General features: G+C 62.8%; 53 protein-coding genes (2 of these 53 running past the window's edge). 21 read left to right on the plus strand and 32 right to left on the minus strand.

Going from position 1 to position 56,203, the window contains the following annotated elements; genetic code table 11:
• Both hemW and OIU19_RS15210 read left to right on the plus strand, forming a co-directional pair.
• A protein-coding gene (hemW, locus tag OIU19_RS15205) for a radical SAM family heme chaperone HemW (RefSeq protein ID WP_264235692.1) crosses the window boundary here: on the plus strand, positions 1-1,055 show its 3' portion. The gene continues 160 nt to the left of window position 1, outside the view; only the last 1,055 of its 1,215 coding nucleotides appear in the window; the start codon falls outside the window, past its left edge; it ends in the stop codon at positions 1,053-1,055.
• Between the two features lie 9 nt (positions 1,056-1,064).
• The gene (locus tag OIU19_RS15210; protein ID WP_016393360.1) at positions 1,065-1,391 is read left to right on the plus strand and encodes a DUF3392 domain-containing protein; all 327 of its coding nucleotides are present in this window, start codon (positions 1,065-1,067) and stop codon (positions 1,389-1,391) included.
• A gap of 262 nt (positions 1,392-1,653) precedes the next feature.
• Here the strand turns inward: OIU19_RS15210 and trmB are convergent, their stop codons facing one another.
• The 4 genes from trmB to OIU19_RS15230 all read right to left on the minus strand — a co-directional run bounded on the left by trmB (position 1,654) and on the right by OIU19_RS15230 (position 3,907).
• Positions 1,654-2,376 (minus strand): tRNA (guanosine(46)-N7)-methyltransferase TrmB, encoded by a 723-nt coding sequence (gene trmB, locus OIU19_RS15215; protein WP_186556553.1) that lies wholly within the window; start codon positions 2,374-2,376, stop codon positions 1,654-1,656.
• A 9-nt stretch (positions 2,377-2,385) separates the two neighbouring features.
• The gene (locus tag OIU19_RS15220) at positions 2,386-3,180 is read right to left on the minus strand and encodes a thiazole synthase (protein WP_186556552.1); all 795 of its coding nucleotides are present in this window, start codon (positions 3,178-3,180) and stop codon (positions 2,386-2,388) included.
• Positions 3,181-3,232: 52 nt separating this feature from the next.
• Positions 3,233-3,433 carry a sulfur carrier protein ThiS gene (gene thiS, locus OIU19_RS15225; protein ID WP_099814494.1) on the minus strand — a complete coding sequence of 67 codons (201 nt, stop codon included), beginning with the start codon at positions 3,431-3,433 and terminating at the stop codon, positions 3,233-3,235.
• Between the two features lie 102 nt (positions 3,434-3,535).
• The gene (locus OIU19_RS15230; RefSeq protein WP_264235693.1) at positions 3,536-3,907 is read right to left on the minus strand and encodes a DUF423 domain-containing protein; all 372 of its coding nucleotides are present in this window, start codon (positions 3,905-3,907) and stop codon (positions 3,536-3,538) included.
• Positions 3,908-3,972: 65 nt separating this feature from the next.
• Between OIU19_RS15230 and mtgA the strand changes: the two genes are divergently transcribed.
• The gene (gene mtgA, locus OIU19_RS15235) at positions 3,973-4,683 is read left to right on the plus strand and encodes a monofunctional biosynthetic peptidoglycan transglycosylase (protein ID WP_264235694.1); all 711 of its coding nucleotides are present in this window, start codon (positions 3,973-3,975) and stop codon (positions 4,681-4,683) included.
• Between the two features lie 154 nt (positions 4,684-4,837).
• On the opposite strand, the gene rpoH is transcribed toward mtgA, so the two are convergent.
• The 4 genes from rpoH to ftsY form a co-directional block, all read right to left on the minus strand.
• Positions 4,838-5,692, minus strand: coding sequence for an RNA polymerase sigma factor RpoH (gene rpoH / locus OIU19_RS15240; protein WP_264235695.1), 855 nt, complete (start codon positions 5,690-5,692; stop codon positions 4,838-4,840).
• Positions 5,693-5,804: 112 nt separating this feature from the next.
• A complete protein-coding gene (ftsX, locus tag OIU19_RS15245; protein WP_264235696.1) occupies positions 5,805-6,830 on the minus strand; it encodes a permease-like cell division protein FtsX in 1,026 nt (341 codons plus the stop codon).
• On the minus strand, positions 6,827-7,498 hold the full coding sequence (gene ftsE, locus OIU19_RS15250; RefSeq protein ID WP_186556547.1) for a cell division ATP-binding protein FtsE: 672 nt from the start codon (positions 7,496-7,498) through the stop codon (positions 6,827-6,829). Before ftsE ends, ftsX begins: the two co-directional genes overlap by 4 nt.
• The gene (ftsY, locus tag OIU19_RS15255; RefSeq protein ID WP_264235697.1) at positions 7,495-9,057 is read right to left on the minus strand and encodes a signal recognition particle-docking protein FtsY; all 1,563 of its coding nucleotides are present in this window, start codon (positions 9,055-9,057) and stop codon (positions 7,495-7,497) included. The genes ftsE and ftsY overlap by 4 nt, the downstream gene beginning before the upstream one ends.
• Positions 9,058-9,289: 232 nt before the next feature.
• On the opposite strand from ftsY, the gene OIU19_RS15260 reads away from it, so the two are divergent.
• The 4 genes from OIU19_RS15260 to OIU19_RS15275 all read left to right on the plus strand — a co-directional run bounded on the left by OIU19_RS15260 (position 9,290) and on the right by OIU19_RS15275 (position 13,803).
• A complete protein-coding gene (locus OIU19_RS15260) occupies positions 9,290-10,645 on the plus strand; it encodes a pitrilysin family protein (protein ID WP_264235698.1) in 1,356 nt (451 codons plus the stop codon).
• A complete protein-coding gene (locus OIU19_RS15265; protein WP_264235699.1) occupies positions 10,638-12,134 on the plus strand; it encodes a pitrilysin family protein in 1,497 nt (498 codons plus the stop codon). The genes OIU19_RS15260 and OIU19_RS15265 overlap by 8 nt, the downstream gene beginning before the upstream one ends.
• Positions 12,134-12,736: a 16S rRNA (guanine(966)-N(2))-methyltransferase RsmD gene (gene rsmD / locus OIU19_RS15270; protein WP_264235700.1), complete on the plus strand. Its 603-nt coding sequence runs from the start codon at positions 12,134-12,136 to the stop codon at positions 12,734-12,736. The genes OIU19_RS15265 and rsmD overlap by 1 nt, the downstream gene beginning before the upstream one ends.
• Before the next feature lie 74 nt (positions 12,737-12,810).
• Entirely contained in the window at positions 12,811-13,803 is a 993-nt protein-coding gene (locus tag OIU19_RS15275) for a hydrolase (RefSeq protein WP_264235702.1), read from the plus strand.
• A 37-nt stretch (positions 13,804-13,840) separates the two neighbouring features.
• On the opposite strand, the gene OIU19_RS15280 is transcribed toward OIU19_RS15275, so the two are convergent.
• Both OIU19_RS15280 and OIU19_RS15285 read right to left on the minus strand, forming a co-directional pair.
• The gene (locus OIU19_RS15280; RefSeq protein WP_264235703.1) at positions 13,841-14,695 is read right to left on the minus strand and encodes a sulfurtransferase; all 855 of its coding nucleotides are present in this window, start codon (positions 14,693-14,695) and stop codon (positions 13,841-13,843) included.
• Positions 14,696-14,730: 35 nt separating this feature from the next.
• Positions 14,731-15,396, minus strand: coding sequence for a TetR/AcrR family transcriptional regulator (locus OIU19_RS15285; RefSeq protein WP_264235704.1), 666 nt, complete (start codon positions 15,394-15,396; stop codon positions 14,731-14,733).
• A 147-nt stretch (positions 15,397-15,543) separates the two neighbouring features.
• Between OIU19_RS15285 and OIU19_RS15290 the strand changes: the two genes are divergently transcribed.
• From OIU19_RS15290 to ggt, 4 genes are all read left to right on the plus strand, one after another.
• The gene (locus OIU19_RS15290) at positions 15,544-16,974 is read left to right on the plus strand and encodes a coniferyl aldehyde dehydrogenase (RefSeq protein WP_264235705.1); all 1,431 of its coding nucleotides are present in this window, start codon (positions 15,544-15,546) and stop codon (positions 16,972-16,974) included.
• Positions 16,975-17,233: 259 nt separating this feature from the next.
• On the plus strand, positions 17,234-17,713 hold the full coding sequence (gene coaD / locus OIU19_RS15295; protein ID WP_186556538.1) for a pantetheine-phosphate adenylyltransferase: 480 nt from the start codon (positions 17,234-17,236) through the stop codon (positions 17,711-17,713).
• A gap of 110 nt (positions 17,714-17,823) precedes the next feature.
• A complete protein-coding gene (locus tag OIU19_RS15300; protein WP_011531711.1) occupies positions 17,824-18,075 on the plus strand; it encodes a YfhL family 4Fe-4S dicluster ferredoxin in 252 nt (83 codons plus the stop codon).
• Positions 18,075-19,757 carry a gamma-glutamyltransferase gene (gene ggt / locus OIU19_RS15305; protein WP_264235706.1) on the plus strand — a complete coding sequence of 561 codons (1,683 nt, stop codon included), beginning with the start codon at positions 18,075-18,077 and terminating at the stop codon, positions 19,755-19,757. The genes OIU19_RS15300 and ggt overlap by 1 nt, the downstream gene beginning before the upstream one ends.
• 145 nt (positions 19,758-19,902) lie before the next feature.
• Here ggt and mutM read toward each other — a convergent pair whose 3' ends face one another.
• Positions 19,903-20,715 carry a bifunctional DNA-formamidopyrimidine glycosylase/DNA-(apurinic or apyrimidinic site) lyase gene (gene mutM, locus OIU19_RS15310; protein WP_264235707.1) on the minus strand — a complete coding sequence of 271 codons (813 nt, stop codon included), beginning with the start codon at positions 20,713-20,715 and terminating at the stop codon, positions 19,903-19,905.
• Between the two features lie 3 nt (positions 20,716-20,718).
• A complete protein-coding gene (locus OIU19_RS15315; RefSeq protein ID WP_264235826.1) occupies positions 20,719-21,537 on the minus strand; it encodes an HDOD domain-containing protein in 819 nt (272 codons plus the stop codon).
• A gap of 292 nt (positions 21,538-21,829) precedes the next feature.
• On the opposite strand from OIU19_RS15315, the gene OIU19_RS15320 reads away from it, so the two are divergent.
• On the plus strand, positions 21,830-23,026 hold the full coding sequence (locus OIU19_RS15320) for a class I SAM-dependent rRNA methyltransferase (protein ID WP_264235709.1): 1,197 nt from the start codon (positions 21,830-21,832) through the stop codon (positions 23,024-23,026).
• Positions 23,027-23,211: 185 nt separating this feature from the next.
• Here OIU19_RS15320 and mgtE read toward each other — a convergent pair whose 3' ends face one another.
• Positions 23,212-24,267, minus strand: coding sequence for a magnesium transporter (mgtE, locus tag OIU19_RS15325; protein ID WP_264235710.1), 1,056 nt, complete (start codon positions 24,265-24,267; stop codon positions 23,212-23,214).
• Positions 24,268-24,761: 494 nt separating this feature from the next.
• On the opposite strand from mgtE, the gene ilvD reads away from it, so the two are divergent.
• On the plus strand, positions 24,762-26,603 hold the full coding sequence (gene ilvD / locus OIU19_RS15330) for a dihydroxy-acid dehydratase (RefSeq protein ID WP_264235711.1): 1,842 nt from the start codon (positions 24,762-24,764) through the stop codon (positions 26,601-26,603).
• A 170-nt stretch (positions 26,604-26,773) separates the two neighbouring features.
• On the opposite strand, the gene OIU19_RS15335 is transcribed toward ilvD, so the two are convergent.
• A complete protein-coding gene (locus OIU19_RS15335; protein ID WP_264235712.1) occupies positions 26,774-27,829 on the minus strand; it encodes a haloacid dehalogenase-like hydrolase in 1,056 nt (351 codons plus the stop codon).
• A 242-nt stretch (positions 27,830-28,071) separates the two neighbouring features.
• Between OIU19_RS15335 and OIU19_RS15340 the strand changes: the two genes are divergently transcribed.
• The gene (locus OIU19_RS15340) at positions 28,072-29,463 is read left to right on the plus strand and encodes an L-cystine transporter (protein ID WP_264235713.1); all 1,392 of its coding nucleotides are present in this window, start codon (positions 28,072-28,074) and stop codon (positions 29,461-29,463) included.
• 30 nt (positions 29,464-29,493) lie between these two features.
• Here OIU19_RS15340 and OIU19_RS15345 read toward each other — a convergent pair whose 3' ends face one another.
• Positions 29,494-30,012: a dihydrofolate reductase gene (locus tag OIU19_RS15345; RefSeq protein ID WP_264235714.1), complete on the minus strand. Its 519-nt coding sequence runs from the start codon at positions 30,010-30,012 to the stop codon at positions 29,494-29,496.
• A 54-nt stretch (positions 30,013-30,066) separates the two neighbouring features.
• On the opposite strand from OIU19_RS15345, the gene OIU19_RS15350 reads away from it, so the two are divergent.
• A complete protein-coding gene (locus OIU19_RS15350; RefSeq protein WP_264235715.1) occupies positions 30,067-31,458 on the plus strand; it encodes a DUF2868 domain-containing protein in 1,392 nt (463 codons plus the stop codon).
• Positions 31,451-32,815 carry a GTPase/DUF3482 domain-containing protein gene (locus OIU19_RS15355; protein ID WP_264235716.1) on the plus strand — a complete coding sequence of 455 codons (1,365 nt, stop codon included), beginning with the start codon at positions 31,451-31,453 and terminating at the stop codon, positions 32,813-32,815. Before OIU19_RS15350 ends, OIU19_RS15355 begins: the two co-directional genes overlap by 8 nt.
• A 123-nt stretch (positions 32,816-32,938) precedes the next feature.
• Here the strand turns inward: OIU19_RS15355 and OIU19_RS15360 are convergent, their stop codons facing one another.
• The 6 genes from OIU19_RS15360 to OIU19_RS15385 form a co-directional block, all read right to left on the minus strand.
• On the minus strand, positions 32,939-33,070 hold the full coding sequence (locus OIU19_RS15360; protein WP_264235717.1) for a hypothetical protein: 132 nt from the start codon (positions 33,068-33,070) through the stop codon (positions 32,939-32,941).
• Positions 33,071-33,118: 48 nt separating this feature from the next.
• A complete protein-coding gene (locus tag OIU19_RS15365) occupies positions 33,119-34,144 on the minus strand; it encodes a putative 2-aminoethylphosphonate ABC transporter substrate-binding protein (RefSeq protein WP_264235718.1) in 1,026 nt (341 codons plus the stop codon).
• A gap of 30 nt (positions 34,145-34,174) precedes the next feature.
• Positions 34,175-35,899 (minus strand): putative 2-aminoethylphosphonate ABC transporter permease subunit, encoded by a 1,725-nt coding sequence (locus OIU19_RS15370; RefSeq protein ID WP_264235719.1) that lies wholly within the window; start codon positions 35,897-35,899, stop codon positions 34,175-34,177.
• A 1-nt stretch (position 35,900) separates the two neighbouring features.
• Positions 35,901-36,965: a putative 2-aminoethylphosphonate ABC transporter ATP-binding protein gene (locus OIU19_RS15375; protein ID WP_264235720.1), complete on the minus strand. Its 1,065-nt coding sequence runs from the start codon at positions 36,963-36,965 to the stop codon at positions 35,901-35,903.
• Between the two features lie 237 nt (positions 36,966-37,202).
• Complete coding sequence (locus OIU19_RS15380; protein ID WP_264235721.1) at positions 37,203-38,066, minus strand: LysR family transcriptional regulator; 864 nt, start codon at positions 38,064-38,066, stop codon at positions 37,203-37,205.
• Between the two features lie 9 nt (positions 38,067-38,075).
• On the minus strand, positions 38,076-40,328 hold the full coding sequence (locus tag OIU19_RS15385; protein WP_264235722.1) for a heavy metal translocating P-type ATPase: 2,253 nt from the start codon (positions 40,326-40,328) through the stop codon (positions 38,076-38,078).
• 82 nt (positions 40,329-40,410) lie between these two features.
• Here OIU19_RS15385 and cadR point away from each other — a divergent pair, with 82 nt between their 5' ends.
• Positions 40,411-40,854: a cadmium resistance transcriptional regulator CadR gene (cadR, locus tag OIU19_RS15390; protein WP_264235723.1), complete on the plus strand. Its 444-nt coding sequence runs from the start codon at positions 40,411-40,413 to the stop codon at positions 40,852-40,854.
• A gap of 35 nt (positions 40,855-40,889) precedes the next feature.
• Here the strand turns inward: cadR and OIU19_RS15395 are convergent, their stop codons facing one another.
• The 3 genes from OIU19_RS15395 to OIU19_RS15405 are packed head-to-tail and all read right to left on the minus strand — an operon-like array spanning position 40,890 to position 43,517.
• Entirely contained in the window at positions 40,890-41,861 is a 972-nt protein-coding gene (locus OIU19_RS15395; protein WP_264235724.1) for a thymidylate synthase, read from the minus strand.
• A gap of 48 nt (positions 41,862-41,909) precedes the next feature.
• A complete protein-coding gene (gene lgt / locus OIU19_RS15400; protein WP_264235725.1) occupies positions 41,910-42,719 on the minus strand; it encodes a prolipoprotein diacylglyceryl transferase in 810 nt (269 codons plus the stop codon).
• 15 nt (positions 42,720-42,734) lie between these two features.
• On the minus strand, positions 42,735-43,517 hold the full coding sequence (locus tag OIU19_RS15405) for a sulfite exporter TauE/SafE family protein (RefSeq protein ID WP_186555904.1): 783 nt from the start codon (positions 43,515-43,517) through the stop codon (positions 42,735-42,737).
• A 151-nt stretch (positions 43,518-43,668) separates the two neighbouring features.
• Here OIU19_RS15405 and OIU19_RS15410 point away from each other — a divergent pair, with 151 nt between their 5' ends.
• The gene (locus tag OIU19_RS15410) at positions 43,669-44,415 is read left to right on the plus strand and encodes an NRDE family protein (protein WP_264235726.1); all 747 of its coding nucleotides are present in this window, start codon (positions 43,669-43,671) and stop codon (positions 44,413-44,415) included.
• 146 nt (positions 44,416-44,561) lie between these two features.
• On the opposite strand, the gene ptsP is transcribed toward OIU19_RS15410, so the two are convergent.
• Complete coding sequence (gene ptsP, locus OIU19_RS15415; RefSeq protein WP_264235727.1) at positions 44,562-46,841, minus strand: phosphoenolpyruvate--protein phosphotransferase; 2,280 nt, start codon at positions 46,839-46,841, stop codon at positions 44,562-44,564.
• 22 nt (positions 46,842-46,863) lie between these two features.
• Positions 46,864-47,343, minus strand: coding sequence for an RNA pyrophosphohydrolase (locus OIU19_RS15420; RefSeq protein WP_186555901.1), 480 nt, complete (start codon positions 47,341-47,343; stop codon positions 46,864-46,866).
• Between the two features lie 141 nt (positions 47,344-47,484).
• Here OIU19_RS15420 and OIU19_RS15425 point away from each other — a divergent pair, with 141 nt between their 5' ends.
• Complete coding sequence (locus OIU19_RS15425) at positions 47,485-48,141, plus strand: HAD family phosphatase (protein WP_264235728.1); 657 nt, start codon at positions 47,485-47,487, stop codon at positions 48,139-48,141.
• Positions 48,142-48,226: 85 nt separating this feature from the next.
• Here OIU19_RS15425 and OIU19_RS15430 read toward each other — a convergent pair whose 3' ends face one another.
• Entirely contained in the window at positions 48,227-48,652 is a 426-nt protein-coding gene (locus OIU19_RS15430; RefSeq protein ID WP_264235729.1) for a DUF2269 domain-containing protein, read from the minus strand.
• A gap of 136 nt (positions 48,653-48,788) precedes the next feature.
• Positions 48,789-50,303 (minus strand): threonine ammonia-lyase, biosynthetic, encoded by a 1,515-nt coding sequence (ilvA, locus tag OIU19_RS15435; RefSeq protein ID WP_264235730.1) that lies wholly within the window; start codon positions 50,301-50,303, stop codon positions 48,789-48,791.
• 146 nt (positions 50,304-50,449) lie between these two features.
• Between ilvA and rpiA the strand changes: the two genes are divergently transcribed.
• A complete protein-coding gene (gene rpiA / locus OIU19_RS15440; RefSeq protein ID WP_186555897.1) occupies positions 50,450-51,124 on the plus strand; it encodes a ribose-5-phosphate isomerase RpiA in 675 nt (224 codons plus the stop codon).
• 106 nt (positions 51,125-51,230) lie between these two features.
• Here rpiA and OIU19_RS15445 read toward each other — a convergent pair whose 3' ends face one another.
• The 4 genes from OIU19_RS15445 to OIU19_RS15460 form a co-directional block, all read right to left on the minus strand.
• The gene (locus tag OIU19_RS15445; RefSeq protein ID WP_264235731.1) at positions 51,231-52,142 is read right to left on the minus strand and encodes an SdiA-regulated domain-containing protein; all 912 of its coding nucleotides are present in this window, start codon (positions 52,140-52,142) and stop codon (positions 51,231-51,233) included.
• A 91-nt stretch (positions 52,143-52,233) separates the two neighbouring features.
• Entirely contained in the window at positions 52,234-53,160 is a 927-nt protein-coding gene (locus tag OIU19_RS15450) for an SdiA-regulated domain-containing protein (protein WP_264235732.1), read from the minus strand.
• A 222-nt stretch (positions 53,161-53,382) separates the two neighbouring features.
• The gene (locus OIU19_RS15455; RefSeq protein ID WP_264235733.1) at positions 53,383-54,048 is read right to left on the minus strand and encodes a fumarylacetoacetate hydrolase family protein; all 666 of its coding nucleotides are present in this window, start codon (positions 54,046-54,048) and stop codon (positions 53,383-53,385) included.
• Between the two features lie 25 nt (positions 54,049-54,073).
• Complete coding sequence (locus OIU19_RS15460) at positions 54,074-55,471, minus strand: FAD-binding oxidoreductase (RefSeq protein ID WP_264235827.1); 1,398 nt, start codon at positions 55,469-55,471, stop codon at positions 54,074-54,076.
• 170 nt (positions 55,472-55,641) lie between these two features.
• Here OIU19_RS15460 and serA point away from each other — a divergent pair, with 170 nt between their 5' ends.
• Positions 55,642-56,203: the 5' end (the start) of a phosphoglycerate dehydrogenase gene (serA, locus tag OIU19_RS15465; RefSeq protein ID WP_264235734.1), read on the plus strand. The gene runs 668 nt beyond the window's last position; 562 of the gene's 1,230 nt are visible here — the first part of the coding sequence; it begins with the start codon at positions 55,642-55,644; the stop codon falls past the right edge of the window.

Raw genomic sequence — 56,203 nt, forward strand, 5'->3', positions numbered from 1 at the left:
AGGCCGGCCCACAGCTGCCGGAGGCTGAATACGTCGATGCGCTGCTGGCCGATCTCGATCAAGAGCTGGCTGCCGTTCAGGGCCGACCGCTCAGTTCGATCTTCTTTGGTGGCGGCACGCCAAGCCTGTTCAGCGCCGATGCACTGGGGCGCCTGCTGCGCGGGGTGGAGCAACGTATCCCGTTCGCCGCGGATATCGAGATCACCCTAGAAGCCAACCCCGGGACCTTCGAGCAGGACAAGTTCAAGGCCTACCGGCAGACCGGTATCAATCGGCTGTCGATTGGCGTGCAGAGCTTCCAGCCAGCCAAGCTTCAGAAGCTGGGCCGCATCCATAATGGCGACGAAGCAATTCGGGCAGCCGGCATGGCCCGTGCAGCGGGCTTCGACAACTTCAACATGGACCTCATGCACGGCCTGCCTGAGCAGTCGCTGGACGACGCCCTGGGCGACCTGCAACAGGCCATCGACCTCGGCCCCACGCACTTGTCCTGGTACCAGCTGACCGTGGAGCCGAACACAGTGTTCTGGAACCAGCCACCGGAGCTGCCCGAAGACGATATTCTTTGGGACATCCAGGAAGCCGGCCAGGCGCTGCTCGCCCAGCACGGCTTCGCTCAATACGAAGTCTCCGCCTACGCCCAACCAGACCGGGCAGCGCGGCACAACCTCAATTACTGGCGCTTTGGCGACTTCATCGGCATTGGCGCGGGTGCCCACGGCAAGCTGTCGTTCGCTGATGGGCGCATCCTGCGCACCTGGAAGACCCGCCTGCCCAAGGACTACCTGAACCCGGCCAAGCCGTACAAAGCTGGCGAGAAGCTGCTGCCAGTCGATGAGCTGCCGTTCGAGTTCCTGATGAACGCCCTGCGCCTGACCCACGGAGTGGAAGCCGAGCTGTTCAGCCGCCGTACCGGCCTGCCGTTGGAGCAGCTTGCCCAAGCCCGGCGCGAGGCCGAACAAAAGGGCCTTTTGCAGGTCGAACCGGATCGACTGGCCGCTACCCCACGCGGCCAGTTGTTCCTCAATGACCTGCTGCAGTATTTCTTGACCTAAGGATGACCCATGGACCTGGTACTTGACCTGCTTGCGACCGTATCGCGCTGGAGCCGCAGCAATTTGTCGGAGATTTCCCTGGCCCTGGTAGGCTGCCTGCTAGTGCTGTTCGGCACTGATATCAAGGCATGGGTAGAACAGCGTCTGGGCGGCCTGGCTGGTGCGCTGCGTGTGCCGTTCATGGCACTGCTGGTGATGATCGGCAGTGGCGCGGCGCTGATCTATGCGACGCCGTGGGTGGTGAAGGGGCTGAGCCAGTTCAACAACTATGCGTTGGCGCCAGTGCTCTTGGTGGTGCTGGTGTTGATTGGCGTGGTGGCTGATCGGCGGGGATGAAGCCAGCGCGCGGGATAGGCCAACGCCACCCCCTGTAGGAACGGGCTTGCCCGCGAATAGGCCGGTACATACCCATTGATGGAAGGCGAGGGCTTTGCCCTCGTTCGCGGGCAAGCCCGCTCCCACAAGGGCCAACGCAATCAGTTAGCTGGCATTCATTCTGCTGAGGCCTGATCAAAAAAAACCGCCCCTCGTAGGGCGGTTTTTTTACTTGTACTACAGCAGGTTCTGCCATCCAAAGGCCGGCTAGGCAGCCCAGCGATCAGCTCAGCTTCTCGAACTTCAAGTCCCACACTCCATGCCCGAGTCGCTCGCCGCGGCGTTCGAACTTGGTGATCGGGCGTTCTTGCGGGCGCGGCACATAAGCACCATCGGCCGCCTGGTTGCGGTAGCCCGGCGCGGCGCTCATCACTTCCAGCATGTACTCGGCATATGGCTCCCAGTCGGTAGCCATATGGAATACACCGCCCGGCTTGAGCTTGCGGCGCACCAGCTCAGCGAACTCCAGCTGGACGATCCGGCGCTTGTGATGGCGCGCCTTGTGCCATGGGTCGGGGAAGAACAGCATCAACCGATCCAGGCTGTTGTCGGCCACACAACGGTTAAGCACTTCGATCGCGTCGCAGTCGTACACACGCAGGTTCTTCAGACCCTGGGTCAGCACGCCATTGAGCAGCGCGCCAACACCTGGACGGTGGACTTCGACACCGATGAAGTCCTGCTCAGGCGCGGCAGCAGCCATCTCCAGCAACGAATGGCCCATGCCAAAGCCGATCTCCAGGGTGCGCGGCGCCGAGCGACCGAACACCTGGTCGTAGTCCACTGGGCTGTCAGCCAGGGGCAGGATGAACAGGGGGCCGCCCTGGTCCAGACCACGTTGCTGGCCTTCAGTCATGCGCCCGGCGCGCATCACGAAACTCTTGATGCGGCGGTGTGGGCGCTCTTCGCCGTCGGCGGTGATCGGCGTTTCTTGCGATTCAGTCATCAGGGGCTCTTACTTGATCAGACCATCCAGCGGCGACGAGGCGCTGGCATAGAGTTTCTTCGGCATGCGCCCGGCGAGATACGCCAGACGACCAGCGACGATTGCGTGTTTCATGGCTTCAGCCATCAGCACCGGCTGCTGAGCGTGGGCAATGGCGGAGTTCATCAGCACAGCCTCACAGCCCATTTCCATGGCAATGGTGGCGTCAGAGGCGGTACCCACACCTGCGTCGACCAATACCGGTACCTTGGATTCTTCGAGGATGATCTGCAGGTTGTACGGGTTGCAGATGCCCAGGCCGGTACCGATCAGGCCTGCCAGCGGCATGACCGCGATGCAGCCGATCTCGGCCAACTGACGGGCAATGATCGGATCGTCGCTGGTGTAGACCATCACGTCGAAACCGTCCTTGACCAGCACTTCGGCGGCCTTGAGGGTTTCGATGACGTTAGGGAACAGGGTCTTCTGGTCGGCCAGTACTTCGAGCTTGACCAGGTTGTGGCCATCGAGCAGCTCGCGGGCCAGGCGGCAGGTACGCACGGCTTCGACGGCGTCGTAGCAGCCTGCGGTGTTCGGCAGGATGGTGTAGCGATCTGGTGGCAGCACGTCGAGCAGGTTCGGCTCGCCCGGATTCTGGCCAAGGTTGGTGCGGCGCACAGCAACGGTGACGATCTCGGCACCCGAGGCCTCGATGGCCAGGCGGGTTTCTTCCATGTCACGGTACTTGCCGGTGCCGACCAGCAGGCGCGACTGGAAAGTGCGCCCGGCCAGGGTGAAGGGCTTGTCGCTACGAACGTTGCTCATCTGTGTTCCTCTGGAAAGGTTGCGGGGCGTTCCGTGAATTGCCGGGGCAGGCCTAGCCGCCACCAATGGCGTGGACCACTTCGACCTGGTCACCCTCGCTGAGCTGGGTGCTGTCGTGCTGGCTGCGCGGCACGATATCCAGGTTGAGTTCCACCGCCACCCGGCGACCGGTCAGCTCCAGCCGGGCGAGCAAGGCGGCAACGCTCTCGCCAGCGGGCAATTCGTAGGGTTCACCGTTCAGTTGAATGCGCATGCGCACGGCCACCATTGTTCTTTGGGGCCCGCATTCTAGCCCCGATCCACCGTTGAACCCAAGGGTGGCGGGCACCATTAGTCGCGATTGTGGACCAGTCGGTCAGCCCAGACGCCAGGCTGCCAGGCCCAGGCACAGCCAGCCCGCGAGGAAGCACAGGCCACCGATCGGGGTAATGATGCCCAGCTTGCCCAAGCCGCTCAGGGTCAACAGGTACAGGCTACCGGAGAACAGCACGATGCCCAGCGCGAACAGACCGCCGGCCCAGCCCACCAGGCGCCCCGGCAGGTGCGCGGCGAGCAGCGCAACAGCAAAGATCGCCAAGGTATGCACCAGTTGATAGGTCACCCCGGTATGAAAGATGGCCAGGTACTCGGCGCTGAGACGGTTTTTCAGACCGTGGGCAGCGAACGCACCCAGCGCGACACCGGTGAATCCGAAAAACGCGGCGAGCATCAGGAAGCTGCGAAGCATGGGGACGACTCCTCGGAAGGGGTCTGTATAATGGCCCCTTCCATCGGTCCGGCCAAGCCATCGCCATGCTGTCATCTTTTTTCCGCCGCGTTGTCCGCGCCCTGCTCTGGTTTGCTGCTGGCAGCATCGTGCTGGTTCTGGTGCTGCGCTGGATACCGCCACCGGGCACGGCGCTAATGGTCGAGCGCAAGGTGCAGTCCTGGTTCAGTGGCGAGCCGATTTACCTGCAGCGCGACTGGGAGCCGTGGGAGCGCATTTCCGATGACCTGAAAGTGGCGGTGATTGCCGGCGAAGACCAGAAATTCGCCAACCACTGGGGCTTCGACATTCCAGCGATCCAGGCTGCACTGGCGCATAACGAGCGCGGTGGCAACATTCGCGGGGCCAGTACCTTGACTCAGCAGGTGGCCAAGAACCTGTTCCTGTGGTCGGGGCGCAGCTGGTTGCGCAAAGGGCTGGAGGCCTGGTTTACCGCATTGATCGAGCTGTTCTGGTCGAAGGAGCGGATCCTTGAGGTGTATCTGAACAGCGTCGAATGGGGGCCAGGGGTGTTTGGCGCCCAAGCGGCGGCGCGTTATCACTTTGGCGTGGATGCCAGCCGCCTTACTCGCCAACAGGCTGCGCAATTGGCGGCGGTGCTGCCGAGCCCACTCAAGTGGAATGCTGGCCGGCCCAGCGCCTATGTCGCGAGCCGGGCCGGGTGGATTCGGCGGCAGATGAGCCAGTTGGGCGGCACCAGCTACCTGATGCAGCTGGAGGCTTCGCGGGGGCCTTGAGGCTCTATCGCGGGGCAAGCCCGCTCCCACGTTCTGTCTGGCACGTTCAGTCTCTCGTGGGAGCGGGCTTGCCCCGCGATAGCACTGGCACTGCCCCAAAAAAAACCGCCTGCCCCATAAGGGACAGGCGGTTTTTTAACAGTCTGGCAACCAATCAGATGGTAATCAGCGCCTTGACCTTGTTCATCGCGTTCTTCTCCAGCTGACGAATACGCTCAGCCGACACGCTGTACTTCTCTGCCAGCTCATGCAGCGTGGCCTTTTCTTCGGCCAACCAGCGCTGATAGAGGATGTCCCGGCTACGCTCGTCCAGGCCACTCAAGGCCTCGTGCAGGTTGCTGGTGGAGTTGTCGCTCCAGTCGGCATCCTCAAGCTGCATGGCCGGGTCGTAGCGGTGGTCTTCCAGGTAATGCGCAGGCGACTGGAAGGCGCTGTCGTCATCAGCCTCTGCGGCGGGATCGAAGGCCATGTCCTGACCGCTCAGGCGGCTTTCCATCTCGCGCACTTCACGTGGCTCGACGCCGAGGCTCTCGGCAACCCGATGCACTTCGTCGTTGTTCAGCCAGGCCAGGCGTTTCTTCTGGCTACGCAGGTTGAAGAACAGCTTGCGCTGGGCCTTGGTGGTAGCCACCTTGACGATGCGCCAGTTGCGCAGGATGAATTCGTGGATCTCGGCCTTGATCCAGTGCACCGCGAAGGACACCAGACGCACGCCCATTTCCGGGTTGAAGCGTTTTACCGCCTTCATCAGGCCAACGTTGCCTTCCTGAATCAGGTCGGCCTGGGCCAGGCCGTAGCCGGCATAGCTGCGCGCGATATGCACGACGAAACGCAGGTGGGCCATTACCATTTGCCGAGCGGCCTCAAGATCCTGCTCGTAAAAGAGACGCTCGGCCAGTTCACGCTCCTGCTCGGGCGTCAGCAGGGGAATGCTGTTGACCGTGTGCACATAGGCTTCCAGGTTTGCCCCGGGAACCAAAGCATATGCAGGCTGCAACGAAGTGGTCATTCAAGAACCTCCGACTCACTGGACTCGTGCCTTGTGGGCACTGCCAACATTGACCAGGAACCGCGAAACAAGTTCCCAGACCGGTAAGAAAGTCAATGCTGGCGAAAAAACATTATCGTGGGGCCAGCTCATTCAAGTGGCGGGCCACCGCGATCCATGCACCGATATACCCTAACAACACTGCACCAATCAAGAGCGATAGACCATCGGACGCTGGCACTCCGCCAAGTGCGAAATCACTACCATACAGGCCAGAAAGGCCGACTACCGCGTCGTTGAGCCAGTCCAGCCCGAACGCCAGGATGCCCCAGGCCAACAGCCCGGCACCCAGCCCATACAGCGCCCCCATGTACAAAAAAGGCCGGCGCACGTAGCTGTCCGTGCCGCCTACCAGCTTGATCACTTCGATCTCGACACGGCGGTTTTCAATATGTAGACGAATTGTGTTACCGATTACTAACAGCAAGGCAGAAATCAGCATCACAGCCAGGCCGAAGACAAACCGATCGCCCAGCTTGAGAATCGCCGCCAGACGCTCGACCCAGACCAAATCGAGCTGCGCCACTTCAACCCGTGGCAGCTCCGAAAGACGCTGACGCAGGGCTTCCAAAGCGGGCTTGTCGACTTCGGTAGGGGTCACCACGACGACACCCGGCAAGGGGTTGTCCGGCAACTCACGCAGTGCTTCGCCCAGGCCGGACTGTTGCTGGAACTCTTCCAACGCCTGCTCGCGGCTGACGTATTGGGCATCGGCCACCCCAGGCATGCCCTTGATTTCATCACGCAGGGCCTCGCCTTCGCGGCTACCGGCATCGAGCTTCAGGTACAGCGAAATCTGTGCAGCACGCTGCCAGGAACCGCCCAGTTGCTCGACATTCTTCAGCAGCAGCGACAGGCCCATCGGCATGCTCAAGGCCACGGCCATCACCAGGCAGGTGAAGAAACTACCGATAGGCTGCTTGCCCAGTCGGCGCAGGCTGTCGGCCAGGCTCGCCCGGTGGCTTTCCAGCCAGGCATTGAACAGGGTGCGAAAATCCGGGCCGTCGTCATCGTGGCCGCCGCGCTTCTTGCTCGGCTGCGGATCAGCAGGCTTGGGCGCGACGCGCTCGGAAACCTTTGGTGTACGTGTGGTGCTCATTGCCCGGCCTCCCCATCGCCGATCAGACGGCCGCGTTGCAGGGTCAGCATGCGGTGACGCATGCGCGCGATCAGGGCCAGGTCGTGACTGGCGATCAATACCGTGGTGCCCAGGCGATTGATGTCCTCGAACACGCCCATGATCTCCGCCGCCAGGCGTGGATCGAGGTTACCGGTCGGTTCGTCAGCCAGCAGCAACGCTGGCTGATGGACGATGGCGCGAGCAATACCGACCCGCTGCTGCTGGCCAGTGGACAAGTCTGCCGGGAACAGCTCGCCTTTGTCGCTCAACGACACGCGCTCGAGCGCCGAATCCACACGCTTGGCGATCTCGGCCTTGGACAAGCCGAGAATCTGCAGCGGCAGGGCGATGTTGTTGAATACCGTGCGATCGAACAGTAACTGGTGGTTCTGGAACACCACGCCGATCTGCCGACGCAGGAACGGGATCTGCGAATTGCTGATCTGGCCAAGGTCTTGCCCTGCCAGCAACAGTTTGCCGCTGGTCGGACGCTCCATGGCCAGCAGCAGGCGCAGCAAGGTGCTCTTACCGGCGCCAGAGTGGCCGGTGACGAACAGGAACTCGCCCCGGCGCGCGCGGAAACTCAGTTCATGCAGGCCGACGTGGCCATTTGGGTAGCGCTTGGCAACCTGTTCGAATCGAATCATGAATGCTCCCGCTCGGCAAACAGGGCTTTGACGAAAGGCTCGGCCTCGAAGGTGCGCAGATCGTCGATGCCTTCACCGACGCCAATGAAGCGAATCGGCAGCCTGAACTGCTTGGCCAGGGCGAAGATCACCCCGCCCTTGGCGGTGCCGTCCAGCTTGGTCAGGGCCAGGCCGGTGAGCTCGACGCTCTGGTTGAAGTACTTGGCCTGGCTGATAGCGTTCTGGCCGGTACCGGCATCGAGCACCAGCAGCACTTCGTGCGGTGCATCGGCATCGAGCTTGGCGATGACCCGGCGGACCTTCTTCAGCTCTTCCATCAGGTTGTCTTTGGTATGCAGGCGACCGGCGGTATCGGCGATCAGCACATCCGCGCCACGGGCCTTGGCGGCCTGCACGGCGTCGAAGATCACCGAGGCCGAATCGGCACCGGTGTGCTGGGCGATGACCGGAATCTGGTTACGCTCGCCCCAGACCTGCAACTGCTCGACAGCCGCGGCGCGGAAGGTGTCGCCAGCAGCCAGCATGACTTTCTTGCCATCGAGCTGCAGCTTCTTGGCCAGCTTGCCGATGGTGGTGGTCTTGCCGGCGCCGTTCACGCCGACCACGAGGATCACGTAGGGCTTGTTCTGCGCTTCGACTTTCAGCGGCTGCTCGACCGGGCGCAGCAGTGCGGCCAGCTCTTCCTGCAGCGACTTGTACAGTGCGTCAGCGTCGGCCAGCTGTTTACGGGCAACCTTCTGGGTCAGGTTCTGGACGATGGTCGAGGTGGCCTCAACCCCAACGTCAGCGGTCAGCAGGCGGGTCTCGATCTCGTCGAGCAAGTCATCGTCGATGACTTTCTTGCCCAGGAACAGGCTGGCCATGCCTTCGCCGATGCTGGCACTGGTCTTCGACAGGCCTTGCTTGAGGCGAGCGAAGAAGCCGAGCTTGGACTGCTCATTGGCAACCACCGCTGGAACCTGCTCAGGTTCAGGCTCGGCGGCGGTCGGCGCGGCTTCCACAGCAGGCGTTGGCTGCGCCACGACAACTGGCTCAGGCTCGGGCTCAGCTACGGCAGCAGTGGCAACAACAGGCTCGACAGGCTGCGGCTCGCTGATCGGAGCCACGGCGACAGCTTCAGGCTGCAGCGCAGCAGGCTCGGGCGCCTGCACCACCGGGGCCACAGGTTCGACAGCCGGGCGCAGCGGGATCGCCGGGGGCTCCATAGGCTCAAGGTCAGGAACCAGCGCCACAGGCTCTTCGGCCACCGGCAAAACCAGCGAGCTGACAGGGGTGTGAGCCGGCTCGGCAGTCGGCGTCACGGTCGCGGCCACAGGGTTCTGTGGTGGCTGCTCGATTTCTGCGGCTGGCGAGCTCTGCACAGGGGCAGGCTCGGGCTGCGTCACCTGCGCGTCCGGAGCAGGCTGCTCGACGGGCACAATCGGCTCGGCAGCCTGAGGCTCAGGCGTTTGCGGCTGTTCGGCGACAGGTTGCTGCGGTTTCTTGCGGAACCAGCCGAACAGGCCTTTCTTCTCGCCAGCCTCGGCCGGCGCTTTTTTGTCGTCGTTGGAACCAAACATGGAAGACGGCTATCTCAGGGTAGCGATGGGCCATTAGCGGCGCATCTGGAATTCTCTATCACGCAGAACAGACTATCTTGAATCCGGCTGGTTCATGCGCAACGTTTTGTCGTAGGTCCTGCGGGCCAGAACGGCGACAGGCATGGTCGCCAGGCAACCGGATCAGTATCCTAGCACCTCCTGGCCCGCCGACGCTAAACCGAAGCGGGCCGCCGTACAGGTTAATCAACGTATGAATGCTCTAGCCCGCCGTGCCGCTGGCCTGTTGCTCAGCACGCTCTGCCTGCCGCTGGCAGCCCTCGCCGCCGATCCGCAACCGACCCACGAGTTCATCCTCGATAACGGCCTGAAAGTGGTCGTGCGCGAAGACCATCGCGCGCCAGTGGTGGTCTCGCAGATCTGGTACAAGGTTGGTTCCAGCTACGAGACCCCGGGCCAGACCGGTCTGTCGCATGCACTCGAACACATGATGTTCAAAGGCAGCGCCAAGCTTGGCCCTGGTGAAGCCTCGCGCATCCTGCGTGATCTGGGCGCGGAAGAAAACGCCTTCACCAGTGACGACTACACCGCTTATTACCAGGTTCTGGCCCGCGATCGCCTGCCGGTCGCCCTGGAGCTTGAGGCCGACCGCCTGGCCAGCCTGCGTCTGCCGGCCGACGAATTCAGCCGCGAGATCGAGGTCATCAAGGAAGAGCGCCGCCTGCGCACCGACGACCAGCCCAATGCCAAGGCGTTCGAGCTGTTCAGCGCCATGGCCTACCCGGCCAGCGGCTACCACACCCCAACCATCGGTTGGATGGCCGACCTGGACCGCATGAAGGTCGAGGAGCTGCGTCACTGGTACGAGTCCTGGTACGCGCCGAACAACGCCACCCTGGTAGTGGTCGGCGATGTCACCGCCGCTGAGGTCAAGGGGCTGGCGCAAAAGTACTTCGGTGCCATTCCCAAGCGTACGGTGCCGCCTTCCAAGCTACCGCTGGAATTGGCCGAGCCTGGCCTGCGCCAACTCACCCTGCATGTGCGCACCCAACTGCCGAACCTGATCTACGGCTTCAACGTGCCAGGCCTGGCAACTGCCAAGGACCCACGTAGCGTGCACGCCCTGCGCCTGATCTCGGCACTGCTCGATGGTGGCTACAGTGCACGCATGCCCGCGCGCCTGGAGCGCGGCCAGGAGCTGGTGGCCGGTGCATCTTCCGGTTACGACGCCTTCACCCGCGGCGACAGCCTGTTCCTGATCTCGGCCACGCCAAACGTGCAAAAGCAAAAAACCCTGGCGGATGTGGAAAAAGGCATCTGGCAACTGCTCGACGAGCTCAAGACCACCCCGCCGACTGCCGAAGAGCTCGAGCGCGTGCGCGCCCAGGTCATCGCCGGGCTGGTGTACGACCGCGACTCCATCAGCAGCCAGGCCACCACCATTGGCCAGCTGGAAACCGTCGGCCTGTCCTGGAAGCTGATCGACAGCGAACTGGATGAGCTCAAGCGCGTGACCCCGCAGGACATCCAGGACGCCGCCCGCACCTATTTCACCCGCGAACGCCTGAGCGTTGCCCATGTACTGCCCGAGGAGTCCGCTCATGAGTGATCGCAGCGCCCCACGCTATACCCTGATCGGCCTGGGCATCGTCGCGCTGGTAGTGGCCGCAGCCTTCCTGCTGGCCCGCCCTGCCCAATCGGACAACGCGGGCAAGGCCGACAGCGCCGCCGCCCGCCCGACCAATACCCTGCAATCGCTGGCCGAGCTGGACGGCAAGACGCCCAGCCGACGCGAGCTGAACATCCAGAATTGGACCACCGCCGAAGGCGCGCGGGTGCTGTTCGTCGAGGCCCGTGAGTTGCCGATGTTCGACCTGCGCGTGACCTTCGCCGCCGGTAGCAGCCAGGATGGCGACGTCCCTGGCCTGGCCACCTTGACCAACGCCATGCTCAACGAAGGGGTCGCTGGCAAGGACGTGACCGCCATCGCCGAAGGCTTCGAAGGCCTGGGCGCGGACTTTGGCAACGGCTCCTACCGGGACATGGCGGTCGCTACCCTGCGCAGCCTCAGCGCCCCGGACAAACGTGAACCGGCACTGAAACTGTTCGCTGAAGTTGCCGGTAAGCCGACCTTCCCCACCGACGCCCTCAAGCGCATCCAGAACCAGCTGTTGGCCGGTTTCGAGTACGAGAAGCAGAATCCAGGCAAGATCGCTGGCAAGGCGCTGTTCGCCAACCTGTATGGCAGCCACCCCTACGCGCACCCGAGCGACGGCACCGCCCAGAGCATTCCTGGGATCACCCAGCAACAGCTGCGCGATTTCCATGCCAAGGCCTATGCCGCAGGCAATGCGGTGATCGCCTTGGTCGGCGACCTGAGCCGTAGCGAAGCCGAAGCCATCGCCGCTCAAGTCTCCGCCGCGCTGCCTAAAGGTGCCGCCCTGGCCAAACCAGCCGAGCCGAGCGAGCCCAAGGCCGGCGTTACCCATATCGACTTCCCGTCCAAGCAGACCCACCTGATGCTCGCCGAGCTGGGTATCGATCGTCAGGATCCAGACTGGGCTGCGCTGTCGCTGGGCAACCAGATCCTCGGTGGCGGTGCCTTCGGCACCCGACTGATGAGCGAAGTGCGGGAAAAACGCGGCCTGACCTACGGCGTCTACTCGGTGTTCAGCCCGATGCAGGTGCGTGGCCCGTTCATGATCAACTTGCAAACCCGCGCCGAACTGAGCGAAGGCACTCTCAAGCTGGTGCAGGATATCCTCGCCGACTACCTCAAGAATGGCCCGACCCAGCAAGAGCTGGACGATGCCAAACGCGAACTGGCCGGCAGCTTCCCGCTGTCCAATGCCAGCAACGCCAGTATCGTCGGCCAGCTGGGCGCTATTGGCTTTTACAACCTACCGCTGACCTGGCTCGAAGACTTCATGCAGCAGTCGCAGAGCCTGACCGTCGAGCAGGTCAAGGCAGCCATGAACAAACACTTGGCGGCGGACAAACTGGTGATCGTCACGGTTGGCCCGAAAGTGCCGCAAAAACCACTGCCACCGCCTACTGACAAACCCGCCGAGCAGCCGCTTGGCGTACCGGAGCATTAATGGCCAAGCCATCCACCCCCGCTCGCGCCGCCCAGGGCGCGAGCCAAGGCCAGGGCCACCTGCGCATCATCGCTGGCGAGTGGCGTAGCCGCCGCCTGGCGGTGCCCGCAGGCCCGGGCCTGCGCCCAACCCCTGATCGCGTGCGCGAAACCGTGTTCAACTGGCTCGCCCCCTACATCGAGGGCGCCCAGGTGCTCGACGCCTTCACCGGCAGCGGCGCCCTGGTCCTCGAAGCGTTGTCACGCGGCGCCGAAGATGCCGTGGCACTGGACAGCAACCCGGCAGCCATCAGCAACCTCAAGGACAACCTGGAACTGCTGCGCTGCCCGCGCGGGCAGATCCTGCAGACCGATGCCCTGCGCTATCTGGACGGCGAGGCGAAAAAGCAGTTCGACGTGGTGTTCCTCGACCCACCGTTTCACCAGGACCTGTTGGCCAACACCTGCAACCTGCTCGAACAGCATCAGTGGCTACGTGAGCGCGCCTGGATCTACACCGAAAGCGAAGCCGCGCCATCCTCGCTGCAGATGCCAGCCAACTGGCGCCTGCACCGCGAGAAGAAAACCGGCCAGGTGCATTACGCGTTGTGGCAACGCGGCTGATTGCCGACCAATAGCGTAGGTACAGCGGCGGTGTTCCATGGCACTCTAGGCAGGCACACAAAGAGTCGCCCAGCATGCCCAGCCTCACCGCCACGTTCCGCCCCGCCACCGGGATTTCCAACCCCCACCTGCAAACCTTGTGGGGGCCGCTCTGGCGCAAGATGCCCGAATTGCAGCGCAGCCGAGAGCGGCTCTGGCTGGCCGATGGCGACTTCCTCGACCTCGACTGGCACGGCCCGCATCAGCATGACGCACCGCTGGTACTGGTGCTCCACGGCCTGACTGGCTCATCCAACTCACCCTATGTCAAAGGCTTGCAGCAAGCCTTGCTGGCGCGTGGCTGGGCCAGTGTCGCGGTGAACTGGCGCGGCTGCTCGGGCGAGCCGAACCTGCTGGCCCGCAGTTATCACTCCGGCGCCAGCGAAGACCTCGCCGAAGCCATTGGCCACCTGCGTGCCCAGCGGCCACTGGCGCCGCTGTATGCAGTTGGCTATTCATTGGGCGGCAATGTGTTGCTCAAGTATCTGGGTGAAAGCGGCTCGGCCAGCCAACTGCAGGCAGCGGTAGCGGTGTCGGTGCCGTTTCGTCTGGACGAGTGTGCCGACCGCATCGGTCAGGGCTTCTCCAAGGTCTACCAGGCGCACTTCATGCGTGAAATGCTCGCCTACGTGCAGCACAAGGAGCGGCATTTGCGCGCTAACGGCCACCAGGAAGGGTTGGCGGCGCTGGAGCGCCTCGGCACTCTGCGCAATTTGCGCACGTTCTGGGATTTCGATGGCAAGGTGACCGCGCCGCTCAACGGCTTCCGCGATGCGCACGATTACTACCGGCGCTCATCGAGCCGCTATTACCTGGGCGAAAATCGTACGCCGACGCTGATCATTCATTCCAGCGACGACCCGTTCGTGTTCAGCCACAGCTTGCCCACGGCGGACGAGCTGGCGCCGCAGACGCACTTCGAGCTGCACAGCCGTGGCGGGCATGTCGGATTTGTCGACGGCAGCCTGCGCAATCCGGGGTATTACCTGGAGCGACGGATTCCGCAGTGGCTGGTAGAGGGAGGCTGAGCCCGAATCGTTGGCCAGCCCCCACTTGAAGTCAGGTTCAGTCGCCTGTCGCAACCCCACGTTGCGGATCATTGATCCACTCGCTCCACGACCCCGCATACAGCTTGCCTAGTGGATACCCCGCCAGCGCCAAGGCGAACAGGTTGTGACAAGCTGTCACCCCTGACCCGCAATACGCCACCAATTGCTCGGGAGCACGCCCCGCCAGCTTCTCGTCAAAGCGCTGCCTGAGCTGGTCAGCCGGCAAAAATCGCCCATCTGCACCCAGATTGTCGGTAAATGCCGCGCATTGAGCGCCCGGGATATGCCCTGCCACCGGATCGATCGGTTCGACTTCGCCGCGAAAACGCGGCAGGCCGCGAGCGTCGATCAGGGTCAACTCTGGTTTTTTCAGCGTCTTGGCCAGCTGCTCGGCATCGATCAACAGGTGCATGTCTGGTTCGCCGCTGAAGGTTCCTTCGCGCTTGGGTGCAGGATCCAGACTCAACGGTAGGTGCGCCGCGTGCCAGGCTTTGAGGCCACCATCAAGAATCGATACCCCGTCGCGCTTACCCAGCCACGCCAGCAACCACCAGGCACGAGCAGCAAAGGCGCCGGGACCATCGTCATACAGCACTACTAGGCTGTCGTTATCCACACCCCACTCGCGCAAGCGCTCGACCAGGCGCTGCGGCTCGGGCAGTGGATGACGACCGGTCACGCCCTTGACCACCTTGCCACTCAAGTCCCGCTCCAGATCAGCAAAATGCGCCCCGGCGATGTGGCCCTCGGCATAGCTGCGTTGGCCATAGTCCACGTCTTCCAGGGCGAAACGACAATCGAGGATCACCAACTTGGGCGGGTCGAGTTGCTCGGCCAGCTGTTGCGGGGTGATCAATTGCGCAAGGGGCATGACAATCTCCTGATCAATGGCACGAAAGCCCTGGCTCACCGCTCCAGGGCTTGGTTGAACGGTATGTGGAATTCCTGGCACAGCGCATCCACGGCAGTGCGGGCGTCGGCGGTGACGAAGCCGAGCTCCAGTACCAGCACCTGATAGACACCGCGTTTGAAGGCTTCTTCACCCATGTGCGCGGAATGTTCGCGAGTGGTACTGAGAAACCGTACCCAAGAGGTCAGCACGATCCAGGCGTTGATGGTCAGCGACTCGATCTGCGCAGGCTCCATGGCCAGAATCCCGGCATCGACGAAACCACGGTAAATCGCTTGCCCCTGCTGCAGGCAGCGTTGGGAAAAACGTCGATAGCGCGCAGCCAGCTCCAGGTCACTTTCAAGCAGGTGTTCAAGATCACGATGCAGGAAACGAAAATTCCACATCGCCGCCAGTAAGGCCTTGAGATAGAAACGCTTGTCCTCGACCGTCGCGGCGCGGCCCTGGGGCGGTCGCAGGAAACTGTCGACCAGCTCTTCGTACTGGCTGAACAGCACGGCGATAATCGCCTGCTTGTTAGGGAAGTGGTAATACAGGTTGCCGGGAGAAATCTCCATGTACGCGGCAATGTGATTGGTGCTGACGCTACGTTCGCCCTGTTGGTTGAACAGCTCCAGGCTGTTCTGCACGATGCGCTCACGGGTCTTGATGCGCGGGGCCATGCTCAGCTCCAGTCTGCAGGCTTGTAGATAGCTGCATCTTACGGTTAATCGCGACCAAGATGCACCGATGCAGCAGGGGGAAAAACTCCAGCCAAGCGCCGCTTTAGAGTATAGGCTCTAGGGGTTGTGCAGCCTCTTGGAGCTCCCATGACCTCGTCTTTTTCCCTGCCCCCTGTGCATTCGGACCTCGACCTGCAGGCGTTGTTCGCCAGTCAGCGACAGGCGTTCGCCAGCCACCCGATGCCACCCGCAGCCCAGCGCCGACAATGGCTGAAAACCCTGCGCGAAGCGTTGCTGGCGGACCAAGATGCACTGATCGAAGCGATTGACGCCGACTTCGATGGGCGCAGCGCCGATGAAACCTTGCTCGCTGAGCTGTTGCCGTCGGTGCAGGGCCTACGCCATGCCGAGCAACACCTGCAGCGCTGGATGAAGCCCGCGCGGCGCAAGGTAGGCCTGGCATTCCAGCCGGCGGCCGGGCGCGTGCTGTACCAGCCGTTGGGCGTAGTCGGGATTATCGTGCCATGGAACTACCCGCTGCTTCTCGCCATCGGCCCGCTCACCTGCGCCCTGGCCGCCGGCAACCGGGTGATGCTCAAGCTCAGCGAAGCCACTCCGGCCAGTGCCGCGGTGCTCAAAGCGCTGCTGGAGCGGGTATTTCCTGCTGATCTGGTCAGTGTCGTGCTCGGCGAGGTCGAAGTCGGCCAGGCCTTCGCCCGCCTGCCTTTCGATCACCTGCTGTTCACCGGTGCCACCAGCATCGGCCGCCAGGTGATGCTGGCCGCCGCGCACAACCTCACGCCGGTAACCCTGGAGCTGGGCGGAAAATCACCCGCTATCGTCTCGCCCAGCGCAGCGCTGGACAGTGCCGCCGAGCGCATCGCCTTCGGCAAGACCCTCAACGCCGGACAAACCTGTGTCGCGCCCGACTATGTGCTGGTGCCTCGCGACCAACTGGGGGCGTTTGCCGAGGCCTATCGACGTGCGGTACGGCGCATGTACCCATGCATTGCCGACAACCGCGACTACAGCGCGATCATCAACCCGCGCCAGCTGCAACGCCTTGAGCGGCTACTGGCCGATGCCAGCGACAAGGGCGCGCAGGTGCTCGACCTGTACCCAGACGAAACGCGCCAGGGTCGGCGTCTGCCACCGCATTTGCTGTTCGATGTGAGCGATGACATGCAGGTAATGCAGGACGAAATTTTCGGCCCATTGCTGCCGCTAGTGCCTTATGACCGTCTTGAGGACGCCTTGGCCTACATCAACCAGCGTCCCAGAGCCCTGGCGCTCTATTATTTTGGCTACGACCGGACCGAGCAGGACTACGTGGTGCATCACACCCACTCCGGCGGAGTGTGCCTGAATGACACCCTGCTGCATGTTGCCCAGGATGATCTGCCATTTGGCGGCATCGGCCCATCCGGCATGGGCCACTACCATGGCCAGGATGGTTTTCTGACCTTCAGCAAGGCCAAGGCCGTGCTGGCCAAGCAACGACTCAATGCAGCGCGGTTGATCTACCCGCCATATGGCAAGGCGTTGCAGCGCCTGGTCTACAAGCTGTTCATCCGCTGAGCGGGTGTTTATCGTGTCAGTCATGGCCTCTTCGCGGGCAAGCCCGCTCCCACAGGGTCAGCGCTGATCTGAAGACTGGCGCTGTACCTGTAGGAGCGGGCTTGCCCGCGAAGAGGCCCGCGCCGCCCCTGAGTCTCAAGCACATGACAAGCCATACCCGTACTGTCTATAGTGCCTTCGTCAGGCCGCACCGCTTGGCCGGGCGCAATCGCTGCGCTACCATCCGACTCCCCAACGCACTCCAAGCCAGGATGACGCGATGAACCGAGTGTTGTACCCGGGTACTTTCGACCCTATTACCAAGGGCCATGGCGACCTGGTCGAGCGCGCTTCGCGTCTGTTCGATCACGTGATCATCGCTGTGGCGGCCAGCCCCAAGAAAAATCCATTGTTCCCCCTGGAACAGCGGGTTGAGCTGGCCCGTGAGGTCACCAGGCACCTGCCCAATGTCGAAGTCATCGGCTTCTCCAGCCTGCTTGCGCATTTCGCCAAGGAGCAGAATGCCAATGTGTTCCTGCGAGGCCTGCGCGCGGTCTCGGATTTCGAGTACGAATTCCAATTGGCGAACATGAACCGCCAGCTGGCACCGGACGTCGAGAGCCTGTTCCTGACGCCGTCGGAGCGCTATTCGTTCATTTCCTCGACCTTGGTCCGTGAGATAGCCGCACTGGGCGGTGACATCACCAAGTTCGTCCATCCGGTGGTGGCCGAAGCCCTGACCGAACGCTTCAAGAAGTGATCTACCCGACCTGAGCGTCGCGCCCGCGTGCACTGCGGGCGCGATTGCGGCACAATTGTGCCCATTAGGTCTGAAACATGCCCGGGCCCAGAGCCCCGGCCGGAGCCCCCATGTCCCTGATCATCACCGACGATTGCATCAACTGCGACGTCTGCGAACCCGAGTGCCCGAACGCAGCCATCTCCCAAGGCGAAGAGATCTACGTGATCGACCCAAACCTGTGCACCCAGTGCGTGGGCCATTACGACGAGCCGCAGTGTCAGCAGGTTTGTCCGGTCGACTGCATCCCCTTGGATGAAGCCCACCCGGAAACCGAAGACGAACTGATGGCCAAATACCGTCGGATCACCGGCAAAGCCTGATGCCGTTCGTCGGCGCGTTTCGCAGGGCAGCCCTGGGCGCCGTTTTGGCGCTGTTGGCGACTGCGGCCAACGCCCAAGGTCCTGGCCGCGCGGCAGTCGCCAGCCCGCATGCGCAAGCCACTGCGGCAGCAGGCCAAATCCTTGCGCAAGGTGGTAACGCCTTTGATGCAGCGATTGCCGTCAGCGCTGCGCTGGCAGTGGTCGAACCCTATGGTTCGGGGCTTGGCGGCGGTGGTTTCTTCCTGCTGCGAGAAGCTGGGCAAACCCCGCGCTACCGCTTCCTCGACGCCCGCGAGCGCGCCCCTGGCGGCGCAACCGAGGACATGTACCTCAAGCAGGGCAAAGTCAGCCCGGGGCTTTCGATCAATGGCGCGTTGGCCGCAGCCATTCCCGGCCTGCCTCAAGCCCTGGCCGAACTCGCTGCCACTCACGGCAAGCTGCCGCTCAAGGACAGCCTTGCCCCAGCCATTCGCCTGGCTAACCAGGGCTTTACCGTGGACCGCATCTATCGCGACCGCGCCACTATGCGCCTGAGTGCGCTGCGTGACGATCCTGAGAGCGCACGGTTATTTTTGGTAAGCAACCAGGTTCCGCCGCTGGGCGCGGTAATCCGCCAGCCAGAGCTGGCCCGCACCCTGCAACGCATGGCCGATGACGGCCGTGATGGCTTTTACCGAGGCGTGCTGGCCGAACAGTTGGTAAAGGGTATCCGCGAGGCTGGCGGTATCTGGACCCTCGATGACCTGGCCAACTACCGCACCGCCTGGCGTGAGCCGTTGCGTTTCAACCTGGCCAACCAACGCCAATTGATCAGCAGCCCACCGCCCTCGGCAGGTGGCGTGGCCTTGGCGCAAAGCCTGGCCATGCTCCAGCGCCTGCCCTGGCAAAGCGCCGAGCCGGTCCAACGCAGCCATTACGTGATTGAAGTGCTGCGCCGCGCCTATCGAGATCGTGGGCTACTGGGCGACCCGGATTACGTCAGCAACCCGATCAATCGCCTGCTGGCGCGCAGCTACCTGACTGGACTGGCCGACAGCATCGACGTTTATCAGGCCACACCCAGCAGCGCCTTGGCTCCCGCCCCGGCATGGCGCGAAGGCGATCACACCACGCACTTTGCGGTAATCGACGCCGACGGCAATGCGGTGTCAGCCACCCTTTCGGTCAACTTGCCATTCGGCGCGGCCTTCACCGTGCCAGGCAGTGGCGTGGTGCTCAACAACGAGATGGACGACTTTGCCGCCGATCCACACGGCAGTAATAGTTATGGACTCGCTGGCAGCCAGGCCAATGCCGTGGCCGCAGGCAAGCGCCCACTGTCGAGCATGAGCCCCAGCTTTATCGAGAGCCCGACCCAGTTGGCCAGCTTCGGCACGCCGGGGGGCAGCCGGATTCCGAGCATGGTGCTGCTGTCGGTGATGGGTTTTCTTGAGGGCCGACCGGTGAGCGAATGGCCGGCGACGGCGCGGTATCACCACCAATATCTGCCGGACGTGGTTGAGCATGAGCCGGGGACGTTCAGCGCTGTGCAAAAAGCTGAGCTGGAGGCTCGCGGGTATCGCCTGAAGGACCTGGGGCGTAGCTACGGCAACCAGCAGGTGCTGTATTGGGACAAGGCGACGGGGACGCTAGAAGCGGCAAGTGATCCGCGCGGTGTGGGCGAGGCTTTGATCGCTCCTTAACCTGGAGCAGTAAAATCGCGGGGCAAGCCCGCTCCCACGCCGTCTCAGTATCGAAGAATGAGCTGCGCCCCAGATGTCGGACACCCATCCATCATCTGGGGCGCAGCTCAGAACTGCGTGGGAGCGGGCTTGCCCCGCGATAGCGTCAGCGCTGACAACGCGGGCAATAGACACTAGCGCGTTGCCCCAGCTTCAGCTCACGCAAAGGGGTACCGCACAGCTTGCACGGCATTCCACCGCGCCCATAGACAAACAGCTCCTGCTGGAAGTAGCCCGGCTGCCCATCGCCACCAATGAAATCGCGCAAGGTGGTACCACCGCGCTCGATGGCCGCCGCCAGCACCCGTTTGATCTCGATCGCCAGCTTCAAATAGCGCGCCCGGGAGATCCCCCCAGCCTCACGCCGTGGATCGATCCCGGCGGCGAACAACGCCTCGGTCGCATAGATATTGCCCACGCCAACCACCACCGCGTTGTCCATGATGAACGGCTTGACCGCCATCGAGCGGCCCCGCGACAGCTGGAACAACCGATCGCCGTCGAACAGATCGGTCAGTGGTTCCGGCCCCAGCCGCAGCAGCAGCTCATGGTTCAGTGGGTCGAGCGACCAAAGCATCGCGCCAAACCGACGCGGATCGGTGTAGCGCAGCGCCAGCCCTGACTCCAGCTCGATATCCACATGCTCGTGCCTGCCCGCGGGCAAGCCCAGCTCAACCAGGCGCAGATTGCCCGACATACCCAGATGACTGATCAACGTGCCCACCTCGGCATTGATCAACAGGTACTTGGCCCGCCGCTCCACCGTGACGATGCGCTGGCCGGACAGACGCACATCCAGGTCCTCCGGAATCGGCCAGCGCAAGCGCCGCTCACGCACCACCACGCGGTTGACCCGCTGGCCCTCCAGATACGGCGCAATACCGCGCCGGGTAGTCTCGACTTCGGGCAATTCAGGCATCGGTCAGTGCCCGCCCAGTTCGCGAATGGTCTGCTTGAGGTTTTCGAAGTCGTACTCCGACAAACCGATGTAGTCGAGCACCAGTGGCCCAACCACATTCCACTCATGGTCGACGTTCTGGTTGCCCAGCACCCGATAAGAGGCGCAGATGTGCTCGGCCATCTTCAACACCGCCAGCAGGTTTTTCAGCTGAGTCTGGGTGTTGCGCGAGGACTCATCGCGCAACACCGCCAACGCATTGTGGTGGTTGGCGATCGCCGCGCTGATGTGCTCTGGCAAGCGCCAGGACTTGGCGGTGAAGTACCCCACCACCGAATGGTTGGTATTGAACACCCGGTTCTCGGTGTCGACCACGCGGATTTGTTCGCTCGCCGTGGCATAGGCGTCTTCCAGCACGTCCATGTAATTGGGGAAGCGCTTGAGCATCAGCGGCACACCGCAATCGTGGAACAGGCCCAAGGTGTAAGCCTCGTCTGCTGCCTGAATACCGGTGCGCTTGGCCAGGGTCAGGCAGGTCATCGCCACGTCCTGGGCAGTGTCCCAGAAGCGGTTGAGGGTGACGATGGTCTCGTCGCTCATTTCGCCCTTGATCGACTGGGCGTTGATCAGGTTGATGATCGAACGGCTGCCGAGCAGATTGACCGCTCGCTGGATCGATCCAATCTTGTTGGAAAGGCCGAAATGCGGCGAATTAACCAGTTTGAGCAACGCGCCGGAGAGGCCCGGGTCCTGGGCGATCAGCTTGGCGATGGTTTCCAGATCCGGATCGGGCATGTACTGCTCGAACTGCAGGTCGACCATGATCTGCGGCTGCGGCGGAATGGTAATGCCTTGCAAGGCTTGTTGGATCTGTTCGGGGCTGAGTTCCTGGGACATTGGGCACGCACTCGGTAAGGACATGGGATTTTAACCCTGTACTCCTGCAGGGCACCAATCACTGGATCGTTCGAACGGCGCTTAACTTTATACCTGAGATGTCCGCAGCGACCTGCGCGTGCTGTCAGTCTTGGCGTGTTTGCAGCTAAACACCCGAACCCGCCCGCGCTTTGTCGCGCCCCACAGCGAAGCTGGGGCCAACACGTTATACTCCCGCTCTTTTTTCCGGAGCGACGTCATGTCCCTGCCCAGCCTACGCCTCAAAGCCAATGCCGATCGCCGCCTGCGCGCCGGTCACCTGTGGGTCTACAGCAACGAAGTCGATGTCACCGCGACCCCGCTGCAAGGCCTGCAAGCCGGCCAACAGGCGATCCTCGAGGCAGCCAACGGCAAGCCGCTGGGCATCGTCGCGCTGAGCCCGAACAACCTGATCTGCGCTCGCCTGCTGTCGCGTGACATCAAGCTGCCGCTGGACAAATCGCTGCTGGTGCACCGCCTCAACGTGGCGCTGTCGCTGCGTGAACGGCTGTTCGACAGGCCGTGCTACCGCCTGGTCTATGGCGACTCTGACCTGCTGCCAGGCCTGGTAGTCGACCGCTTCTTCGACATCCTCGTGGTACAGCTGGCCTCGGCGACCATGGAACAGCACAAGGACGACGTGATCGCCGCCCTGGTCCAGGTACTCAAGCCAAGCGGCATCCTGTTCAAGAACGACTCCGCCGCCCGTGATGCCGAAGGCCTGCAGCGCTACGTCGAGACCGTCTACGGCGAAGTACCGGATTGGGTCGCGCTGGAAGAGAACGGGGTGAAATTCGAAGCACCGGTACGTGAAGGACAAAAGACCGGCTGGTTCTACGACCACCGCATGAACCGCGCGCGCCTGGCGCCGTACGTCAACGGCAAGCGCGTGCTGGATCTGTTCAGCTACATCGGTGGCTGGGGTGTACAGGCCGGCGCGTTCAGCGCCAGCGAAGTGTTCTGCGTCGATGCCTCCGGCTTCGCCCTCGATGGCGTCGAGCGCAACGCAGCGCTGAACGGCATCAGCGAGAAAGTCACCTGTATCGAAGGTGACGTGTTCGAGGCCCTGCGCGAGCTGAAGGCCGCCGAAGAGCGCTTCGATGTGATCATCGCCGACCCACCCGCCTTCATCAAACGCAAGAAAGACCTGAAAAACGGCGAGGCCGCCTACCGCCGCCTCAACGAACAGGCCATGCGCATGCTGACCAAGGACGGCATACTGGTCAGTGCCTCGTGCTCCATGCACCTGCCTGAAGATGACCTGAACAGCATCCTGCTGACCAGCGCCCGTCACCTGGACCGCAACATGCAGTTGCTCGAGCGCGGCGGCCAAGGCCCGGATCATCCGGTGCACCCGGCCATTCCTGAAACGCGCTACATCAAGAGCATCACCTGTCGGTTGCTGCCTAACAGCTGATCCAGGCCGCGCCGCGTGAATGCGGCTGCGTGGGCTGCGTGGGAGCGATCGATCCGACCTGCAGGTCTGGCGATCGATCGCTATCGCGGGGCAAGCCCGCTCCCACGCAGTCGCGTTCACGTAGTCGCGTTCACCTAGTAACGTTCATGGAGCCGCTCCCACGCAGTCGCCTTGATCGCTACAGATCAGATATCCAGCACCTGCGATGCAATCCCGAAGTAGATCAACACCCCCACCGCATCGGCAATCGATGTCACCAGCGGTCCACTGGCCGTTGCCGGATCGAGCTTGAGCCGGGTGAACATGAACGGCAGGCTCATGCCGATCAAGCTGCCGATCAACACGATTACCAACATGCTGCTGGCCACGATCAGCGCGATCTCTGGTCCGCCGCGCAGTATCCCCAGCGATGCCACCGCCACGGCCATGGTCGCACCCAGCGCCAACGCCACCCCGCATTCACGCCCGAGCATGCGCAACCAGTCGCGCATCATCACTTCGCCCGTGGCGATCCCACGCACCATCAATGTCGCCGACTGCGCGCCGGCATTGCCGCCGCTATCGACCAGCAAGGGCAAGAAGAACACCAGTGCGATATGGGCTGAGATGGTTTCCTCGAACGCCGCGATGCCTGCACCTGAGAACAGGTTGCCGAACACCAGCAACACCAGCCACAACACTCGCTTGCGATAAAGCAGGCCCACGGTGGCATCACGCAAATTGCCAACATGGGTGGTGATCAACGCGCCTTTATGAAAGTCTTCGGTCGCCTCTTCCACCACCACATCCAACGCATCCTCGCAGGTGACGATGCCTACCAGCCGCGCCAGCTCATCGAGCACCGGCACAGCGAGCAGGTCGTGCTCGCGAATCAGCCGGGCGACCTGTTCCTGAGCGGTACCGGTGGCCACGCAGATGACCTTGCGCTGCATGATCTGCTCGATGGGTTGGTATGGGGCGGCAAGAATCAGCTCACGCAGCGAAACCGTGCCCAGCACGTTGCGCCGCTCATCGAGCACATACGATTGATAGATGGTTTCGGCATCGGCCGCCTCGCGACGCAGCATGTCGATCGCCTGGCTGGCGCTCAATCCACTGTCCAGGCTCGAATATTCGCTGGTCATCAAGGCACCGGCGGTGCCCTCGTCATAAGGCCCAGCCTGTAGCAGGCCGTCGCGCCGAGCCTGGGCGGCCTGGCGCAGGTGGGCGTGTGCAGCGAGAAAATCAGATGAATAGTGCATAAGGTTCTCCAGGCGCCGAAGCAGGCGCCCGCAAACCTCAGCCGCGTGGGCTCAAGCCTTTGGATGCCCTGGCGACAGCGCGCTCAGTGCCAGTGTGCGAGTTCGTGAAGAACTGAAAACTGGGAAGGTCCATTGAGAATGTATCTCGTCAAGCCGCACATGCGGCGCGGGGATAATAGGCAGCGCGGGGGCGGGCGTCAGCAGGAAAAACGCGCCATCGAGGTATTTGGGAAGCGTCCTACGACAATTCGGCCATACCAGGCCTACCTCCCACCGGGCACATCGGCATTCCCTCGCGGCGCCAGCGGTGTAGAATCGGCGTATTCATCGCCAGACATCCCCCGGCGGGTTTATGAGCTCTGGTCGAGCCTGCGGCGATCCTGCAGTGTTTTCGGCCTCATCCGTGCCAGCGGCAACCGGCCTGGGGCACTAAGGACAAGAGAAGCTCACTTCCCTATTTGTTACTGACCTGATTCAGCCGCCAGGAGTGCTTCATGCCTGATTATCGTTCCAAGACTTCCACCCACGGCCGCAACATGGCCGGTGCCCGTGCCCTGTGGCGCGCTACCGGGATGAAGGACGACGACTTCAAGAAACCGATCATCGCCATCGCCAATTCGTTCACCCAGTTCGTCCCAGGTCACGTGCACCTGAAGGACCTGGGCCAACTGGTCGCCCGCGAGATCGAACGCGCCGGTGGCGTGGCCAAGGAATTCAACACCATCGCGGTCGACGACGGCATCGCCATGGGCCACGACGGCATGCTCTACTCGCTGCCAAGCCGCGAGATCATCGCCGACGCAGTGGAGTACATGGTCAACGCCCACTGTGCTGACGCCATCGTGTGCATCTCCAACTGCGACAAGATCACCCCCGGCATGCTGATGGCCGCCCTGCGCCTGAACATCCCGGTGATCTTCGTTTCTGGCGGCCCGATGGAAGCCGGCAAGACCAAACTGGCCAGCCACGGCCTGGACCTGGTCGACGCCATGGTCATCGCCGCCGACTCTTCGGCCTCCGACGAGAAAGTCGCCGAGTACGAGCGCAGCGCCTGCCCGACCTGCGGTTCGTGCTCCGGCATGTTCACCGCCAACTCGATGAACTGCCTCACCGAAGCCCTGGGCCTGGCCCTGCCTGGCAATGGCTCGACCTTGGCCACCCACTCCGACCGCGAGCAGCTGTTCCTCACTGCGGGGCGGACCATCGTCGAGCTGTGCAAGCGCTACTACGGCGAAAACGACGAATCGGTGCTGCCGCGCAACATCGCCAACTTCAAGGCGTTCGAGAACGCCATGATGCTCGACATCGCCATGGGCGGTTCGACCAACACCATCCTGCACCTGCTGGCCGCTGCCCAGGAAGCCGAGGTCGACTTCGACCTGCGCGACATCGATCGCCTGTCGCGCAAAGTGCCGCAGCTGTGCAAGGTTGCGCCGAACATCCAGAAGTACCACATGGAAGACGTCCACCGCGCTGGCGGCATCTTCAGCATCCTCGGCTCGCTGGCCCGTGGCGGCCTGCTGCACACCGACCTGCCGACCGTGCACAGCGCCAGCATGGAAGAAGCCATCGCCAAGTGGGACATCACCCAGACCAACGATGAGGCGGTGCACACCTTCTTCAAGGCTGGCCCCGCCGGTATCCCGACCCAGACCGCCTTCAGCCAATCGACCCGTTGGGAAACCCTCGATGACGACCGCGCCGAAGGTTGCATCCGCAGCGTCGAGCACGCCTACTCGCAAGAAGGCGGCCTGGCGGTGCTGTACGGCAACATCGCCTTGGATGGCTGCGTGGTGAAAACCGCTGGCGTCGACGAGTCGATCCACGTGTTCGAAGGCAACGCCAAGATCTTCGAGAGCCAGGACAGCGCGGTGCGCGGCATCCTCGCCGACGAAGTGAAGGCCGGCGACATCGTCATCATCCGCTACGAAGGTCCGAAAGGCGGCCCGGGCATGCAAGAGATGCTCTACCCCACCTCGTACCTGAAGTCCAAAGGCCTGGGCAAGGCCTGCGCCCTGCTCACCGATGGCCGCTTCTCGGGTGGTACCTCGGGTCTGTCGATCGGCCATGCCTCGCCGGAGGCCGCCGCGGGTGGTGCCATCGGGCTGGTGCGCGATGGCGACAAGATCCTGATCGACATTCCCAACCGCTCCATCAACCTGTTGGTCAGCGACGAAGAGCTGGCGCAGCGTCGGGTTGAGCAGGACCAGAAGGGCTGGAAGCCTGTTGAAGTGCGTCCGCGCAAGGTGACCACCGCGCTGAAGGCCTATGCCTTGTTGGCGACCAGTGCTGATAAAGGGGCTGTGCGTAACAAAGCGATGCTCGATGGGCTGTAAGGCTTAGCGAGACCTCAAGAACGGCGCCTGGTGCGCCGTTTTTTATTGACTGGACTGGCCTCTTCGCGGGCAAGCCCGCTCCCACAGCTACCCCACTGCATTCAGACTCAGCGGTGTACTTGTGGGAGCGGGCTTGCCCGCGAAGAGGCCATAACAGGCACTACACAGCCTTACTGAATCTGCTCAGGGGTAACGATCACCCAGTTCTTGTCGGCCGTCACCGGCAAGCCTTCCTTGGCCTGCGCCGCGGCGTGCTTGGCGATCATGCCGTTAAGCTGATCCAGGTACTTGGCCTTGCGATTGATCCACAGGTGAATCCCGCCCTTGCCAACATCGACTCCATGAAACTGCATGTAGCCGTCGCTGGTGGGGGTGTCGCCCCCGACCAGCACCGGTTTCTTCCATTCATCGATATAGGTCAGGATCGCCGCCTGCTTGCCGGCCATCCAGGTCGCCGGGGTCCACAGATAAGGGGTCAGCTCCAGCGACTCATTGGCCTTGGGATCATAGTGCCCTGCCGAGATCTGCTTACGTGCTGTGGTCAGCCGACCGCTGTCGCGATCCTTGAGCAGCAAACTGACGCCAATGACGTTCTCAGGCTTCACGTTGTAGCCGTACGTGGGATCGGCAGCAACCATGCGCACCAGCTCCTCGGATGCAGCGGAAATCACATAGACCTCGATGCCGTTCTCCATCAACTTGTTGAACAGCTCGGTCTGGCCAGTGAACACCTTGGGCGGCTGCACCTCGATCGCCTTGACCTGATCCCCTTCAAAATAGGTGCTAGGTACCGGCTTGCCTGAGGCCATCAGCGCATCGACCTGCACCTTCAGCTCCTTGAGGGTAAAGCCCGTGAACACCTGGGCGACCCAGGGATAGCAGACCATGTCGTCGATCTCACAGAGCCTGTAGTAATAGCTGAACAAACTCTCCTTGTGCTCGGCGGTGTCTTTGAACGGCATCAGCTTCAACGAAGGGTCGAGCTTGTCCCGACTGAGCAGGCCTTTGTTCTCCATGAACGGCAGCAGGGCTTCTTCGAGATCGAAGCGGTAGCTGGTGTTGTCCATGTCGAACACCGCGTAATTACCCTTGTGGGCATTGGCGGCGATCATGCTGTCCAGTTGCTTGGCGGCCTCAGTGGGCCAGTGCTTGAGCTCGGTGGCCCAGGTGTCGAGGCTCAGGACCAGGGCCAGGCCTGCCGCGAGCATCTTCGCAGCGTTCGTCATGTGCAGCGCTCCTGAAAGGTTGGCCCAACAACGCTAGCCAACAATCCGCGCACTGGGTGGCCCACAACGACCTCAAAACAACTCGAAGCGCCGCTTTGATTGCCCAATAACGACAGCGTGTTATTCCAATAACGACTAAGCACATTCCATTTGAATATAAATTCGTTTGTTTTCAGGCTGTTAGCATTTGCGTTCGCAATCGCGCACAGACGCGACGCCTTGTATTCGATTCTGGAGCTTCAATGAACCTGCCGCTGTCACTCAATCTGCTGGCATTGCTGGCCCTGTTGCTGGGCCTGGCACAAACCCGCCGCACCCAGTGGAGCCTGGCCAAGAAAGTCTTGCTCGGTCTGGTGCTGGGCGTGGTATTCGGCCTGGTCCTGCACAGCATTTACGGCGCCGGCCATCCGGTGCTCAAGGCCACCATCGGCTGGCTCGACTTGATCGGCAACGGCTATGTCGGCCTGTTGCAGATGATCGTCATGCCGCTGATCTTCGCCTCGATCCTCAGCGCCGTCGCCCGCCTGCACAACGCCTCCTCGCTGGGCCGGATCAGTGTGCTAAGCATTGGCACCCTGCTGCTGACCACCGCCATTGCCGCGCTGATCGGTATCGTTCTGACTAACCTGTTCGGCCTCAGCGCCGAAGGGCTGGTTGCGGGCGTGCCAGAAGCGGCGCGCCTGCAAGCGATCCAGAGCGACTACGCCGGCAAGGTCGCCGACCTCAATGTCCCGCAGCTGCTGCTGTCGTTTATCCCCAGCAACCCGGTAGCGGATCTGGCCCGGGCCAAGCCGACCTCGATCATCAGCGTGGTGATCTTCGCCGTGTTCATGGGCCTGGCCGCGCTGCAGTTGATCAAGGACGACAAAGACAAGGGCGAGCGCGCCCTGTCGGCCATCGACACCCTGCAAGCCTGGGTGATGCGCCTGGTGCGCCTGGTAATGACGCTCACCCCTTACGGCGTGCTGGCCTTGATGACCAAGGTAGTCGCCAGCTCCAACCTGGACGACATCCTCAAGCTGGGCAGTTTCGTGCTGGTGTCCTACCTCGGCCTGGGGCTGATGTTCGTGATTCACGGGGTGATCCTGGCCGCTACCGGCGTCAGCCCGCTGCGCTTCTTCCGTAAGGTCTGGCCCGTGCTGACGTTCGCCTTCACCAGCCGCTCCAGTGCGGCGAGCATTCCGCTGAACATCGAAGCGCAAACCCGCCGCCTGGGTGTGCCGCAATCGATTGCCAGCTTCAGCGCTTCGTTTGGCACCACCATAGGCCAGAACGGCTGCGCCGGCCTGTATCCGGCCATGTTGGCGGTGATGGTTGCCCCAGCGGTGGGTATCGACACCTTCGACCCGCTGTGGATCGCCACGCTGGTGGCCATCGTGACCCTGAGCTCGGCAGGGGTCGCCGGAGTTGGCGGGGGTGCGACCTTCGCCGCGCTGATCGTGCTCCCAGCGATGGGGCTGCCGGTTGAACTGGTGGCGCTGTTGATCTCGGTCGAACCGCTGATCGACATGGGCCGCACGGCGTTGAACGTGAGTGGGTCGATGACCGCGGGCGTGGTGACCAGCCAGTTGCTCAAGCAGACCGATCATCAAGTACTGGGTGATGATCGGCATGCGCAACTGAGTCAGTCCTGAGCATTTGGGGCCGCTTGCGGCCCCCGTGTCTCAACGCTTGTCCCACACCTCGAAATGATAAGCCGGCTTGTCGCCTTCGCTTGGCTGCGCCTGGCTGGAGGCCAGTGCCCACTGCGCCTGGTCGAACTCAGGGAACCAGGCATCACCTTCTGGCGACAGCTCGACCCGCGTCAGGTACATGCGGCTGACCAACCCCTGGTCCAGCGCCAGCGCGTACAGTTGCGCGCCGCCAATCAGCATCAGCTCATCGACGCCCTGCTCCTGGGCCCACTGCTCGGCGCGTTGCAGCGCCTGCTCCAGCGACGCGAACACTTCAGCGCCTTCAAGCTGCAACCCCGGCTGACGGCTGACGACGATGTTCAGCCGGCCTGGTAGCGGCCGGCCGAGCGAATCCCAGGTCTTGCGACCCATGATGATCGGCTTGCCCAAGGTGGTGGCCTTGAAGTACTTGAAATCCCCCGGCAGGTGCCAGGGCATGGAATTGTCGATGCCAATCACGCGGTTCTCGGCGCACGCCGCGATCAGGCTGAGGGGGAGTGATGTATTCATGTCGGCGAGGATAGCAAACCAAGCCTGGGTTAAGCTTGTGCCCTGACCTGTGCAATGGAAGACCTTGTGACTGCACCGACTCCACTCGACAAGCGCTGGCTCACCGAAGCGGTGCGCCTGCGCGAGGAACACGCCGGCCCCCTGGAAGACCAGGAAGCCAACCGCCGTGCCCGCCAGCTTGGCGGCGACCTGGCGGCACGCATCGAGACCCGCGCCCTGTGGCTGGCCGAGCGCGATGGCATGGCCGAGGCCCTGCGCCACTGGAAACAGGGCGCGCGCCTGGCCTTGCTGGCGCTGCTGCTGTTTGCCCTGTTCAGCGGCGCAGGCCTTGGCCTGGCGGCTTTGGGCGATGGCCAACGACCGGTGAATGTGTTCTGGGCGCTGGGCAGCCTGCTTGGGCTAAACCTGCTGATGCTGATCGGCTGGGCCGTCAGTTTCCTCACCGCAGGTGAACAAGGCGCCGTGCTGGGTCGCCTGTGGCTATGGCTCAGCGAGCGCTTTGCCCGCGATGCCAAGGCCGCACAACTGGCGCCGGCGTTACTGATTCTGCTGCAGCGCCAGCGCCTCAACCGCTGGCTACTGGGCGCGCTGGTCCATGGCTTGTGGCTGTTGGCGATGATCGCCGCATTGCTGATGCTATTGGCGTTGCTGGCGACTCGGCGCTATGGCTTCGTCTGGGAAACCACCCTGCTCGCCGCCGAGCCCTTCATCAGCCTCACGCATGCCCTCGGCGCCCTGCCCTCGTTGCTGGGCTTTGCCGTGCCCGATGAAGCCATGATCCGCGCCAGCGGCGATACGCTGCCGGCCCTCGACCTGGCGCGTCAGGCCTGGGCCAGTTGGCTGCTCGGGGTAGTGCTGGTGTACGGCCTGCTGCCGCGCTTGCTACTGGCGCTGCTGTGCCTGTGGCGCTGGCGCCAAGGGCGCCAACGCCTGGCGCTGGACTTGAGCCTGCCCGGCTATGCCCAACTGCGCGATGCATTGATGCCGCGCAGCGAACGCCTTGGCGTACAAGATGCGGCGCCAGATGCCCTGCCGCATTTCCAGCCGGGACAACTGGAATCAGGTGCCAGCGGCGCGTTGCTGGTAGGGCTCGAACTGGACGACCAGCGCCCGTGGCCGCCCAAGCTTGCCCCAGGCGTAACCGACGCTGGCATCCTCGACAGCCGTGAGTCACGCAACAAGCTGCTCGAGCAACTGAGTCGCTTTCCACCGGCGCGCCTGGCCATCGCCTGCGACCCACGCCGCTCGCCGGACCGCGGCAGCCTGGCGTTGCTCGCCGAGCTTGCCCGCAATGCCGGCGCCACACGTGTCTGGCTGCTCCAGGCGCTTCCCGGCCAAGCATTGGATGCGGCGCGCCTGGGTGACTGGCACGAAGCCCTCGACCGCCTCGGCCTGCCTCACGCTGATACCTCGCCCCTGACCTGGTTGGAGCATGGCCATGACTGAGCCGCTGAAACTGGCCGTGGTCGGCCACACCAACGTCGGTAAGACCTCGCTGCTGCGCACCCTGACCCGTGACGTCGGTTTCGGCGAGGTGTCGCACCGCCCCAGCACCACCCGCCATGTCGAAGGCGCACGACTGTCGGTCGACGGCGAGCCGCTGCTAGAGTTGTACGATACGCCAGGGCTGGAAGACGCCATCGCCCTGCTCGATTACCTGGAACGGCTGGAACGCCCTGGTGAGCGGTTGGACGGGCCGGCGCGCCTACAGCGCTTCCTCCAGGGCAGTGAGGCGCGCCAGCGCTTCGAGCAGGAAGCCAAGGTGCTGCGCCAGCTGCTGGCGAGCAATGCCGGGCTGTATGTGATCGATGCCCGTGAACCGGTGCTGGCCAAGTACCGTGATGAGCTGGAAGTGCTGGCCAGCTGCGGCAAACCGCTGCTGCCGGTGCTCAACTTCGTCGCCAGCAGCCAACACCGCGAGCCAGAATGGCGCGAAGCCCTCGCCCGCCTTGGCCTGCACGCGTTGGTGCGATTCGACAGCGTTGCCCCTCCTGAAGACGGTGAGCGGCGGCTGTATGAAAGCCTGGCCCTGCTGCTGGAGGACGCGCGCCCCTCGCTCCAGCGCCTGATCGACGATCAGCAGGCTCAGCGCGTGGCCCGCCAGCACAGTGGCAAACGCCTGATCGCCGAATTGTTGCTCGACTGCGCCGCCTGCCGACGCAGTGTCGAGGCCGAGCCTGCGGCTGAAGCCAAGGCCATCGAAGCCCTGCGCCAGGATGTGCGTCAGCGTGAGCAGCGCTGTGTCGAAGCATTGCTCAAGCTGTATGCGTTCCGCCGCGAAGACGCCAATGCCGGCGACCTGCCGCTGCTGGACGGGCGCTGGGGAGATGATCTGTTCAACCCGGAAACCCTCAAGCTGTTGGGCGTGCGCCTGGGCAGCGGAGTTGCCGCCGGTGCTGCGGCCGGCGCCGGTGTGGATCTATTGGTCGGCGGCCTGACCCTTGGCGCTGCCGCGCTGGCCGGGGCCATCGCCGGCGGCGCATTGCAGACCGCGCGCAATTACGGCTCAAGGTTGATGGGCAAGTTGAAGGGCCAGCGCGAGCTGACCGTGGATGACAGTGTCTTGCGCCTATTGGCGTTGCGCCAGCAGCAGTTGGTGCAGGCCTTGGAAAGCCGTGGGCATGCGGCGCAAGACAGCATTCGCCTGGGCGCTGCGGATGAAAAAGCCTGGCGCGAAGGTAAGTTGCCTGAGGCCCTGAACAAGGCCCGGGCGCATCCGCAGTGGTCGACGCTCAACCCTGGGGCGCGGGTCAACCAGGCGGAGCGCCAGGAGCAGTTGGAGGTGTTGGTTAGCCAGTTGTGATGGCGACTGCTCGGGCCTCTTCGCGGGCAAGCCCGCTCCCACAGGTGCCGCGCTGAGTTCGGAATCACCGGGGTATCTGTGGGAGCGGGCTTGCCCGCGAAGAGGCCAGCAGCACCCACCCTTTCACAGCAACGCCAACGCCTTGCCCTTCAATACTTGCAAATCGATCACCGGCACGCCCACCTCCTTGGCCTGCTCATCCCACAGCACGGCGCCGACAACTACATCGGCGAGGCCATCACTGAGCTCGAACATTCTCCTGGGCAATTGGTTATTGGGGCCGCTTTGCGGCCCCAGGCACCTTTACTGCTGGGCCACTTTCTCCGACTTGCCGTCATAGCGCTTGCGCCATTCAGCCAGGATCTGGTCGCGGTTCTTCGAAGCCCAGGCAAAGTCATTCTTGATCAAGCGCTGCTCGTAGTCCGCTGGCAGCTCGGTCTGTGGCTTGGCGATTCCTGGCGCAGCCAGCACTGCGAAGTTTTCTTTGTACAGCTCCATTGCCGCAGGGCTTGCGGAGAAGTCAGCCAGACGCTTGGCCGCCTCTGCCTTCGGCGTGCCCTTGATCACTGCAGTCGCTTCGATTTCCCAGCCTAGACCTTCTTTGGGCAGGATGATGTCCAGCGGTGCCCCTTGGCGCTTGAGCTGCACCGCCGGGTACTCGAAGGAAATGCCAATTGGGAATTCACCCGAGGCTGCCAGCTTGCAGGGCTTGGAGCCGGAATGCACATACTGGCCGATGTTCTGGTGCAGCCCATCCATGTAGGCCCAGCCCTGCGGCTCGCCAAAGGTTTGCAGCCAGGCGCTGACGTCCAGGAAGCCGGTGCCGGAGGAGGCCGGGTTGGGCATGACGATCTTGCCTTTGTACTCGGGCTTGGTCAGGTCCTGCCAGCTGACGGGCTTGCTCAGGCCCTGCTTTTCGGCCTCGACGGTGTTGAAGCAGATAGTCGCGGCCCACACGTCCATGCCCACCCAGGCTGGCGGGTTGGCGGCGTCGCGGTAGTTTTTGGAGATCTTCTCCAGGTCTTTTGGCGCATAGGCGTCAAGCATCTGGTGCTGGTCGAGAATGGCCAGGCTGGAGGCCGCCAGCCCCCACACGGCGTCGGCCTGCGGGCGGTCTTTTTCCGCCAGCAGCTTGGCGGTGATGATGCCGGTGGAATCGCGCACCCACTTGATCTCGATGTCCGGGTTGGCCTTTTCGAAAGCCTGCTTGTAGCTCTTGAGCTGCTCGGCCTCCAGGGCGGTGTAGACCGTCAGCTGGGTTCCGGCGGCCGTAGCCTGCAGGCTGAATACAGCGGATACGGCAGCGGCAAGTGCAAAGGGCTTGAACATGTTGCGGTTCCTTTCAGGGTTGGCAGTCGGTCAATGGCCGGGGGCGCGTTGGCGCCAGGCCTGGGAGCGGCGCAGCAGGCCGCGGGAAGCTGCGGCTAGCAGCAATGAGGCGGTCGCACTGGTCAGCAGGATCAGGGTCGACATGGCAGCAGCGCCGCCGACGTTGCCGGCGTCGTCCATGTTCAGCACGGCGACGGCCGCGAGGATGGTGTCGGGGCTGTAGAGGAAGATCGCCGCCGACACCGTGGTCATCGCGGAGACGAACAGGTAGCGGATGATGTCCAGCAGCGCTGGCAGGCAGATCGGCACGGTCACCCGCAAGAAATGCCGATACAGCGGCGCCTTGAGCGACAGCGCTGCCGCCTCGAATTCGCCGTCGAGCTGGCGCAAGGCGGTGGTCGCGGTCATCTGCGCGGTGGTCAGGTAGTGGGCGATGGTGCACACCACCAGCAGCGCCATGCTGCCGTAGAACACATGCAGCGGGTTGCCGTTGAGATTGAAGAAGAACACGTAGCCCAGGCCCAGGACCAAGCCCGGCACCGCCATCGGAATGAAGCTCAGCAGCCGCAGCGATTGGTTGAGCAGGCGCTGGCCTTGGGTCTTCTCCATCAAGTAGGCGCCAGCGAAGATCACCACGCTGCCGATCAATGCCGTGCACAGGGCCATGGTCACGCTGTTGCGGTAGGCCAACCAACCACCGCCAGCGGTGTCCTCGAACCTGTAGTGCTTGAGCGACAGCGACAGGTTGTACGGCCAGAATTTGACCAGCGACGAGTACACCGCCATGCCGACGACCGCCAGCAGCACCACACAGATCAGCAGCACGATGGCCAGGAACACGCCGTCACGCAGCCGCGATGGCTTGGGCTCGAACACCTGCGCACGGCCACTCAGCGCCTCGCCCTGACGCCGGCGCAGCCAGGCATCGACAGTAAAGCTCAGCAGCGCTGGCACCAGCAGGACCATGCCAATCAACGCGCCACGGCCGAACTGTTGCTGGCCGACCACCGCCTTGTAGGCTTCCAGCGCCAGCACCTGATAATCGCCGCCAACGACGACTGGCACGCCAAAGTCAGTGATGGTCAGGGTGAACACCAGGCAGAACGCGGCGAACACCGCCTGACGCGTGGCCGGCCAGGTGATGCTGAAAAACGCCCGCACCGGGCCTGCGCCCATGCTCGATGCTGCATCGAACAAACGTGCATCAGCCAGTGACAGCGCCGACAGCAGAATCATCAGGGCATGTGGAAAGGTGTAGATGGCCTCGCCCAGGACGATGCCCCAGAAGCCATAGATATTGTCGCTAAGCAGCCCGCGCAGCAGGCCTTGGTTACCGAACAGATAGACCAGGGCGATGGCCGGCAGCATCGACGGCGCCAGCAGCGGCAGCAGGGAAACCCCTCGCCACAGGCCTTTGCCGGGGATCAGCGTGCGCTGCAAGGCATAGGCGAACAGATAGGCCAGCGGGATGACGATGACCGCCACCGTGAACGCCACCGACAAACTGTTGCCAAGCAGCCAGTGGAAGTTGGCGCTGGCAAACAGCTCGCGCGCCGCCAGCAGGCCGCCACCTTGGCCTGCTTCAGCGCTCAAACCTCGCCAGAAGATCGCCAGCAGCGGCATCAGTACCGCCAGCACCAGCAGAACCAGCAGCAGGCTCTTGCCGCCGACCACGAACAACCGGTCACCCAAGGCGACGCCATTGCCCGGCGCCGCCTTGGCTTGCTTGAGCGGCAAGGAGATTGGCGCGGCCATCTCAGGCAAACACCTGCAGGCTCTGTGGTGGCAGGGCCACCCAGATGTCTTGCGAACCCAGGCGCGGCATGGCTTCTGGGGCAATTTCCGCGAGCAGGGTATGCCCTGGCAGGGTTTTCAGCTCGAAGCTCATTCGGCAGCGGTTGCCGAGGAAGGTGATCTCCTGGACCTTGGCCGCGAACAGGTTTTCCTCATGCACCAGCGGGTTGACCGTGATCGCCTCCGGGCGGCAGAACAGCCGACCGCTGCTGGCGCGGGCCGCGTTTGGCCCCAGGCGCATGCTCATCCCGCCAACCTGGGCATGGCTGTCGCCGCTGCGCTGGAACGGCAGCCAGTTGCCCTGACCGACGAACTCTGCGACGAACGGCGTCGCGGGTTTGTCGTAGATTTCTTGCGGTGCGGCGTACTGCTCGACCTGGCCGTTGTTCATCACGGCGATGCGGTCGGCCATCAGCATGGCCTCGTCCTGGTTGTGGGTAACCATCAAGGTGGTAATGCCGAGCTGGCGCTGCAATTGGCGTAGCTCAGTGCACAGATGCTCGCGAACGCGCGCATCCAGCGCCGACATTGGCTCGTCGAGCAGCAGCAACGAAGGTGCCGGAGCCATGGCGCGGGCCAGGGCCACGCGCTGCTGTTGGCCACCGGAAAGCTGCCCGGGGTATTTCTTCTCGCTGCCCAGCAGGCCAACCAGTTCGAGCATCTGGGCCACGCGCTGGCGGGCCTGCTCGCGGCCGGAGCCGGTCAGGCCGTAGGCAATGTTGGCTTCGACCGTGAGGTTGGGGAACAACGCGTAGGACTGGAACAGGATGCCGTAGTCACGCGCCTGCGGTGGCAGCTCGGAGATGTCCCGAGCACCGATGTACAGCGCCCCACGGTCCTGCCGTTCGAGCCCGGCGATGCAGCGCAGCAGGGTGGTCTTGCCGCAGCCCGACGGGCCGAGCAGGCAGACCAGCTCGCCAGCGGCGATATCGAGGGAGACATCGTTGAGCGCGGTAAACGCGCCGAAGCGCTTGTGGATACCGCGCACTTTCATCTGTGCGCCTGGGGTGGCGATGGCGTGGGTCATGACAGGGCCTCGTCGAAGAGATGCAGGCCATGCTAGGAACCCAATGCGAAGGTTATGTGGCTTTAGGGCAAAAGCGGGTGATAGTGGTATTGGTGGATTTTGTAGTGGCCACGTTCAGTGTCGACCGCCGGCGCGATTGCGTGGGAGCGGGCTTGCCCCGCGATGACGTCCTTGTGCTCACCATCGCCATCGCGGGGCCAGTGTGTAACTTGCAGATCCCCAATGGCGCGGCATCCACTACAGCCCCGCCACCTCTTGCGCCACCCCGAGGAACGCCGCCGGCAACCTGGCCTGGCGCCGCTCCTTCAGGCAGTACAGGTACTCATGCATCACCGGCGCATTCTCCAGCATCAGCACCCGCAGTTCAGGGTTATGCGGCACCTCATGGCGGGCAATGATGCTGATGCCAATGTTGCGCAACACCGCCTCGCGAATCGACTCGCGGCTGCCAATTTCCAGCAACGCACCGATCTTGACCCCGGCATCGGCGAGCATCTGCTCGGTCAGCTTGCGGGTGGTCGAGCCCTGCTCGCGCATCAGCAGGCAATGCCCGGCCAAGGCGTCGATGGCCACCACCTGGCGGTTAGCCAACGAATGATTGCGGTGCACCGCCACCACCAGCGGATCAGTACCAAGCACGCGGCGAATCAGGCGCGCATCTTCGAGCAGCTGCGATGACGCAGCAATGTCCACCCGATAGTCTTCGAGCATCTCCAGCACCTGCTGGGAGTTGCCGATCTCCACCGCCACGCCCACTTGCGGCAGGCGCTCGCGGAAGATCTTCACCAGATCGAGGATGTAGTACGGCGCCGTCGCGGCAATGCGCAAACTGCCCTGGGCCTGGCTACTGTTGCGCAGCTCGAATTCGATGTCGGCTTCCTGCTGCAGCAAGGCCTTGACCATCGGCAACAGCCGCGCGCCCTCCTCGCTCAACACCAGGCGCCGACCGCCGCGGTAGAACAGCTCCACCGCATACTGGCTTTCCAGGTTGCGAATCTGCGTGGTCACCGTCGGCTGGCTGAGCCCGAGCTTCTTCGCCGCCAAGGTAATGCTGCCCAGGCGGGCCACCATGTAGAAGGCTTTGAGCTCGGCACTCAGCATGCAGGTTCCTTATTTGCGCAAAAGGCGCAGGCCGTTGAACACCACCAACAGGCTGACGCCCATGTCGGCGAACACCGCCATCCACATGGTGGCCATGCCGGCAAAGGTGATCGCCAGGAAAATCGCTTTGATCCCCAACGCCAACACGATGTTCTGGGTGAGGATCGCCGCACTTTGCCGCGACAGCCTGACGAAGGCCGGGATTTTGCGCAAGTCATCGTCCATCAGCGCCACATCGGCGGTCTCGATCGCAGTGTCGGTGCCCGCCGCGGCCATGGCAAAGCCAATTTCGGCCCGCGCCAGGGCCGGCGCATCGTTGATCCCGTCGCCGACCATGCCGACCCGGTGTCCTTCGGCGTACAGCGACTCGATGGTGTTGAGCTTGTCGCTGGGCAGCAAATTGCCTTCAGCTCGGTCGATACCGACTTGGGCGGCAATCGCCTGGGCGGTGTGCGGATTGTCGCCGGTGAGCATGACCGTCTTGATGCCCAGCTCATGCAACTCGGCGATGGCCTGACGGCTGCTGTCCTTGACCGTGTCGGCGACGGCGAACAACGCCAACGGGCCGCTGCGGTCAAGCAGCAGCACCACGGTTTTCCCCTGGCGCTCCAATGCATCGAGCTCGGCTTCCAGTTCAGGCGAGCACAACCCCAGCTCCTCGACCAGGCGATGGTTGCCCAGGTGATACAGCTCCCCGTCGATCTCACCACGCACGCCACGCCCAGCCAATGCGGCGAACGCGCTGACCTCGCTCAGCGCCGTACCCTGTTCCTTGCCGAACTGGGCAATGGCACGCGAAACCGGGTGATCTGAACGTTCGCCGAGGGTTGCCGCCAGCGCCTGGGCACGGCCTTCGAACAGCGGCTCAAGCAGCTTGAAGTCGGTCTGCACCGGCTTGCCATGGGTGATCGTGCCGGTCTTGTCCAGGGCAAGGAAGTCCAGCTTGCGCCCCCCTTCGAGGTAGACGCCGCCCTTGATCAGAATGCCCTTGCGCGCAGCAGCGGCCAGGCCACTGACGATGGTCACCGGCGTGGAGATCACCAATGCACAGGGGCAGGCCACCACCAGCAGCACCAGGGCGCGGTAGATCCAGTCGAACCAGGCACCCGCCATGAACAGTGGCGGGATGATCGCCACAGCCAGCGCAACGGCGAACACCACCGGGGTGTAGATGCGCGAGAAGCGATCGACGAAGCGCTGGGTCGGAGCGCGCGCGCCCTGGGCCTCTTCCACCGCCTTGATGATGCGCGCCAGGGTCGACTGCCCGGCTGCAGCGCTCACCTGATACTCCAGCGCCCCCTCCTGGTTGATGGTGCCAGCGAACAACTTATCGCCTTTGTTTTTCTCCACAGGCAGGCTTTCGCCGGTGATCGGCGCCTGATCGACGCTGGATTGGCCACTGACTACCTCGCCATCCAGGCCGATCCGCTCGCCGGGACGTACCCGCACCAACGCACCGAGGTTCACCTCACGGACATCGACCTCACGCCACTGGCCGTCCGCCTGCTGCACCGTGGCCATGTCCGGGCTGAGCTGCATCAGGCCACTGATCGCGTTACGGGCGCGGTCCAGTGAGCGTGCTTCGATCAGCTCGGCAACGGTGAACAGCACCATGACCATGGCCGCTTCTGGCCATTGGCCGATCAGCACGGCGCCGGTCACGGCGATGCTCATCAGCGCGTTGATGTTGAGGTTGCGGTTCTTCAGGGCGATCCAGCCCTTTTTGTAAGTGCCCAGGCCACAGCCAAGGATCGCCGCCAGCGCCAGCGCAGCGACCAGCCACTCAGGTGCAAGCGCAGTGAAATGCACCACCTCGGCAGCGATCGCCGCCACCCCGGACAGCGCCAACGGCCACCAACGGGTCTTGGCTGCGGGGGCTGGGGCGCCTTCCTCGGCATCGGTCAGCGGTTCGGCCTGCATACCAAGGCTAGCGATGGCGTGCTCGATTGCGGTGGTGCCGCTCAAGGTGTGACGCACACCGAGCACCCGGTTGATCAGGTTGAACTCCAGCTGCTCGACGCCGGCCATCTTGCCCAGCTTGTCCTGGATCAGGGTCTGCTCGGTAGGGCAGTCCATGGCCTGGATGCGGAAGCGGCTGAGCTGCGCATTGCTGCTAGCCTTCTCGGTCAGGTGCACCAAGGCTGGCGCAGCAGCAGAGCCACAGCAGCTGTGCGCGTGGGTGTCGTGGCAAGAAGCTTTGCCGCCATGCTCATGGTCGTGGGCATGGTCGTGTGAGTGATCGGGGCTGACAGGCTGGTTCATGGATTCGTCCTTAAAGGGAGCCTGTTGCCAAGTGAACACCCTGTAGCCACTATAGGGTCAAGCCATCTGTGGGAGATTCGTCATGAAGATCGGAGAACTGGCCAACGCCACCGATTGCGCCGTCGAGACCATTCGCTACTACGAACGCGAGCAACTGCTGCCAGAGCCCGCCCGTAGCGAGGGCAACTACCGGCTGTATACCCAGGCGCATGTCGAGCGGCTGACCTTCATCCGCAATTGCCGAACACTGGACATGACCCTCGATGAGATCCGCAGCCTGCTGCGCCTGCGCGATAGTCCGCAAGGCCAATGCGGCAGCGTCAATGCCTTGATCGATGAACATATCGAGCACGTGCAGGCGCGCATCGATGGCTTGATGGCATTACAGGCGCAGTTGGTGGAGTTGCGCCAACGCTGCAGCGCACCAGGGGCTGAGTGCGCGATCTTGCAGCAGCTGGAAGTAAATGGGGCGGTATCAGTGCCGGAAACCGAGCATTCACATGTGGGGCGCAGCCACGGGCATTAGCTTCGGGGCCGCAAAGCGGCCCCGAAATTGTTGAATCAGACCGCCATCGGCGCAGTCATCGGCGCATGGTGCTCATACCCTTCCAGGCTGAAATCACTCGGCTCGATCTTCTCCAACCACTCAGGCTCATACTTGCCGGTCTTGGCAAACTCCGGCACGCGATCACTGATCACCAGCTTCGGCGCCGCCAGCGGCTCGCGCTTGAGCTGCTCGTTGAGCATATCCAGGTGGTTCTCGTACACATGGGCATCGCCGATGAAGTAGGTGAACCAGCGCGGGGTGTAGCCGGTCAGGCGACCGAACAGCGACAGCAACGCGGCGCCTTCGGTGAGGTTGAACGGCGTGCCCAGGCCCAGATCGTTGGAGCGGATGTAGAGAGTCAGGGAGATTTCCTTGGTCTCGACATTGGGGTGGAACTGGTACAGCAGATGGCACGGCGGCAGGGCCATTTCATCGAGTTGAGCGCAGTTCCAGCCGTGGAACAGGATGCGCCGGCTGCCTGGATCGTTGGCGATGGTGTCCAGGCACTGGCGCACCTGGTCGATGGCCTTGTAGAGGATGACGAACGCCTGGCCGTCTTCCTCGTCCTGGGCAATCTTGCGAAAGCCTTGCTTCTCAGCCATCTCGATGGCGGCCGGGTTGCTCAGCGGCACGCGCTTGTAACCTGGCCACTGGCGCCACTGCACACCGTAGATCTCGCCGAGGTCGTCATGTCCCTGGCGGAACGGGTTGGCCAGCCACTGGGCGTTCTCGTTGGCGTTCTGGTCCCAGACCTTGCAGCCCAGTTCGCGGAACTCACCGGCGTTCTTCACCCCCCGCAGGAAGCCGACCATCTCGCCAATCGCCGACTTGAACGCCAGCTTGCGGGTGGTGATGGCCGGGAAGCCCTTCTGCAGGTCGAAGCGCAGCATGGCACCGGGCAGGCTGATGGTGCGGATGCCGGTACGGTTACCCTGCAGGGTACCGTTTTCGATAACGTCGCGGACCAGATCTAGATACTGTTTCATGGCTTACCTGTAACAAGAACGGCAGGGGGATCGCCCCTGCCGTGAAAATCAGACGGTGGCCTTGGCCGTTGGTTTACGGTTGTAGGCCCACCAGATCAAGAAGATGCCCGCAGCGATCATCGGCACGCAGAGCAACTGACCCATGGTCAACCAGCCGAAGGCAATGTAGCCAAGCTGGGCATCGGGTACCCGCACGAATTCGACGATGAAGCGGAAGATGCCGTAGAACAGCGCGAACATGCCGGAAACGGCCATGGTCGGGCGCGGCTTGCGCGAGTACAGCCAAAGGATGACGAATAATGCCACACCTTCCAGGGCGAACTGGTACAGCTGCGACGGGTGACGCGGCAACTGCGCCGGGTCGCTGAACGGCGGGAAGACCATCGCCCAAGGCACATCGGTGGCCTTGCCCCACAGCTCGGCATTGATGAAGTTGCCAATGCGCCCGGCCCCCAGACCAATCGGCACCAACGGGGCGACGAAGTCCATCAGCTCGAAGAACGACTTGTTGTTACGCTTGCCGAACCACAGCGCCGCCAGCATCACGCCGATGAAGCCGCCGTGGAACGACATGCCGCCTTTCCACACCTCGAAGATCAGCGTCGGGTTGGCCAGGTAGGCGTGCAGGTCATAGAACAGCACGTAGCCCAGGCGTCCACCGACGATCACCCCCATCGACAACCAGAACACCAAGTCGGAGAGTTTCTCCCGGCTCCAGGTGGCATCGAAGCGGTTCAGCCGGCGCGAGGCCAACAGCCAGGCGCCACCGATGCCGATCAGGTACATCAGGCCATACCAGTGAATTTTCAGCGGCCCGAGCGCTACGGCGACGGGGTCGATCTGCGGGTAAGGCAGCATTGCGGTTCCTCTCGATCAAATCAGGAAGCTAAGCCCGACGCAAAACAGCAGCGCGGCGAACAGACGTTTAAGCAGGCGCGGCGACAGCTTGTGCGCCAGCCTCGCGCCGTAGCGGGCGAAGAACATGCTGGTCACGGCGATGCCGAGCAGCGCCGGCAGGTACACATAGCCCAGGCTGTGCGCCGGCAGGTGGCTTTCGTGCCAGCCCAGCAGCATGAAGCTCAAGGCGCTGGCCAGGGCGATCGGCAGGCCACAGGCCGAGGACGTTGCCACCGCCTGCTGCATGGGCAGGCTGCGCCAGGTCAGGAACGGCACGGTCAGCGAGCCACCACCGATACCGAAGATCGCCGAGGCCCAGCCGATCACCACGCCGGCGCCGGTCAAGCCAGGTTTGCCAGGGATGCCGCGACTGGCTTTGGGCTTTAGGTCCAGGGCCATCTGCACGGCGATCACCAGGGCGAACACACCGATGATCTTCTGCAGCATCGGCCCCTGGATCAGCGAGGCGGTCTTGGCACCGATGCCGGCACCGATGAGGATGCCCAGGGTCATCCAGGCGAAGATCGGCCAGCGCACCGCGCCCTTGCGCTGGTGTTCACGCACGGCATTGATCGAGGTGAAGACGATGGTCGCCAGTGAGGTGCCCACGGCCAGGTGGGTCAGCACCGAGGGATCGAAGCCTTGCAAGGTGAAACTGAACACCAGCACCGGCACGATGATGATCCCGCCGCCCACGCCGAACAGCCCGGCCAGGACGCCGGCGCAAGCGCCCAGCAGCAGATAGAGTACGAACTCCATTCGTCGACCCCTTGAAATTCAATCCGGCATGGTAACGGAAGCCGGGGTCTGGGCTCTAGTGAACTCTATGACAGACACTGGTGAACACTGTGACAGGATGGATCAACCGCCCCCCAGTGGGTAGAGTGAGGCAAAACACAGAGGCCAACCTATGTGCCTGATCGTATATGCCTGGCGGCCGGGGCACGCCCTGCCGCTGATCGTCGCGGCTAACCGCGATGAGTTCCACGCCCGCCCGACACAAGCGCTGGCGGCCTGGGAAGATGCGCCAGGCGTCTATGCCGGGCGCGACCTGGAAGCGGGCGGGACCTGGCTGGGTGTCGGGCCGGGCGGGCGCTTTGCGGCTTTGACCAATATCCGCGACCCACGCCAGCCGCTTGGCCCGCGCTCGCGTGGCGAACTGGTGGCGGCGTACTTGCGAGGGGACCTGGCGGTCGAGGCTTACCTGGATCAGGTGGCCAGCCGCAGCGCCCAGTATTCAGGGTTCAATCTGTTGGTGGGCGATGCTGAGCGGCTGGGCTACTTGCACGCACATGAGCCCGCGCCGCGCCTGCTGGAGCCTGGGGTGTACGGGCTGTCCAACGCAGGGCTGGATACGCCATGGCCGAAGCTGGTGAAAACCCGTGAGGGGCTGGCGCGGTTACTGGATGATCCTGATCCACGGCAGCTGCTGGGCTTGCTTGCCGATGGCGCACCTGCGGCGGATGCCGAGCTGCCGGACACCGGGGTTGGCTTGGCGACCGAGCGGCTGCTGTCCAGTGCGTTTATCGCCAGCCAGAACTACGGGACACGGGCGAGTACGGTGCTGATTGTCGATAAGCAGGGCCGGCGGCGGATGGTCGAGCGCAGCTTTGGGCCGTTTGGCGGGCATCTGGGGGAAGTCGAGCTGACAATCTGAGACCCCAGCGAGGTATGTGCTGGTTGGGAGCGGGCTGCGTAGGAGCGGGCTTGCCCCGCGATAGCGTCGTTGAACCCACTTGAAGCTATCGCGGGGCAAGCCCGCTCCCACGAGTCGATCACGAGTCGATGTCTTTCCAGGCTGATTCAGAGGGTCTTGTTCGCCCCAGGCCCGATCATACGCGCCAGCCCCAGGTTCTTCAGCGCCAGCTGCAGTGAGCTGTGGATAACTTGCGGGTTGTCATGGCTCATGGCATCGGCGAGTAATTCCTTGGCCTTGCTCATGTTGACCTGGCGCAGCATCCACTTCACCTTCGGCAGGTTGGTGGCGTTCATCGACAGGCTGTCGAAGCCCATCGCCATCAGCAGGATGGCCGCCGCCGGATCACCGGCCATCTCGCCGCAGATACTCACCGGCTTGCCCTCGGCATGGGCATCACGGACCACGGTCTGCACCGCCTGCAGCACCGCGGGGTGCAGGTAGTCATACAAATCGGCAACCCGCGGGTTGTTGCGGTCGACCGCCAGCAGGTACTGGGTCAGGTCGTTGGAACCGACCGAAAGGAAGTCCACCTGCCGCGCCAGCTCCTTGGTCTGGTACACCGCAGCCGGAATCTCGACCATCACCCCAACCGGTGGCATCGGCACGTCGGTGCCCTCGTCGCGCACCTCGCCCCAGGCCCGGTGGATCAGGTGCAGTGCCTCTTCCAGCTCATGAATGCCGGAAATCATCGGCAGCAGGATACGCAAGTTGTTCAGGCCTTCGCTGGCCTTGAGCATTGCGCGGGTCTGCACCAGGAAGATTTCCGGGTGGTCCAGCGTCACGCGGATACCGCGCCAGCCGAGGAAGGGGTTTTCTTCCTTGATCGGGAAGTACGACAGCGATTTGTCACCGCCGATATCCAGGGTACGCATGGTCACCGGCAGCGGATGGAACGCCGCCAGTTGTTCGCGGTAGATCGCAAGCTGTTCTTTTTCGCTGGGGAAGCGCTGGTTGATCATGAACGGCACTTCGGTGCGGTACAGGCCAACGCCTTCGGCGCCGCGCTGCTGAGCGCGGGCGACATCGGCGAGCAAGCCAGTGTTGACCCACAGCGGCATGCGGTGGCCGTCCGGGGTCACGCAAGGCAGCTCGCGCAGCGCGTCCAGGCCCTGGGCCAGCTGGCGCTCCTCCTCGACGACGTCGCTGTACTGCTTGCGCAGCACGTCGCTGGGGTTGGTGAACACCTCGCCCTTGTAGCCGTCGACGATCATCTCGATGCCGTCGACCTTCGAATATGGCAGGTCGACCAGGCCCATGACCGTCGGTATACCCATCGCCCGGGCCAGAATCGCCACGTGCGAGTTACCCGAGCCGAGTACCGAAACCAGGCCCGCCAGCTTGCCTTCCGGCACTTCGCCGAGCATCGCCGGGGTCAGCTCTTCGCTGACCAGGATGGTGTTTTCGGCGTACACCAGCGACTGCGAGCGGGCCTCTTGCAGGTAGGCCAGCAGGCGCCGGCCGAGGTCTTTGACGTCCGAGGCGCGCTCACGCAGGTAGTCATCGTCCATCAGTTCGAAGCGATTGACGTGCTCGCCCACCACTTGGCGCAGCGCGCCCTGGGCCCATTGGCCGGTCTTGATGACTTCGACCACTTCGCCACCCAGGGCGGCGTCTTCGAGCATCATCAGGTACACGTCGAACAACGCCCGCTCTTCCGGGCGCAGCTGGGTGGCGAGCTTGGCCGACAGCTTGCGCATGTCGGCGCGCACGCCTTCCAGGGCGTTGTTGAACAGTTTCAATTCGGCGTCGATGTCATCGACGGTTTTATCAGGCACCACTTCCAGGTCGGCCGGCGGCAACATGACCACGGCGCGGCCGACCGCAGCGCCGGGCGAACCCGGCACGCCGACGAAGCGCGCCTCCTGGATGCCCTTGCCCTGGCGGCCCAGGCCGCGAATCGAGCCGGTCGCCTCGGCATGGGCGATGACCCCGGCGAGCTGAGCGCTCATGGTGACTAGAAACGCTTCTTCACCTTCATCGAACTGGCGGCGCTCCTTCTGCTGGATGACCAATACTCCGACCACTCGCCGGTGGTGGATAATCGGTGCGCCGAGGAAGGAGGCGAAGCGCTCTTCGCCGGTTTCGGCAAAGTACCGGTAACGCGGGTGATCGGCGGCATTTTCCAGGTTCAGTGGCTCTTCGCGGGTGCCGACCAGGCCGACCAGGCCCTCGTTGGGCGCCATGCTGACCTTGCCGATCGAGCGCTTGTTCAGACCCTCGGTGGCCATCAGCACGAAGCGGTTGGTTTCCGGGTCGAGCAGGTAGACCGAGCAGACCTGGCTGCCCATGGCTTCCTTGACGCGCAAGACAATGATCCCCAACGCCGTCTTGAGATCTTTGGCGGAGTTCACTTCCTGGACGATCTTGCGCAGCGTATTGAGCATGGCTCGGGGTCGAACTCCGTCGTCAGTCGCGCGTCAGCAGGCGCGGTGCTAGCTCTTTCAGGGCGCGACGGTAGACCTCGCGCTTGAATGTCACCACCTGGCCCAGCGGATACCAATAGCTGACCCAGCGCCAGCCGTCGAATTCCGGTTTACCGGTCAGGTCCATCCGTACCCGCTGCTCGTTGGTGACCAGGCGCAGCAGGAACCATTTCTGTTTCTGGCCGATGCACAGCGGCTGGCTGTGGGTCCGCACCAGACGCTGGGGTAAACGATAACGCAACCAGCCACGGGTGCAGGCAAGAATTTCCACATCGTCGCGCTCAAGGCCGACTTCTTCATTCAGCTCGCGGTACAGGGCGTCTTCTGGCGTTTCGTCGGGGTTGATGCCCCCCTGGGGAAACTGCCAGGCATCCTGGTTGATCCGCCGAGCCCATAGCACCTGCCCGGCATCATTGGTCAGAATGATGCCGACATTAGGGCGAAAACCATCCGGGTCGATCACGGCAGCAACCTCGCAAACGCATGTCACCGCATTGTTCCACAAAGCTCACAAGCGCAGCAACGCGCCCGCCAAGCTTATGTGCAGCGAGGTGAAAACTCCGTATTCTGCGGGGCCACCCTGTGCCTTAAGCGAGTGACCGTGATGCGCCTGGCTTTATTCGACCTGGACAATACCCTGCTCGGCGGCGACAGCGATCACGCCTGGGGTGACTACCTGTGCGAACGGGGCATTCTTGACCCTGTCACCTATAAGCAGCGCAACGATGCGTTCTACCAGGATTACCTCAACGGCACCCTGGACCTACAGGCCTACCTGGCCTTCTCGATGGAAATCTTCGCCGCCACCGAACCGGCCCAGCTCGATCAATGGCACCGCGAATTCATGCGCGACTGCATCGAGCCGATCATCCTGCCCAAGGCCCTGGCCCTGCTGCGCCAGCACCGCGAGGCGGGCGACAAACTGGTCATCATCACCGCGACCAACCGCTTCGTGACCGCCCCCATTGCCCGGCGCCTGGGTGTGCGCACCCTGCTGGCCACCGAGTGCGAACGCGAGGGCGAGCGCTACACCGGGCGTAGTACCGATATACCGTGCTTTCGTGAAGGCAAAGTGACGCGACTCAAGCGCTGGATGCTGGAGAACGGCTATGACCTGGAGGGCAGCTACTTCTATAGCGACTCGATGAACGATGTGCCGCTACTGGAGCAGGTGACGCATGCAGTGGCGGTAGACCCAGACCCAAAGCTGCGCGCCCATGCCCAGCAGCGTGGCTGGCAGGTCATTTCCCTGCGCGATTGATCACAGCTATCGCGGGGCAAGCCCACTGCCACGCGGGTTACGAAGGTTGCGTGGGAGCGGGCTTGCCCCGCGATCGGCTACAACCTCAGACTGGCTTGGCGCCCATCAGCCCCGCGATGGACAAAAAACACACACCACTGAACACCGCCAACGCCAGGGTAAAGCGCAGCCCAGTAGGCTCAGCCCGACGCAGCCGGTTCAGCCGCACCAGCAACCACCAGGCACTGAACGCGCCAAAGGTATAGATGACGCTGGAGGCCAACACCCAGGTCTGCCCCAGCGGCCAACCGATCAGGTGCACCAGCCACCAGCCGGTGAACGGCATGCTCAGCAGGCACACGCCCATCAACAGCCAGACGAACAGCAGCGGGCGGCGCAGCAGTTGGCCGTAGACCGTGGCGTCACCGCGCCGACGTGCACGCCAGGTCCAGATCGCCAGGCCCAGGGCGCTGGCGAGCAACAGCACGGTGGCGATGATGTGGGCAGCCTTGAGGGTAGTCAGGTATTCCATTCTTGAGTCCTTGGTTGGGCTTGCGGGCCTCATCGCGGGGCAAGCCCGCTCCCACGATAGCGCTCCCACGTTACACAGGCTTGGCGTGGGAGCGGGCTTGCCTTGCGATGAGGCCTTTGAAGCCTAGCTTAGCCCCTCAGCCCAAAAACAGCCGGTAAGCCGGGTTCTCGGTCTCGTCCCAATACGGATAGCCGATCTTGGCCAATGCCGCTGGCACCAGGTGACGCTCGTCTTCCGGCACTTGCAGCCCTGCCACTACCCGCCCATCGGCAGCACCATGGTTGCGGTAATGGAACATCGAGATATTCCAGCGCCCACCGAGCTTGTTGAGGAAGTTGAACAACGCCCCCGGCCGCTCAGGGAATTCGAAGCGCAGCACGATCTCATCACTGGCGCCCGCCGAATGCCCACCGACCATGTGGCGAATGTGCAATTTGGCCAGTTCGTTGTCGGTCAGGTCGGTAACCGGGAAGCCTTGCTCGATCAACTGCTGAACCAACATAGCCCGCGGGTCATTCTCCGGATGGGTCTGCACGCCGACGAAGATGTGCGCCTCGTCCGAAGTGTGCTTGCGGTAGTTGAACTCAGTGATCTGGCGTTTGCCGATGGCTTCGCAGAAGGCCTTGAAGCTGCCCGGACGCTCCGGAATGGTCACGGCAATGATCGCCTCGCGCTTTTCGCCCAACTCGGCGCGCTCTGCAACGTGACGCAGGCGGTCGAAGTTGACGTTGGCGCCCGAGTCGATAGCCACCAGGGTATGCCCGGTCACGCCGGTCATCTCGACGTACTTCTTGATCCCAGCAACGCCCAAAGCGCCAGCAGGTTCGGTGATCGAGCGGGTATCGTCGTAGATATCCTTGATTGCCGCACAGATCTCGTCAGTACTAACGGTGACCACTTCATCGACGTGGAGCTTGCAGATATCAAAGGTATGCTGGCCGATCTGCGCCACCGCCACGCCATCGGCGAACAGCCCGACTTGCGGCAGGACCACCCGTTCACCAGCGGCCATAGCCGCTTGCAGGCAATTGGAGTCGTCTGGCTCGACGCCGATTACCTTGATTTCCGGGCGCAGGTATTTGACGTAGGCAGCGATACCGGCGATCAGCCCACCGCCGCCGACCGGGACGAAGATCGCGTCCAGCCGGCCTGGGTGCTGCCGCAGGATTTCCATGGCCACCGTGCCCTGGCCGGCGATGGTGTGCGGGTCATCGTAGGGGTGGATGTAGACGAAGCCTTTTTCCTCGACCAGCTTCAACGAATAGGCCAGTGCCTCGGGGAACGAGTCGCCATGCAGCACGACCTTGCCGCCGCGCGAGCGCACCCCTTCGATCTTGATCTCGGGAGTGGTCTTGGGCATCACGATGGTGGCCTTGATGCCCAGCTCGCGCGCCGCCAGGGCTACGCCCTGGGCATGGTTGCCGGCCGAGGCAGTGACCACGCCACGGGCCAGTTCCTCCGGGCTCAGCTGGGCCAGCTTGTTGTACGCCCCGCGGATCTTGAACGAGAACACCGGCTGCAGGTCTTCGCGCTTGAGCAGGACCTGGTTGCCCAGGCGTTTGCTCAGCTGGCCGGCGCTGTGCAGCGGGGTTTCGACGGCGACGTCGTAGACGCGCGAGGTGAGGATCTTCTTGACGTACTGTTCGAGCATCGGGAAAGCATCACTGGGCCGCGGGACAAGGCCTGCGAGTCTACCCCAGCGCTACGTCGGCGGACCACAGCAAAGCCGAGGTTTTGCCGGCGCTTGCCGCTATACTATGCGCCTCTCGAAACTCCCCAGCCCCACTCGGAGCCCGCATGACCCAGGACCAACTCAAACAGGCCGTCGCCCAGGCCGCTGTCGATTTCATTCTGCCCAAGCTGGATGATAAAAGCGTTGTCGGCGTCGGCACCGGTTCGACCGCCAACTTCTTCATCGACGCCCTGGCTCAGCACAAGACGGCGTTTGACGGCGCGGTCGCCAGCTCCGAAGCCACTGCCCAGCGCCTGAAGGGCCATGGCATTCCGGTGTACGAGTTGAACACGGTCAGCGAACTGGAGTTCTACGTCGATGGCGCCGACGAGAGCGACGCGCACCTGAACTTGATCAAGGGCGGTGGCGCGGCCCTGACCCGCGAGAAGATCGTTGCGGCCGTGGCCAAGACCTTCATCTGCATCGCTGACGGCAGCAAGCTGGTGCCGGTACTCGGCGCTTTCCCGCTGCCAGTCGAGGTGATCCCGATGGCGCGCAGCCATGTCGCCCGTCAGTTGGTCAAACTCGGTGGGGATCCGGTGTACCGCGAGGGTGTGGTGACCGACAACGGTAACGTGATCCTGGACGTGTATAACCTGCAGATCACCAACCCAGTGGAGCTGGAAAGCCAGATCAATGCGATCGTGGGTGTGGTGACCAATGGCCTGTTCGCGGCGCGTCCGGCGGATTTGCTGTTGCTGGGCACTGCTGAAGGCGTGAAGAGCCTCAAGGCCGAGTAATGTCTGCGAGGGCTTCGCCCTCGTTCGCGGGAAAGCCCGCTCCCACAGGGTTAGCAGTGTTCTCTGTGGGAGCGGGTTTGCCCCGCGATAGAGCCCTCAAGGGCAATCACTCAGCCGGCTGTTTGAACACATAGAACAGGTTCGGCTCGCTCACCAGGTAGATCGTCCCCGCATCATCCATGGCAATCCCTTCTGCCTGCGGCACAGTTTTCTTCAAGCCTTGATAACCCTTGCTCAACGACAAGGTGCTCAATGGCTTGCCCTTCACATCCAACTCGACCACCAAGCGCGACTCATCGGACAGCGCCAGCAAGTGCCCGCTACGCTCATCGAACTGCAAACTCGACAGATCACGCACGAACAAGCGTGAATCGCGCTTGCGATCCTGCACCACGTGCACCGCATATGGCTGCTCTGGGTTTTCATGGGGAAAGCCGTGAACCTCGTAGATCACCATTGGATCACGTTCTTTGGCGACAAACAGGCGCTTGCCCGCCGAGTCGTAGGCCAGCCCCTCGAAACCCTTGTTGCCATTGAGGCCGATGCCTAAGGTCAGCTGCTCGGCATCGTTGGCGTCGAGAAACAACGTGTCGTCATCCAGGCGAACCCGGATCAGCCGCTGCTGACGCTCGTCGGTAATCACAAAACTGTTCGAGCCGACATACTCCACCGCCTCCGGATCACCGAAGCCGGTCAGGGGCACGCGGCGCAGAATGCGCCCATCCAACGACAGCTCGATCAGCTCGGAACGCTTGTTGGTAACGCTGAACAGGGTCTTGCGCTCAGGATCGTAGGTGAGCGCCGAGATGTCATCGTCCAAGCCCTCAATCGGTTGGGCCTCAAGGACGACCTGGTAACGGCCAAGTCCAATGCCTTGCTCAGCAGGCTGCCACCAAGTCTTGAGATTGAACCAGCCGCGCTCGAACAGGCGAAACTCATGCGCCGCCAGGCCCATCACCAGCAGCGAGGACAAGCCCAGAAACAGCAGTAGCAACGGCAAGCGAAAGTAACGGCGCATGAAGGCAGACTCGGCGAAAGGGAGGCGAATCTAACCACGATCAGCTGAAGTAAAGCTTAATGCCATCACTGTCGCCTGAAGCAGACGGCCGTCAGTGCCTCTTGAAGCGATAGAACAGGTCGGGCTCGCTGACGATATACAGGGTGCCCTGGTCATCCATGGCCACACCCTCGGCACGCGGCACGCGATTGTTGAGGCCATTGAAACCGCCAAGCAGGGTCATGAAGCTGACTTGCTCGCCGTTCTCGTCCAGCTCCAGCAACATGTTCGAATCCGCCGACAAGGCCAGCAGGTGGCCGGTGCGCGGATCAACGCCCAGTGCCGACAGGTTGCGCAAATCAAGCTGATCGTTGGGCAGCGGCTGCTTGTCGCCGGTCAGCGGGCTGCGGCCATCGGTGTTCCAGGTGAACAGCTTCGGGGGCCGCTCCTCGCCGATCACCAGGCGCTGGCGTACGGGGTCCCAAGCGATCGCCTCGAAACCTTTGTTGTCGTCGGCGGACTTACCCAAGTCATAGCGCTTGAAATCGTCGCGTTTGAGCGAAGTGGTGCTGGCGTCGACCTTGACCAGGGTGAGGTCATGGCTGCGCTCATCGACGATTGCGATCTGGCCATCTTCCAGCACCGCCACACCTTCAGGGTTGTCCCAACCCAGTAGCGGCATCTTGCGCAGGACGTCGCCATCCAGGCTCAACTCGACCAGGAACGGGTTATTGCCCATGACGGCAAACAGGGTGCGGGTATGCGGGTTGAACGCCAGGTCCGAAGCTTCATCGTCGGCCATGCCAGGTAACACCTTGGCATCGATATCGGCAATGTAATCGGGCAGCCAGACACTTTCACTGCGCTCGGCAGTGCTTTCGAAGCGCTCTTTGAGCCACAGCTGGCCGCGATCGTCCCAGTGCATGGCAACTGACAAGCCATAGCCGATGACCGCCACCACGCCCAGCACGAAAGGCCAACGCAGGAACAGGCGACGCTTGCGCGGTGGAGGAAGTGAAGCGCTGGAGGGCGTTGCCATAGAGGTAGAGATCCTGGGGTTGCCGAGTTTTCCCTAACGCCGGCGAATGGACGAAATTGCGTGCATTATCCGGATTGTTTGTGAAAAAAACGCCAATTGCTGCCAGGACAGGTGGCTCAGTCACGGCCTCTTCGCGGGCAAGCCCGCTCCCACAGATTCTTGCAGCGCTGCAAGATGCTGTGAGGGCGGTTTTACCCGCGAAGCAGGTGCGGCGGTATCAGATCAGAGCACCCGGCTCTCGAAGCGGACCACACCCGGCAGTTCCAGCACCAGCTCATCACCGACATTGAACGGCCCCACACCCGCCGGAGTACCGGTCAGAATCACATCGCCAGGCTGCAGCGAGAAATGCGAGGCAATGTGCTGGATGATCGGCACGATCGGATTGAGCATCAGCGCGCTGTTGCCATCCTGGCGCACTTCGCCGTTGATGGTCAGGCGCACCGGGATGTCCTTGAGGTCTTCGAAAGTGCCGGCAGAAACGAACGGCGGCAGCACGCAGGCGCCGTCGAAGCTCTTGGCCAGTTCCCACGGCAGGCCCTTCTCCTTGAGCTTGGCCTGCAGATCACGCAGGGTCAGGTCCAGCGCCGGGGCGAAACCGGAGATGGCATCGAGCACCTCTTCTGCCGAAGGATGGGCTGACAGCGGCTTGCCCAGCAGCACGGCGATTTCAGCTTCATAGTGCACCGAGCCACGCTCAGTCGGGATCTTGAAGCCACCTTCCAGCGGTACCACGCAACTGCCCGGTTTGATGAACAGCAGCGGCTCGGTCGGAATGGGGTTGTCCAGTTCCTTGGCATGTTCGGCGTAGTTGCGCCCGATGCACACCACTTTGCCCAGCGGGAAGTGAATGCGCGTGCCGTCTACGTACTGGTGCTGGTAACTCATGGCCGACTCCTTCTGCTTACTGCTTTTATTCAGGAGCGAAGATCTTACCCGGATTCATGATGCCGTTAGGGTCGAAAACGGCCTTTATAGCTTTCATGCAGGCGATTTCATGCGCGGAGCGACTATAGCCCAGATAGTCGCGCTTGGTCATGCCCACGCCATGCTCGGCGGAAATCGAGCCGTTGTAGCGCTCGACGATCTCAAATACCCACTTGTTGACCTTGGCGCAGGAGGCAAAGAAGTCGTCCTTGCTCATGTCGTCGGGCTTGAGAATGTTCAGGTGCAGGTTGCCATCGCCGATATGGCCGTACCAGACCACTTCATAATCGGGGTAGTGCTGGCCGACAATCGCGTCGATATCGCGCAGGAACGCCGGCACCTTTGAGACGGTGACGGAGATGTCGTTCTTGTACGGGGTCCAGTGGGAGATGGTCTCGGAAATGTACTCGCGCAGCTTCCACAGGTTTTTCAGCTGGGTCTCGCTTTGGCTCATCACCCCGTCCAGCACCCAACCTTGCTCGACGCAATGCTCGAAGGTGGCCAAGGCATCGTTGGCTACATCTTCATTGAGGGCCTCGAATTCCAGCAGGGCATAGAACGGGCAATCGGTGTCGAACGGCGGTGGTACATCGCCACGACCCATGACTTTGGCCAGAGCCTTGTCGGAGAAAAACTCGAAAGCGGTCAGGTCAAGGCGACCCTGGAAGGCATGCAGCACCGGCATGATCGAGTCGAAGTCCGGCGTGCCCAGCACCATCGCGGTGAGGTTGCGCGGCGCGCGGTCCAAGCGCATGGTCGCTTCGACCACAAAGCCCAATGTGCCCTCGGCACCAATGAACAGCTGACGCAGGTCGTAGCCCGTGGCGTTCTTGATCAGGTCTTTGTTCAGCTTCAGCAACTCACCCTTGCCGGTAACCACTTTCAGCCCAGCGACCCAGTTGCGGGTCATGCCATAACGAATCACCTTGATTCCGCCGGCATTGGTGCCGATATTGCCGCCAATCTGGCTGGATCCTGACGAGGCGAAATCCACCGGGTAATAAAGGCCGTTGTCTTCGGCAAACTGTTGCAGCTGACGGGTCACCACACCGGGCTGGCAAACCACCGTGCGGTCGAATTCATTGAAAGCCTGAATCTGGTTCATGTAATCGAACGCGACGACCACTTCACCATTGGCCGCCACCGCACCCGCCGAGAGCCCCGTTCGTCCGCCAGAGGGCACCAGTGCTACCTTGTGCTTATTAGCCCAGGCGACGATAGCCTGCACTTGTTCGGTGGTCTTGGGCAGCACAATGGCGCTGGGCGCGGGAGGGTAATGCTTGGTCCAGTCCTTGCCGTAAGCCTCGAGCGAAGCGGGATCGGTAAGGACCTTGCCAGGGTCGACCAGGGTCATCAGCTCATCAATTACCGCAGGGTGGGTCATCGCTGGAACTCTCGACTTATTCATAGTCACCCTGAGCACTCTTCACCTGTCGGTATGGGCTCAGATTGTGTCGCGTATGCTAGCATAGCCCTCCCGCTGTTCGTGCTAAGGCCGACGCCGCGCCGCTTTACCCCCTCGCCATTTTTTCTCCGGGATACAGGTTTACGCAGATGAGCAAGACTTCTCTCGACAAGAGCAAGATCCGGTTCCTTCTTCTTGAAGGTGTGCACCAGAACGCGGTCGATACCCTCAAGGCTGCCGGCTACACCAACATCGAGTACCTCACGGGTTCCTTGCCAGAAGCAGAGCTCAAGGAAAAGATCGCCGACGCCCACTTCATCGGCATCCGCTCGCGCACCCAGCTGACTGACGAGATCTTCGACTGCGCGAAGAAACTGGTCGCGGTCGGCTGCTTCTGCATCGGCACCAACCAGGTCGACCTGGAAGCGGCCCGCGAGCGCGGCATTGCCGTGTTCAACGCCCCTTACTCGAATACCCGCTCGGTGGCCGAACTGGTGCTGGCCGAGGCCATCCTGCTGCTGCGCGGCATCCCTGAGAAGAATGCCTCGTGCCACCGTGGCGGCTGGATCAAGAGCGCGGCCAACTCGTTCGAAATCCGCGGCAAGAAGCTGGGCATCGTCGGCTACGGCTCGATCGGCACCCAACTGTCGGTCCTGGCCGAGAGCCTGGGTATGCAGGTGTACTTCTTCGACCCACTGACCAAGCTGCCAC

Origin of the sequence: Pseudomonas sp. BT-42-2 (assembly GCF_025847435.2) — a bacterium.
GTDB lineage: Bacteria > Pseudomonadota > Gammaproteobacteria > Pseudomonadales > Pseudomonadaceae > Aquipseudomonas > Aquipseudomonas urmiensis.

Coding starts and splice junctions, on each gene's coding strand:
- rpoH (WP_264235695.1), bottom strand. CDS start 5,692: ATGACCACTTCGTTGCAGCCTGCATATGCTTTGGTTCCCGGGGCAAAC.
- OIU19_RS15405 (WP_186555904.1), bottom strand. CDS start 43,517: ATGGAGTTCGTACTCTATCTGCTGCTGGGCGCTTGCGCCGGCGTCCTG.
- OIU19_RS15410 (WP_264235726.1), top strand. CDS start 43,669: ATGTGCCTGATCGTATATGCCTGGCGGCCGGGGCACGCCCTGCCGCTG.
- OIU19_RS15430 (WP_264235729.1), bottom strand. CDS start 48,652: ATGGAATACCTGACTACCCTCAAGGCTGCCCACATCATCGCCACCGTG.
- OIU19_RS15300 (WP_011531711.1), top strand. CDS start 17,824: ATGTCCCTGATCATCACCGACGATTGCATCAACTGCGACGTCTGCGAA.
- thiS (WP_099814494.1), bottom strand. CDS start 3,433: ATGCGCATTCAACTGAACGGTGAACCCTACGAATTGCCCGCTGGCGAG.
- mtgA (WP_264235694.1), top strand. CDS start 3,973: ATGCTGTCATCTTTTTTCCGCCGCGTTGTCCGCGCCCTGCTCTGGTTT.
- ptsP (WP_264235727.1), bottom strand. CDS start 46,841: ATGCTCAATACGCTGCGCAAGATCGTCCAGGAAGTGAACTCCGCCAAA.
- ilvA (WP_264235730.1), bottom strand. CDS start 50,303: ATGCTCGAACAGTACGTCAAGAAGATCCTCACCTCGCGCGTCTACGAC.
- OIU19_RS15395 (WP_264235724.1), bottom strand. CDS start 41,861: ATGAAACAGTATCTAGATCTGGTCCGCGACGTTATCGAAAACGGTACC.
- cadR (WP_264235723.1), top strand. CDS start 40,411: ATGAAGATCGGAGAACTGGCCAACGCCACCGATTGCGCCGTCGAGACC.
- rpiA (WP_186555897.1), top strand. CDS start 50,450: ATGACCCAGGACCAACTCAAACAGGCCGTCGCCCAGGCCGCTGTCGAT.
- ftsE (WP_186556547.1), bottom strand. CDS start 7,498: ATGATTCGATTCGAACAGGTTGCCAAGCGCTACCCAAATGGCCACGTC.
- OIU19_RS15280 (WP_264235703.1), bottom strand. CDS start 14,695: ATGCCCCTTGCGCAATTGATCACCCCGCAACAGCTGGCCGAGCAACTC.
- OIU19_RS15460 (WP_264235827.1), bottom strand. CDS start 55,471: ATGACCCACCCTGCGGTAATTGATGAGCTGATGACCCTGGTCGACCCT.
- OIU19_RS15360 (WP_264235717.1), bottom strand. CDS start 33,070: ATGTTCGAGCTCAGTGATGGCCTCGCCGATGTAGTTGTCGGCGCCGTG.
- OIU19_RS15450 (WP_264235732.1), bottom strand. CDS start 53,160: ATGGCAACGCCCTCCAGCGCTTCACTTCCTCCACCGCGCAAGCGTCGC.
- coaD (WP_186556538.1), top strand. CDS start 17,234: ATGAACCGAGTGTTGTACCCGGGTACTTTCGACCCTATTACCAAGGGC.
- OIU19_RS15345 (WP_264235714.1), bottom strand. CDS start 30,012: ATGAATACATCACTCCCCCTCAGCCTGATCGCGGCGTGCGCCGAGAAC.
- OIU19_RS15290 (WP_264235705.1), top strand. CDS start 15,544: ATGACCTCGTCTTTTTCCCTGCCCCCTGTGCATTCGGACCTCGACCTG.
- OIU19_RS15265 (WP_264235699.1), top strand. CDS start 10,638: ATGAGTGATCGCAGCGCCCCACGCTATACCCTGATCGGCCTGGGCATC.
- lgt (WP_264235725.1), bottom strand. CDS start 42,719: ATGCTGCCTTACCCGCAGATCGACCCCGTCGCCGTAGCGCTCGGGCCG.
- OIU19_RS15320 (WP_264235709.1), top strand. CDS start 21,830: ATGTCCCTGCCCAGCCTACGCCTCAAAGCCAATGCCGATCGCCGCCTG.
- OIU19_RS15355 (WP_264235716.1), top strand. CDS start 31,451: ATGACTGAGCCGCTGAAACTGGCCGTGGTCGGCCACACCAACGTCGGT.
- OIU19_RS15385 (WP_264235722.1), bottom strand. CDS start 40,328: ATGAACCAGCCTGTCAGCCCCGATCACTCACACGACCATGCCCACGAC.
- OIU19_RS15455 (WP_264235733.1), bottom strand. CDS start 54,048: ATGAGTTACCAGCACCAGTACGTAGACGGCACGCGCATTCACTTCCCG.
- OIU19_RS15285 (WP_264235704.1), bottom strand. CDS start 15,396: ATGGCCCCGCGCATCAAGACCCGTGAGCGCATCGTGCAGAACAGCCTG.
- OIU19_RS15370 (WP_264235719.1), bottom strand. CDS start 35,899: ATGGCCGCGCCAATCTCCTTGCCGCTCAAGCAAGCCAAGGCGGCGCCG.
- OIU19_RS15335 (WP_264235712.1), bottom strand. CDS start 27,829: ATGACGAACGCTGCGAAGATGCTCGCGGCAGGCCTGGCCCTGGTCCTG.
- rsmD (WP_264235700.1), top strand. CDS start 12,134: ATGGCCAAGCCATCCACCCCCGCTCGCGCCGCCCAGGGCGCGAGCCAA.
- trmB (WP_186556553.1), bottom strand. CDS start 2,376: ATGACTGAATCGCAAGAAACGCCGATCACCGCCGACGGCGAAGAGCGC.
- OIU19_RS15380 (WP_264235721.1), bottom strand. CDS start 38,066: ATGCTGAGTGCCGAGCTCAAAGCCTTCTACATGGTGGCCCGCCTGGGC.
- ftsY (WP_264235697.1), bottom strand. CDS start 9,057: ATGTTTGGTTCCAACGACGACAAAAAAGCGCCGGCCGAGGCTGGCGAG.
- OIU19_RS15230 (WP_264235693.1), bottom strand. CDS start 3,907: ATGCTTCGCAGCTTCCTGATGCTCGCCGCGTTTTTCGGATTCACCGGT.
- OIU19_RS15220 (WP_186556552.1), bottom strand. CDS start 3,180: ATGAGCAACGTTCGTAGCGACAAGCCCTTCACCCTGGCCGGGCGCACT.
- ftsX (WP_264235696.1), bottom strand. CDS start 6,830: ATGAGCACCACACGTACACCAAAGGTTTCCGAGCGCGTCGCGCCCAAG.
- ggt (WP_264235706.1), top strand. CDS start 18,075: ATGCCGTTCGTCGGCGCGTTTCGCAGGGCAGCCCTGGGCGCCGTTTTG.
- OIU19_RS15260 (WP_264235698.1), top strand. CDS start 9,290: ATGAATGCTCTAGCCCGCCGTGCCGCTGGCCTGTTGCTCAGCACGCTC.
- OIU19_RS15365 (WP_264235718.1), bottom strand. CDS start 34,144: ATGTTCAAGCCCTTTGCACTTGCCGCTGCCGTATCCGCTGTATTCAGC.
- OIU19_RS15375 (WP_264235720.1), bottom strand. CDS start 36,965: ATGACCCACGCCATCGCCACCCCAGGCGCACAGATGAAAGTGCGCGGT.
- OIU19_RS15210 (WP_016393360.1), top strand. CDS start 1,065: ATGGACCTGGTACTTGACCTGCTTGCGACCGTATCGCGCTGGAGCCGC.
- mutM (WP_264235707.1), bottom strand. CDS start 20,715: ATGCCTGAATTGCCCGAAGTCGAGACTACCCGGCGCGGTATTGCGCCG.
- ilvD (WP_264235711.1), top strand. CDS start 24,762: ATGCCTGATTATCGTTCCAAGACTTCCACCCACGGCCGCAACATGGCC.
- OIU19_RS15425 (WP_264235728.1), top strand. CDS start 47,485: ATGCGCCTGGCTTTATTCGACCTGGACAATACCCTGCTCGGCGGCGAC.
- OIU19_RS15445 (WP_264235731.1), bottom strand. CDS start 52,142: ATGCGCCGTTACTTTCGCTTGCCGTTGCTACTGCTGTTTCTGGGCTTG.
- OIU19_RS15340 (WP_264235713.1), top strand. CDS start 28,072: ATGAACCTGCCGCTGTCACTCAATCTGCTGGCATTGCTGGCCCTGTTG.
- mgtE (WP_264235710.1), bottom strand. CDS start 24,267: ATGCACTATTCATCTGATTTTCTCGCTGCACACGCCCACCTGCGCCAG.
- OIU19_RS15275 (WP_264235702.1), top strand. CDS start 12,811: ATGCCCAGCCTCACCGCCACGTTCCGCCCCGCCACCGGGATTTCCAAC.
- OIU19_RS15350 (WP_264235715.1), top strand. CDS start 30,067: ATGGAAGACCTTGTGACTGCACCGACTCCACTCGACAAGCGCTGGCTC.